The sequence below is a fragment of the Vibrio sp. McD22-P3 genome (genome assembly GCF_021568915.1).
Taxonomy (GTDB): Bacteria; Pseudomonadota; Gammaproteobacteria; order Enterobacterales; family Vibrionaceae; genus Vibrio; species Vibrio mediterranei.
In genome coordinates this window covers 1-57,671 of record NZ_JAKGTN010000004.1, presented here as the reverse complement: position 1 = coordinate 57,671, position 57,671 = coordinate 1, and the positions used below count along the sequence as shown (strand labels likewise).

Genomic DNA, 57,671 nt, shown 5'->3' with positions numbered 1-57,671 from the left:
TTTGTTACCGTCAGACATTGAGAGTAGCCATGTTTCTAAACCTCTGTTCAATGCCGCCATTGGGTCGCCGATTACGTAAGACATTAGTGCGCAAACGAGCAGAGTACCGCCAACAGGAATAATAAAGATTGGTCCGGCAGAAGCTAGCGACTTTGGTAGCTTAATTTTGGTTGCTAGATACTTAACGATATAACCTGCGAGAAGGCCTGCTGCAAGCGCCCCCAGGAAACCAGTACCGATTTTACCTGCAAGCAAACCACCAATCATGCCTGGGGCTATCGCCGGCTTGTTAGCGATAGCAAACGCGATGTATCCCGCAACAACAGGTAACATTAGCGATAATGCCATACCACCGAAGCCGTCAAAATCGTGGAACAGTCTGACTAGTTGATGTACCGACTCGGCGTGACTGCCATCCCAAATGTTATCGACACCATAAAACGAGGCACCGATACGAGCAATTCCCATCAGTACCGCGCCGGCAATGATGAAAGGGAGCATATATGACACACCGGTCATGATGGCATTCTTAATTTCAGTACCTACTGATTTTTGTCCTGCATTGAACTGGCTCATAATTACACCTCCGCTGTTAGCGCCTCAAACAAAGCAGAGCCGTGTTTAATTGGATCTGCTACTTTGCATTCAATTTTAGGAAGTGAAGCGAAACGCTCAACACCATTTATTGCCACATCAGCTGCGATAATAGCAGCGTCAGCTCGCGCAATATCTTCAGGAGTAATTTCGTTTTCAGCTCCCATACTACCTTGAGTCTCGACTTTTATTTCGAGTCCCAATTCCTTGGCTTTAACTTCAAGCGCTTCAGCGGCCATATAGGTATGAGCTACGCCAGTAGGGCAAGCGGCAACGCACACGATGAACATAATGTAATCCTCTTTTTATTGTAAAAAAAAACACACAACTGCGATAACGCTAGTTGTGTGTTTTTTGATGTTTCTATCAACTAATGTAAGAAAAGCGTAGGCTTTCTCAAGCACAGAGTACTGACATGCTTTTAAAATCTCTGTAAATCCTACAATGGCAATAAAGCTTAATACAAGACGTAGTAAGCGAGCGTGTTGCACCGCGTACTTGTATTCATGGTTGAATCGAGTCGTTGCCATTGGAAGAGAAATCGCTCTAAATGGAGGAATGAGTTCGGCGCTCTTAGTCCATAAATTAGAGTATTGCTCTGCAAGATTGAGCTCGTCTGTTGCGAGTTCTGATTGAGATGCGTTCGTCAGTTTATCTACGGAATCAATAGATTGTGGTATGAAAAACAAACAAAAAGAACGAAGTGCAAGCAATAACAGCTTGATGCACTCCGTAACTTTTAGTTTAAATTTCATTGTTGGTTTCATTTTATCTATCCAATTCCATATTGATGCTTATATTATATTTGAATTCCAAGTATATCCGTGATTGAGATCTCAAATACAATTTAGCTTTAAATAATTATTCTACTCTCAATTAAAAAATAAATTTTCAACGATTTAAGGATTAGTTTAAGTAATGTATTTCTTTTGGGAGGATGATAGCGTTGAGCCCATTAGTCGATAAGACTTTAGTCTTGTTTCCTTGAAGAGTTGGGGTATAGCGACTAATTTTGAACATATCTAGATACTGCATAAGGAAATGCATATGGATATTGTCGTGATGCTTACCAGTGGCCAGTTTGGCGTGTTAGAGGACTGCGAAAGCCTTGAGTTAGAAGGTGAGATGGTGGAGTGTTGGGTCGAGGCTGAGGAGAGCTTCGAGTATCGGTCTGGACAAGTAGAAAGAGTGCTCTAGATGAAAAAGTGGATACTACCCGTGATTTTGGGGTTGCTGGTGGCTTATGATTGGTCTTTTTCAAGGGATGCGTTGGACAGCGAAGACTTTGTCGCCTCTTTTGATAAGCAATCCCCCGATGAAAATGACGTGAAATATCATTTGGATACTTTAACGGCTAACAAGAGCCAGTTAAATGCGGCATTAACCTACTACTATCTAGCCATTTTAGTTACTGAAAAAGATACTGAAATGAAAAAAGACCGTATTGCGTTAGCTAAACAGCTGGATGAAAAGCGACAGGACGTTATTGATAGTTATCGCTTTTCAGAAAAAAATGTCGCTACGTATGATCAGGTTCTTAAGTACGTTGCCGATAGTATTACTTCCGACGAAAAGCGATATAACCGTTGGTACCAGATTCAATTGGCGGGGCAGGGCGATGTAAATCAACGTCTTGTTAAAGTCAATGACATGCACGCTAGCTACTCTCATTGCCAACTTGGTACCTATTGTTAAGTACGAATGAGGCCGTCATTGACGGCCTTATATGGTTTTGTGTTTCAAAACATGGTTACTTGAGCTATTTCTTAACGACTAAATTGAGGACAAACAACAGCGCGATAGGAAATAGTGAGGCAATCAACATCCACGCCCAGCCTTGAGTATAGAGGACGAATCCCGCTCCTAATGAACCTGCCGCTTGAAATCCAGTGATAGAGAAATCGTTTACGGCTTGCACTTTGAATCGCTCACTTGGCTTGTATGTTTGAGGTAATAATGTTGTTCCTCCGATAAATAAGAAGTTCCAACCCACACCAAGCGCTACTAACGCCCACCAGTAATGGTGTACGGAATGCCCTAGTAGAGCTATGGCAATGCAAGCAAGGAATATAATGCAACCTAAGGATATCAACTTGTAGAGACCGATGCGTTTAATGATCAGCGGAGTGATTAATGACGGTAAGTACATTGCCATTACATGACTCTGAATGACCCATTTAGCGCTTTGGATATCATGTCCATGGCCTGACATTGCAAGCGGTGTTGCGGTCATTAAGAAAGCCATAACCGCATAAGCGGTAAGTCCAGAACCGATAGCGAGCCAAAGTAGAGGCTGTTTAAATAGAAGCGAAAGGGTGCGCGCCTCACCAACATCTTTACTGCTATCGTGAATCTCTAGCGGTTTCATTGCGATAGCCAGAATGAGAGCACCAACGATCTCTAAAGTCCCTAGCGCAGCATATGCCCGAGCGTAATCAGACTCAAACATTGGGATAAACTGGCCCAAATTGAGCAGTTCAGGACCAACCCATGCTGCTGCAATGCCACCGACCAAAACCAAACTGATAACACTGGCGTGCTGGGAAGGGTTTGCACAACTCTCTATTGCTGCGAATCGATATTGACCGACGTAGGCTAATTGAGTTCCAAGAATAAAAGTGCTCAGAGAGAATCCCCAGAAACTGCCATTATCGATGTTCCAAGCTGCAAAGAAGGCTGCGACGCTGCTTACTAGCGCAGCGATGACGAAAGCGTGTTTTCGACCAATTTTTCTCTGGATACGAGCTGCGGGAAAGATATTAAGCGATACACCTAAAATTAAAGCAGTGACCGGAAAAGTAGCGAGGGTCGGGTCACTATGAAGACTGGTACCGACAATGCCTCCCAAAAATACGTTTAAAGCGCCTACAGAGAGGACAAAAGGTTGGACTGTGGCAAGTAACCAAGCATTCCATGGCAGAGATCTCATGACATTTCTTACTAGTAGCACATTAGTTTAGCCTCTATGGTGCAGGAACTAGCTAGAAAAGCAATCTGTAATTTGTTTAAAAATCGGCTATTTGCTCACCTTATAAAATTCTTCGATGAAAATTGGAATATTTAATCTAAATTATCGACGATTGACAATCGCCTAAAAAATACTTTTGTTTTTCATGAGTTATTCTGATCTATTTGTTATTAAAGTAATTGTTCTTATTTTAATGTTCTCTATTATGTTATTTAAAGCCTAATTATTGTGGTTAATATAATCTGTCGATAAGTGTTTGTATTGATTTTTATATATGTAATTTTGCTTCAGTGGAATTATTTTAAATCTGTTTTTTGTGTTTGAAATATATTTTGTTGGTACTAGTTTTATAAATGCGGGCTAGGGAATAATATAAGGAATAACTATGGATGGTTTATCGTATAAACAGGCATCTAAATTTCTTGATGCAGCGACAATGGGAATTAAGAAAGGCGATGTTGAAGCGTTATTAGTTAATGATGATAGAAACGGTTGGATCGATCAACAGATTAACCTCAGTTACACAAACCATGTTTCACAAACGTTAGTGCAGCAGCAACAGCGTGGTCAAACAACCCTTACTCAGGAAATGAGAGTCTGTGCTTGGTTTGATCTTGCTTTGCAAGATGACGCTCAGTTACGCCAACGAGTTGCCTTCGCACTAAGTCAAATTCTGGTCGTGGGCGACCGCGATGCGCAGTTGGCACCGTATCCATTAGAGTTAGCCAATTACTATGACATTCTGACAACATACGCTTTCAGCGACTACAAAACGCTGCTTTATCATGTCACACGCTCACCTATCATGGGACATTACTTGACGATGGTGGGTAATCTTCCCAAGTCTCAAACTGGTGTAAATCCAGATCAAAACTATGCACGAGAAATCATGCAGTTGTTTACGATAGGTCTAAATAAACTTAATCCAGACGGAACACTTTACTTAGACCAGGAAGGTAATCCCGAAGCTAATTATGACGATGCCGATGTAGAGGATATGGCAAGAATATTTACTGGTTGGTTTATGTCTAATAGCAGCATGAATGCTCCAATGGAGGCGAACGATGTATACCACGATATGGAATCAAAAGAGGTTTTAGGAGAAAGTTTTCCGGCAGGTGTTGGAGCGGAACAAGAACTCGAGCACGTGTTGGATGTGTTAGTCAAACACCCTAATACCGCCCCGAATATTTCTACCTTGTTGATTAAGCGATTTGTCACCTCTAACCCGACTCCTGCCTATGTGGAGCGAGTCTCATCCGTGTTTAAACAAACGGATGGAGACCTAGCTGCAGTGATTAAAGCAGTGTTACTTGATGACGAAGTAAATGCAGAAGGAAGTCTATTTCGCGCGAAACTTCGCGAGCCCATATTGGCCATGACCTATCTGTATCGTGCTCTGGATAGCAAACCGGGGGCAGGCGCAACTATCACACCAAATGCCATGCTATATCAAGATACTTTTGGTCAATATCCATTGGGTTCACCTTCGGTCTTTAATTTCTACTCTCCGGATTACCTACCAATGGGCGGTCTTGGCGAGCAAGGGCTAACTGCTCCTGAGCTTGAGATCATTGATTGGAACCAAACCGTAAAAATGAGCAATATTGCTTGGAAACTGGTTACCGATAATGGTTATAAAACTAGCTCAAATAGTTCTGGAGAACTCTATCCGGATGTGTCGGATTTTGTATCGGCATCTGGAGACTACTCACAGCTTATAAACTTAATTGCAAATCGATTCTTTGGAGGAGAAGTTCCTGTAGATTTAGCGCCTCGATTTGAAGGTTTATGGAATGCGAAAAGCAATAATAATAAACCTTACTCGGTATCAGCCATGCTTTATTTTGCATTTATCTCTCCCAACTTTATGGTTCAGGAGTAAAGTACTATGAAATTAACAAGACGTAATTTTATTAAAAGCACTCTTTATAGTTCTGCAGCAACTTCTATTCCATTGACGTTATCATTGCCGTCGAGCGCTTTAGCAAATGAAGGAGGTGATTATAAAGCCCTAGTTTGTTTATTTCTATATGGTGGCAATGATTCTTTTAATATGCTTGTTCCAAAAGATGGAGTAAATTTAAATAATTATAGAGATTCCCGGCCAGATATTCAGTTATGGGATCATGAGGTGTCGCAAATTGGTCATATTATGGACGATAATCAGCAATCCTTAGCCCTCAATGCTGCTATGCCCAAAATATCCAGTTTGTTCGAGGCCAAAGTGGCGACAAGTATCGTTAATGTTGGTTCATTAATTGAACCAACAACCAAGGAAAACTATAACAGTGTCAAACGTTCTCCCAATTTGGGGGCGCATAATAAGCAGCAACTGGCATGGCAGCGAAGCTGGGAGACAAGTCAATATCATCCTTACGGTTGGGCTGGCATGATGATGGACCTACTAGCGACAGGGGCTGAATCTATTTCACCTAATCTGTCTTTTAGTGGTAACGAGCTAATGAATGGTTCAGGAGTGCAAGATCTTAGAGTGAGTTCATCGGGAATTCGTGCAATGTCCTCTTTGTCGGTAAACTCAGTAAACAATAACATTACCAAACTACTTGCTGACAACAATGCATCGGAATTTGGTAAAGCATACTTGCAGAGCTTCCAAGACATCTTAGATTTTCAAGATACATTGGGAGATTTGCTCGACCAATACCCAGAAGATCCAAACATTCCTTCCAGCTACCTTGGATCTCAGTTGAAAATGGTTAAAAGACTTATCCAATCGAGTGGCGGCCTTAATCAAGCACGTCAGGTATTTTTTGTTTCGCTAGGTGGGTTCGATAATCACAGCAACCAGCGTGGCAAGCATGATGGTTTGCTGACCACGATTGACGATGCTGTTTCCGCATTTTATGCCTCCCTTGAGGCTGATGGATTGCAAGATAGCGTAGTAACTTTCACTATGTCTGATTTCGGTAGAACCATTCAAAATAACAGTAATCGAGGTACAGATCATGGATGGGGAAGTAACCAATTAGTTATAGGCGGTAGTGTAAAAGGCGGCAAAGCTTATGGTCGCTATCCAGAGTTTGTTAAGGATGGTCCAGACGCAATAGGTAACAAGTTTATACCTACCACAGCGTCGGAACAGTATGCTGCGACATTATGTCGATGGTTTGGATTATCGGAATCCGGAGTTGACTATATCTTCCCAACTTTGTCGCCAGATAAGGAAAATCACTTCCCAAGCCGTTACTTAGGTTTCTTAGGACAGGATTTAACGGAAAGCGAAAATCTAGCAATCGCCGGTGTCGCAGCCTCTGTGACACGAGTGGATCATACGCCAGAGATGGCTATTGATGGTGACCCTACGACAAAATGGACAGCTAAAGGCGAAGGAATTCATTTTGATATTACGTTGTCAGAGACATCTAGCCTTGATGTGCTACGTTTTTCACAAGCTAAGGGCGATGTAAGGCAGTACTTTATGGATATATCGGTAAGTAGCGATGGCGTGCAGTTCACTAAACTCATGAGTTATCAAACTCCGGGAGATACAACTGGTTATGTGGACGTTGAGCTTGGTGGTCAACAGGCTCGTATCCTAAGAATTACTTGTAACGGCAATAATGACCCTGTGAATAGCAAGCTACTCAAATGGAACAACTTCCAAGAAATTGAAGTATGGGGTAAGCCTGTTTAGATTATTACAAATAACTGAGGGCCCGAATCAGGGCCCTCAGTGAATTCATTGATGAGGTCGAGATCAGTGACCTACGGTTTTCGAAAGTAAGTTGACGACAAGAACACCAGATAGAATAAGCCCGATTCCGACAATTGCCGCTAGGTCCAATTTTTGTCCGTATGCAAAATATCCTACCGTTGCCACTAGGACGATGCCTGCACCGCTCCAGATCGCATAAACCACACCAACCGGCATACTTTTAACGGTGACAGATAGCAAAAAGAAAGCCACGGCATAGCCGATACCAACTACTAGGCTAGGAGCCAGCTTGGTAAATTGTTCTGTCTTAGGAATAAACGAAGTTGCGATCACTTCAGTCACAATGGCTATTGAAAGTGCAATAGCTGGAGGCAGAGAAACAAGAGTTTGAAACATACTGCATTACCACCAAACAAGTGAATACGAAACCGCTCGTATTCTGATGGGCGAGAGTATAAATAATTTCAAAAACTTTGGTAGTGTTGGTTGGGTAAATAATTATTACACCAAAGAGATAATAAATAAGTGAGCGCGGCCGTCACAGACCGCTCCCACGTAGTCTTATGCTTGCTGAGCCACGAGTGCCTTTTTCTCAAGAAATTTAGCAATCGCAGTAACACCAGCAATGTACATAGCGCCACCAAGAAGAGCCACTGCCATCCAAGAGAAGCCATGCTCAACCACATGGTCTTTGTGAAGAATACACATCACCACATAAGCGAACGTAATATAGCTAAATGCAAAATGAGCGATTGGCCCCATACCAATAGTAATCAGAACAACACCAGCAACGTAAATGTAAAACGCGTTCTCACCGCCAACGATAGGCGCCAGTGCTCCCAAGGTTGCAGGGATTAGCATTCCCATGGCGATACCTACAATACCAGCTGCGAAAATGTTCTTAAGTTTGCTTAGGTCAAATTTTGCTTCAAAGAAAAAGATTAGCGCAAGGAATGCAGGCCATTTATCGTGAATACCTAACTTCTGAAGAATAACCGTACCGGCTACGATCCAGATTGTTAGCATTAGCGTTTTTGTCATATGTGCTGAATTGAATACTTGATTCATCATTGGATTCTCTAAATAGGGTGTAGTGAAAGAGGTTGGCGCGGATTCTATAGAGCAGGAATGTTGAGGTCACTAGCGAAAAAAGGGTATCTATCTGAAACTAGGATAGTTTCGCATGGCAATTGGCAAAGCTATAAATTGATGCTCATTGTATAAACAATGAGCATCAATGCGATTAATGGTTTAAAAACAGTGATAGTGGTGCGCTATCAAAGAATGGGCTTAGGCGCTACTTTACTTTGGTTGAACAAAGTACATATCTTTAGCGTAAATATTGCCCTTCGGGTTATTAATAGGGAAGCCCTTCAGAGTATTTCGAACCAGTCGAGTATGCTTGTAATAGTAGAGTGGAATCATCGGTGCGGCCTCGGCTAATATGGTTTCTGCTTGGTTGAACAGTTGGTAGCGCTTGGCTTTATCTGCGGTTACGCTAGCACGTTGCATTAGCTCATCAAACTTCGCATCACAGAAGCCACTTTCGTTTTCAACGTGATTGCAAGTATAGGAAGCTAACACTGAGGATGGTTCCGCATAATCTCCAAATGACCATGAACGCGCTATCTCAAAATCTCCTAAAGATTTAGCTGAGACATAGGCTTTCCATTCCATGTTCTGCAGGTGAACTTTGACGCCAAGCGGCTTCCACATAGAGGCGAGGGCCAAGGCTATCTTTTTATGGTTTTCACTGGTGTTATAAGTCACCGTAAATTCGAGCGGCTTGTCTTTGCTATATCCAGCTTCCGCTAACAACTGTTTTGCCATTTCCAAACGTTGTTGCATGCTCTTATCACTGTATGCCATATGCGGGGCATCGTAATTTGGAATGATAGATGGAACTGGAGTATAAGCAGCGACTTCTCCTTGACCAGTGATCTTCTCAACCAGTATGTTGCGGTCGATAGAAACGGTAAGGGCTTGTCGAACTTTGGCGTTATCGAACGGCGCTTTTTGGGTGTTGAAGGAGTAGATGTACGAACCAAGTAGTGGCAACCCTTGGATTTGAGATGGATCCTCTTTAATCAAACGTTGATATTGCTCCAACTGAATTCGGTTGGTCATATCAATCTCACCTGATTGATAACGCACAAGTTCAGCATTTTGAGAAGCAAGACCAAGATAGGTAACGCCATTAATGACAGTGTGTTGGTCGTCCCAATATTGTGGATTACGCTCTACTTCAACATACTCATTAGGTACCCACTTAACCAACTTATAAGCACCATTGGTGACCATGTTCTCTGGACGAGTCCACTGGTTACCGAACTTTGTTACTACTGCTTCAGGAAGAGGAAAGAAGGTCTTCACACTCATCAAGCTTAAGAAATACGGTGTTGGTTTGGTCAAGTTTACTTCAAGTGCAGTGTCTGTAAGCGCTTTTACACCCAATTCAGAAGCTTTAACATCTCCCGATAAGATAGCGCCAGCATTCGTGATGTTGGCGGTCTTGAAGTAGTGGCCAGTGTTGTTACCAGTGCTAGGATCTACCGCGCGTTGCCAAGCAAAGACAAAGTCTTCTGCTGTTAGCGGCGAACCATCAGACCATTTGAGATCTTCTTTTAGTTGGAAAGTCACTGTTAAACCGTCGTCGGAGACACTCCAAGACTTGGCTTGGCCTGGAATCATTCGCCCATTTTGGTCCTCGATAATTAATCCTTCGAATATATCGTTGGCAATAATGTCGCCCGGCATGCCTGAATTAACGAAGGTTGGGTCGATAGTACTAGGCTCGGCCCCATTTCCCCTAACAAGATATTGCTCACTTGCTAATACTGTCCCATCGGGAACATTAGCAGAGAGTGCATGAAAAGAAGTCGCGGCCAGTAAAGAGGCAATGGTGATGGGGAGCATTTTTTTGTTCATTGAGTACATCCTATACGTAAAACTTTGTCCGTAATAACTCCCATTTATAACTAAAATTGTCTCATATTTAAACAACTTAACTACAATTAACCTCAATAAGTTTAATGATTTAATTTATAAACTAGTACAGTGGAGTGTGATTGAGCTCGGGTAACCTATACATGACGGGGCTTGATCTACATTTCGAAACAATTGGTCATCGATTGAAGTGGGTTTGCAATCACTTGATAAGGTTATTCGCTATCGAACCACTGAAGCACGTGGTTTAATAACGGCATGTGCTTAGTTGTCCTGTCCACTTTCAATTAACACATGCATCCAACATAGACATTGTATTAATATTTTGCCCTGCAGCCTTTGGCCGCAGGGCGTTTTTTTAGTGAGTAAGATAGTCAGAGCTGGCTTGGCGAGAAAGCGTCTCACGCAATGTCTCAGGGAGGATGCTCCAATGTATGCCTTCCAACGCACCAGCGATATAAAACAGTAAGTTGATTCCCGGCTGTTTATCGTGGCTACCACACACCGCTTTATACGCATTCACAGGACCTTGCTCTCTTAATTCATCAATCGAGTGGATACCCGCCTTACGTAACATTCGTTCCGTTTTATATTGCATATTAGGAAGGTCTTTGATGCGCGTGGGCGTTTCTTTACGCCTTTTTTCTTCCAAACCTACACTCCAAACTTCTTCGCAGAGCTGTGCTATTTGTTTATCGCAATGCTTTACTGCTTCAGGAATGGAATAGTAACTAGAAAGGCTAGGGTAGTTGCGAGACGATGAGCGCCAGTGAAACTCGTATGGCGTACACCCTAATTGCGAAAACTCGTCCTTAAACTTACTATTCGGTGCTCTAAGGTAGAGCTCGTTGCCCTTTATTAGTGCAAACATCACACCATTAGACAGAACGCCTTTCCCGCCAAATACAGAACGGATGCTTATCTCTTTAAGCTCAGTGTACGCCTGTATTGAGTCTACAAAGTTATCTAACATCATCTCTCTCCTTGAATGTGTTACGAATAGGACAATTTGCGCTTTCGATAAGAAACTGTGATTACAACTGCATTAATTGTTCCAGATTCTTAGTCGTTACAAATTTTGTGAGAGTGAGGTTGGAGTTATGGTGCGGTTAGAAGCGATTTTGACGTAAAGGTTTTTCACTGTTCATAAAACTGAAGCGCGACTTTGTTAAAACATGAAGTGGCAAACCGTGAGTAGCGAATAGGTTAAGTTCTAGATTTGATCCAAGTTTGAGACAGATTAGTTTTCAGTCGGTTTACTACTTACTTGAATAATGAATCGCGACTACATTCAGTAGACTACGTGTTCAGAACGTTTGTTGGTAAGGCTTTACTGAGATGGCTTGAGTTTGGAGTATAGGTAACTGTTTTGGGTTGTCGAATGCTGCAATGCAATTTCTGAATATCGTGAGGAGTGGAAATGCTAGAGCCTTATACCGTTCTAACATGGACTGATAATCAATTGATAACGCCTGACACTTCGTGGGTTTTAACTCATCGTAATTACTACCCTCGTTGCGAACAACTCGTAACAACTAGGGCTCTTTGTGAGTTAGATATCTATCTTAATCAACACCAATACTTCACCGAACCCTGTGGTGTCGTTGACCCTAGATTTCCGATTTTAGCCTTTTCATATGGAGAAGGTAGAGAGGTTAATCAACTCATTGCCGAGCAAGTCATTACTATTATGCTCAGTCAGCCAAGGATTCAAGCTATCCTGCAATGGGAAATCTGCGACATTGTTCTAGACTCTCAGCCAAATTTTAAGTCGCGCGTTACTTCTATTCAGTTCGGGCATAACGAGACCTATATGACTACAAAAGAAGTCGCTTTGAAGGCTATTCATTATGCCCAAGTTCGCAAGGTGAATATTGTTGCTCAACTTTGGCATGCAAGCCGTTGTATTCGTCAGGCAGAAGAATGTGGTTGGCACTGTATTTCCTTGCGGGGTGTCGATGCTTTTGCTCCAACTGACCCACAGCCATGGGTTCGCCATCCGCTGTATTGGTTGTTAAAAGAGAGTCGCTATCGTTATACCGAGTCTCGGGAGGGCAATTTCGTCATTCAACCAAGGACGACGGTATAGCTGACATTATACCATTCGCTTCTTCTCTGTCTTAGTTCTCAAAATTCACCAAACTGTATATGTATACAGTTATTTCTACGTTAGATTATCACCAGTAACAACGTGGAAGGTAGATTTATGGAAAACGTTAAACAGATAGTTGAAGCGTATTGGCGTGCAATGGAAGGGAATGATTTCTATTATGCGAGTGAGTGTTTAGCAGAAAGTATTGAAGTTCATTGGCCTCAGTCGAATGAAAAAATCGTGGGAAGAGAGAACTTTGCTGCGGTAAACACTGAGTATCCCGCTAATGGGTTGTGGCAGTTTGATATTATTTCTATTGTTGCAGAGGGTAATACGGTCGTTACCGATGTTAATGTCACTGATGGAAAGATCAAAGCAAAAGCCATTACGTTTCATACCGTTGAAAATGGAGAAATCGTCAAGCAAGTAGAATACTGGCCGGACGATTATCCGGCGGCAGAATGGCGCAAACGCTGGGTTTGCGCCATTAGTTAGGTTAGGCTGCGCCCTTTTTTGGCTCGGACGTTTCCTCTTCCGAGATTTCGTTTTCGCTGGTGTTATCACTTAGTACATCAGCAAGCGTTGACTTAGATAGGTGGCCTTGAAGGTCGCCGTTGTCATCCACAACCGGAAGAGGGTGATCGTTATCCAGCGTTTCTGGAATCACTTCCTCCAACAAAGCATCGCTTTTCACCGCAGGAACATCATCCAACATCTCATCAGGAATTTCCTTATGGTAATCAGAGCGCTCAACTTGCTCTAACGCTTCTTGAGTAATGACTCCTTGATATCCTTCGTCAGTGACAACGTAACCATAATCGTGTTTTGAACGACGCATTTGTGTCAGCGCTTCACCAAGAGTTTCGGCAGTAATGCGCGAAATAGGAGGCTGCATCACTGTCTCTACGGTTAACGCACGCGCACGATTAACGTCTTTAACAAAGGCTTCAACATAGTCGTCCGCTGGGTTTAGCAGTATGTCGACAGGTTTGTCTTGTTGAACAACCACGCCATCGCGAAGAATTGCGATGCGATCACCTAAGCGCAGTGCTTCATCCAAATCGTGAGTGATAAAGATAATGGTTTTGTGCAGTTTTTCCTGAAGTTCGATCAGCTGGTCTTGCATTTCGCTACGGATTAACGGATCGAGTGCTGAGAATGCTTCATCCATTAAAAGGATATCGGCATCGGTACAAAGGGCGCGAGCAAGGCCAACACGTTGTTGTTGTCCTCCTGAAAGTTGGCTAGGGTATTGTTCTTCATAGCCTTCTAAGCCCACGGTCTTAATCCATTCTTTTGCCTTGGCTAAGCGATCTGTTTTGCTTAAGCCTTGAATCTGTAACCCATACGCTACGTTGTCGATGACCGATTTATGTGGAAGTAATCCAAAACGTTGAAATACCATCGACATCTTATGACGGCGAAAATCTCGCAAGTCCTTATCGGATAGTTTCATCACGTCAGATCCATCAACGATAATCTCACCTTCAGAAGGGTCGATAAGGCGGTTAAAGTGACGAATCAATGTGGATTTACCCGAGCCGGAAAGCCCCATGACGACGAAAATTTCGCCAGGGTAGACATCAAGGTTGATATCTTGAAGTCCGAGAGTATGGCCAGTACGGGCTAGTAGCTCATCTTTGGTCTCACCGTCCTTGACGGCTTGCAAGTATGACTTATCTTTAGGACCAAAGATCTTATAGAGGTTTTTAATTTGAATAATTGGCTGAGGTTGAGTCATTATTCTCTTCCTCCTAAGTGAGCTTGGGTACGCTTAGCGTAGCTTTGAGAAACGCGGTCGAAGATGATAGCAAGTGCCACGATCGCTAGACCATTTAAAAGACCTAAAGTGAAGTATTGGTTGGTAATGGACTTAAGCACAGGTTGGCCCAATCCCTTCACCCCAATCATGGAGGCAATGACCACCATGGCGAGCGCCATCATAATGGTTTGGTTGATACCTGCCATAATATTTGGCATTGCCAAAGGAACTTGCACGCCAAATAGGCGCTGCATCGGACTTGCGCCGTACGCAGTAGCAGCTTCAAGAACTTCTCTGTCTACCAAGCGAATACCGAGATCTGTCAGTCGAATCACTGGCGGAATGGCATAAATGACGACGGCAATAACGCCCGGAATTTTACCAATGCCAAGTAGCATGACCACGGGTATCAAATAAACAAAAGCTGGCATGGTTTGCATAATATCGAGTATCGGAGTGATCACGGCTCGTGCTTTCTTAGACTGAGCCATAATTATACCGGTAGGTATTCCGAGCGCGATGGCGACAAAGGTGGAGACGAGAATAATACTCATGGTTCGCATGGTATTGTCCCACATTCCGAAGAAGCCGATTAGAAAGAATGCAATACCAACAGAAGCACTAAGCTTCCATGAGCGGCTGGCTAAGTAGGCTAGGCCGACCAAAATACCGAGGATGAGCCACCAAGGGCTAGAAAGAAGCAGCTTTTCAAACCAGATTAAAAAACTTAAAAGAGGATCAAAGATGGATTCGATGGCGTCGCCATATTCGCGAGAGAAGTCGCGATATGCGCCGTCGAGGGTTTTACGAATATCGAGTAGTTGTTTTCTATCGAGCTGAGGTATTTCACTCAACCAACTGGCATTAGACATCTGTTACTCCTTGATTACTTCTGCCATTTAAGAAGATCCCTAACTTAGGGATCTTCTTTTAGTGTGATTGACGCCAACCAGTGCCATCATGGCGAGTATTGGGTCAATCTCTGACTCTAATTTGCCTCTAAATCCGAAGAGGCAATCCTTCTAGAGCTTTATTTCTTTTACAATGCATCAACCGCTTTTTGTACTTTTGCGGCTACGTCTGGTGACAGCCATGCTGCCCACGTATCTTTATATTCCTTCATAAAGTGCTCAACGGCATATTCACCATCCGCTTGCTCGTCTTCCATCCAAGCAAGTAGGCCATTCATTTGAGCATTGGTAAATTCACGCTGTTTGAAATACGCCATCGCTTCTGGTGACTTCTTCGCAAAGCTATCGGTAACAACCGTCTCAACAGCTGAAGGTGGGTACATGGTTGGTTTAGGATCTAGACATTCCTCTTGGGTAATACAGTCTTTAAACATGGTCTCGTCGACACCGCTGCCAAAGTCTACTTTGACCATTTTGTATTTACCAAGAACCGCAGTCGGTGCCCAGTAATAACCAAACCACGCTTCTTCGCGTTCATAAGCTTTCGCAATCGAGCCTGAAAGACCTGCACCTGAACCTGGGTCGACCAGTTCAAATCCCGCTTGCTCCATGCCTAGCGCGTTGAAGAGATTACCGGCTGAAATTTGGCAATTCCAACCTGCTGGGCATGTATAAAATGCTGATTTACTTGGATCTTCCGGGTGTGTGAACTTCTTCGCGTTGGCGAGTACACCTTCGATCGTTGCGAGAGAAGGATCTTGTTTGACCATATACTCAGGAACCCAGAACCCTTCTTCACCGCCATCGGTAAGTGTGGTTCCTGCGTATTGAATCTGACCTTCCTTAACACCGAGATCTAAGGCTTCACGCATTGAGTTACTCCAGAACTCAGGTGCGATATCAGGTTGTCCTTTTGAAATCATGGATGCGCCTGTTGGCATGGTATCGCCGGGAACAAGTTCTGCATCACAGTCAAAACCGTGTTCCAGAATAAATTTATCGATGTTGGCGATGAGTGTGGCTGAATTCCAGTTCATGTCAGCGATAGTGACAGTACCACACTCGTTTGCGGAGGCTGTTTGAAGACTTGATGTAGCTAAAAGAGATGAGAACAATAACGTCCTAGTTAAGCGTTTCATAGTGATTTTCCATTTCAGAGTTCGCTATTAAGTATATGAAATGGAAAAAATATTACAAATTACATTCACAAACTGTTCACATTGCTGTGACCTAGCTTTCAACAATCGCGGTCTCTTTATGCATTCGTTTGCGTTTCTTCTCATGTTTGGTTAACCAGACAATAGGAACGACAATCATCAAGGTACCAATTGCCATAAAGATATCGGGGACTTCACCAAACCACAGCAAACCCACTGCCACTGCGCCAATCAAACCGCTGTATTCTGCACTGGCGATTTTGTTGCTATCCACAGAACGATAGGTCAACACGCAGGTCGCCGCATAAATCAAAATAAAAGTGCTTGAAGCGGCGGCCACAGGAAACGAGCTCCAATCCCAAGGTTGACCTTCCATGTATGCCAAACATAACGAGACTGGCATTCCAACAAGGTTAGTGACGAGTAACGTGTGTACGACGGATTGCTGTTTAGGTAGCTTGCGAATTAATAGGTTGTTTACCGCAATAGTAAGCGCAACCACTAAGGCCGATAAGGCGGCAAAGTCGACTTGGTCAGGCCTTATAATGACTAACACACCGGCAAAGCCCATAACCGCTGCCGCGATCGTTTGGCGCGAGAGTTTCTCACCGAAAAACAGACCAGCTAAAGGTAGCATCATCAGCGGCGCTGCATAGAAAATAGCATTAGCTGTTGCCAACGGCATCGATGAAATCGCGTAAACCATAAATATGGCCCCAAACAACCACACGTGCGCGCGCAGTGCATGCCACTTCAAACCTTCAGTGATGTTTTTTGGTTTACTAAATAGGAAAAAAGGCAACAAGATCAGAACCGCTGACAACTGACGGAAAAAGACAAACTGAAATACAGCGACGTCATTACCCACACTTTTAATTAGTGCGTCTGACAAAATAGCAATTTGATTACCAAATACGAGCAAAAGCATCGCTACGCCGACGGTCATTGGTTTCATGTTTATCCTCCTCTTCCTCTTTACGAGAGCATACGAGATGACCTAGGATGAAGTGAAATGATAAATATTCACTTAGTATGAGATATTTAGATAATGAAACTTCCTCCGTTACGTGCCGTCCATTGTTTCGAATCTGTAGCAAGAAACCTCAGCTTTTCACTTGCCGCTGAAGAGCTCAATGTGACCCAAAGTGCCATCAGTCATCAGATTCGTTTATTGGAAGAGTATTTAGGCGAAGTGCTGTTTATTAGACAAGGGAGAAAGCTGTCACTTTCTCAAATTGGTGAAAGCTATTTGGAAGAGATTAGCCCTGCCGTTGCGTCTATTGCGAAGGCCAGCCAGAGAATTAGAGAAGGGGAGCGTGGCACGATCCGTTTGGCGCTATACAGTTCGTTAGCCGTAAAGTGGTTGATTCCAAGGTTGTCTGATTTTAAGCGCCTATATCCTGAAATCGAGCTGACACTAAACATGGTAGCGGAAGATCCTGAGTTATCAGATAACATAGGTGACTGCTTTATTACTGTAGAGAAACCTAGAAGGAATTTTGTTGCCGAGCCTTTATACAACGAAGTTCTCTACCCAGTTTGTAGCCATAAAATCTGGAAAGAGATAGATGGAAAAAACCTTCCTGAGGCGTTGTGGAACTATCCCATCTTGTCGACGGATTCTGTATTCAGAGAAAGAGGTAAAGACTGGCTAAAATGGTGTCAAGCAGGTGGTATTACCATGCCAAAAGACCTTGATATGCAGCACTTCAGCCATATGTTGTTGGCCGTAGAAGCGGCGAAGTATGACCAAGGAATTACGTTCGCTAATGGTTACATGATGACTGAGCGAGACTTACAAGATTTGGTCGTGATCCCTTCACATGGATTAGAAACGGGCGACAATTTTTATTTCGTTTACAAGAAGAGTCGTGCCCGACAGCCGGAAATCAAGAAACTGGCTAGTTGGCTACAACAGCAGTGTGGTTAGCGTTCTCCCTAGTTCGATTAGGAAGAACGCTTAGCGTATTTAACGTATTAGGCTGGCTCTTTCACTTGCTTAGTGGCAAGAAGTAGCTCATTGACTTTATTGATAGAGAAGGTTTTGTCGACCGCTAAGGTGAACTCGCATAATCCTACTTTAATAATGAGCGAGTTTAGCTCAGGGAAGTGAGGATGAGGTTCTAGCGATACATTTTCAATCAAGCCTATTCGAATAAAGGTGTGACCGAATTTATAGTTGGCATCTTTAACATCGATAATGTGTTTACCTTGGTTAGCGATAATCAAATCAACGCCATCGGTCATAATCATTGAACGTAACAGTTTGTACTGCACGAAATTATGGTAAAGATCCATGATGCTCGTGCGTTTTCTCTCTGTGAGCATCATTTCGCTTTGGTAAGCCAGGATGTGCAGTGGCTCTAATAGCTTTTCGGTGCCGCAATAGAAACTGTAGGTTACTTTGTCCAACAAACTCGCGTCATTTAGTTCTGTAGAAATAGGGTAACTGGTTCTAGGAGAGACAATTTCACGCAATAGTTTAATCACATGGCTGGCAACATCTTGAGATACGAGATTGTATTTGATGATCATCTCGCCTTGAATCGATTGAAGGCCAATGTAGTTGTCGAGCAAGTCACCACCATGAGTGAGGAACAACACATCGGTGTACCACATTTTCTCTGCTTGAATCCGTTCACCATCAATCTTCAAATGCATGATGAAATCTTGTTGAATGATGACAACTTCGGGATAAAGCAACATGCCTGGCTTCATATTTCTACGCTCTTGATGCACAGGAATCTTAAAACTGTATACCGCGTCTTCAAAGAAATGCTGCTGTTCTGAGAATTGGGGTGGAATGTCTTCTTGCGATTTTATTTCGATCAACCAGGGGCCAAACTGGTCATACTCTTTCTTTAGATCGTACATACCTACCTTCCTTGTTGTCTATTATTTGCTCAATATAACTCTATGTAAAATAATAGCAGGTTGTTGTGATCTTACTCGAAAGACCACCAATAAATGATGGTGGTTCGAATTGTGTTATGTTGTGGAGCAGAGGCTAAGCTGCTCCACTTTGTTTATCCCTCGTTTTTAAAACAACACTGCCGCGCCTAAGAAGAAATGATTGGATGAACCCCGATAGTCGGTGGGTTGATTCGTATTCCAATTTAACGTGTCGTTGAGTGTGACATCGTCTCTGTAACCCTCAACATAGATTTCTCCCCACGGAACAGGAGCCCAAGCTGCACCTAAATTAATCATCGCCACTTTAGTGTTGGTCTTGTTAGCCAAGTCATCTTTATCTAACGCCCATTCATAACTGCCATAGAGACGGATATTTTCGGTGACATATAGGTTTGCACCAAGACCAACATTATCCGTGGTGCCTTTGAACACCGGATTGGTTGCGCCATCTTCAGACATAAATCGTTCGTAGCGTCCAGAGACAGAGAGTAATCCCTCAGCAAAATGATGTTCAAAAGCAATGGCATACTGCTTAATGGTTGCATCCGTTGCGGTCAGGCTGGCACTTGGGTCTGGTATACCAAGCAAGTCGATAAACTCGCCATTAATATGATTGGCTTGGTTATATGCTGCCGCTAGGTAAGTACCGAAGTCAAAAGTATAGGTTGCAGCGACACCAAAGCCATTATCTATGGTGATAGTAGGGCGCGCCTCAACAGGCGCATATACGGAGCCAAAGTTAAGGCCATTACCAAACGAGATTTGGTCCTCATTACGACTGGCTTGATACTGCAGTCCAATATAGTAATTCTCTGACTCTTTTGACCACACAACAGTATTCTTGGTTCGTCTGCTACCCAGTTCATCAGACTGCATCATATTTAAGCCACCAGCCCAATATGCGTAATAGCCTTTGTCTGTTTTCATGTAAGGGCTTTCTTGGCGACCAATAGTTACTTGTCCGTAAATATCATGGCCGAAGCCAACATAGGTTTGGCGCTGCTGTAATGCAATGTCCGATGTATCTGATTGAGTACCAAAGTTAACGTCCCATTCCAGTTTTACGAGGGCTTTAAAGTGCCCATGGGTGTGCGAGATATCGAAGCCAAAATATGAGCCAGGATCTTCTACGTGGATAACATCGCTATTGTAGTTGTAGCCATTGGCGTTACCCATGGCGGTAGCTGAGTTGTAATCATAACGGCTAAGCTGCGCGGCTATCGCCCCGTAAATTGATAGTTCGGTACCTTCATCGTTGTAAAGCTCTATTGCATTGGAAGAAAAAGTTGCCAAAAGTGCTAGGAAAATAGGGTTCAGTTTAGTCATGTTTCTTAAGCTTATAATTAGGTTGCAAAAGTCTCTGCCTACGTTTTAAACGCTAGCATGTCATAGTATTTAATTATCTTTTCTAAATTTGTTATGTTTGAATTTGTTATGTTTTTGTTTGGGTTATTATGTCCCTCTGCATTAATTTGTTGGCTGACCGGAGTTTAATTAAATGGTGTGGAATTATTCATGGTACAAATCACAACTTATAGTTTTATAATTTTTTATGTCATTAATTAGACTGTGGTAATGACTCTTACTTATAGAATTAATGAATGGATTAGGGTTGAGGGGAGTAAAGAAATCTGTCGCTGATTTAGGTATGTTGAAATATCAAGGGTGAAATGTGGTGGGAATGTAAAAATGCCTCCAGAGAAGGAGGCATTAAGTAGGTTACATTTTAGTCACTATTTAGAAGAAAACAGCTGCGCCTAGGAAGAAGTGAGCGCCTTTGGATTCTGTGTCTGCACTTGTAGGGAAGTTTTCGTAATCGATACTGTCGTTAAGTTGCACATCGTCGTAGTAGCTTTCTAAATATACCTCTCCCCATGCTACTGGAGCCCAACCAAAACCGACGTTGTAGATGTTTGCTTCAGATTGAGTTCTGCCAGTCAGATTGTTGTTTTCTTTCGCGTATTCATAGCTTCCGTAGATTCGCATTGATTCTGTAAAGTAAAAGTTAGCACCTAATCCGAAGTTGTCAGTTTTACTGTCGAAGATTGGACTGCTACTACCATCTTTTGCTTCGAAGTGCTCATATCGTCCGGAGACAGAAATTGCCCCATCCATAAAGTGGTGCTCAGCAGCCAACGCATATTGTTTCACTTCGGCATTGTCTGCTGAACCGGTCGCGCTGCCTAAGATATCAATAAAATTCCCGCTGATATCATTTGCTTGGTTGTAAGCAGCAGACACGTATGTTCCGAAATCAAAGGTATAGGCGATTGCGCCCCCAAAGCCATCTTTAATGGTGATTTTAGAACGTGATTCCAAATCAAAGTTACTATCTAGCGTGCCACCAACTATGAATGAGCCAAAGTTTAATCCGTTACCAAAAGCAATTTGTTCTACATCTCTGCGTGCTTGATATTGCAACCCTAAATACAAATTATCGAAATCGTTTTGCCAAACGACAGTATTTGGAGCACGACGACTTCCTAACTCATCAGACTGCATCATATTAAGGCCACCAGCCCAGTATGAGTAATAGCCTTTGTCAGTTTTCATATAAGGACTTTCCTGACGGCCAATCGTCACGGTACCAAAGTCCTCATGACCGAAACCAGCGTAAATTTGTCTTGCGGTAAGTGCCTCTAAACTATCTCCATATCCATTAACGTCGGTTTGCGTCCCAAAATTAACATCGAACGCAATCTTGGCTACGCCTTTAAACTTTCCTTGTGTATGACTGATATCAAATCCAACGTAAGACCCCGGATCTTCGATAAATGTAGAGTCGTTATTTAGACCATAAGCCAGATCGGAGCCCATTGGTGTGGACTCATCATAATTGTACTTACTCACTTGTGCAGCAATCGCACCATACATAGTAAGTTCAGTGCCTTCGTTATTATATAATTCGATAGCGCTAACTTGAGAGGCAGCAAATACACTTACAGCTAATGTAGAAAGTTTGAATAGACTTTTCATAGTTATTCCTTTTTATAATTTCCGTTTTTTGGATAAAAGAATCCCCATTCAAAAATAAATCTATTTTTGAATACCACTATTAGGGGACATAGTTTGGAGCAGATTAATTAATCTTTGTTGATGGTTTCCTACTTTATTAATAAATGCGTTATTTATATTTAGTGTAAGATATTTTTTTCAAACGTGTGTTTAACCTCGGTCACATTTATAGGACCGATGATTGCTCATGTATGAACTAGGCAAATAGAAGGAGGGTTGTACTTTTTATAAAACGAATGGTTGTTAATAAAATGTTACTCTTAGTGGTATTTCGGTAATAAAGTTGAGGGATTTTTGAGTGTATTCATAACTCAGCAAGCGAAGTCAGTAGTCGTTTCATGCCTGATTGGTCCAAATATCCATCTGGCTTTTTGGTCGCGCGTAAATATTGATAAGCAGTGATGAGCTTACGATGCTCGAAAATGTCCTTTTCAGCCAGCCGAGTGCCGTTAACGGCATCGTAGGCCAGTTGGTAGGCTTCCATGTCGACAACTTCGGCCTGGCGGTACAGGTATCCGCATCCTGTTGCTAACCATTCGAGTGAACAGTTGGCTTTCATGGCGATTTGGTTAGCTTTTGCTAAGCTTGGTTCACTACCTTTTAAGTATTTGCGAATGAGTGCTTCTGATAGTTCGACACGTCGAGCAAATCCGCTAACACTCTCTTGTCCAATCAATTCTTGTAGTCTGTCTGCAAAGCTCACAACTTCGTACTCTAGTTCGTTTTTTCGAAGTTTACCCGTTGAGAGCTAGGTAAAACAAGCATAGGATGTTGGCAGACTTAAATAAGGAGATAACCAATGGTTTCGAATGTTACAGCTGTTTCGAAAGTGACAATGGCGCCAAATGGACCAGAGTTTTCAGAACTGGTTCAGGGGTATTGGCGATTAGCCGATTGGGGAATGACACCGCAACAACGTCTGACCTTCCTTAAACAGCATATTGAACTCGGTGTTACTACTGTTGATCATGCTGATATCTACGGTAACTATGAGTGTGAACGTTTGTTTGGTGAAGCGCTAGCACTAGATAGTTCAGTCCGTGAACAGATTCAAATCGTCTCTAAATGCGACATCAAACTGTGCTCAGATAAATACCCGGATCGTAAGATCAACCATTACGATACCAGTGCAAAACATATTTATGAATCAGTAGATAACTCGTTACAACGCTTGGGTGTAAACGAGCTAGATGTGCTGTTAATTCACCGTCCAGACGTTTTAATGGATGCTGATGAAGTTGCTGATGCGTTCAATGAACTATACAAGATTGGTAAGGTCAAACACTTCGGCGTTTCAAACTTCTCGCCACGCCAGTTTGAATTACTGCAATCGCGTTTGAGCAAGCCACTAGTGACTAACCAAGTAGAAATTAATCCGCTTAATTTTGAAGTGGCTCATGATGGTACGCTAGATCAATTGCAACAACTTCGTGTGTTGCCAATGGCGTGGTCAACACTTGCTGGTGGAGAAATCTTCAACGGCAAATCGGAACAAGCAAAGCGAGTCCGAGAAGAACTTGAGGCAATTCGCACTGAGGTAGGAGCGGCCAGCATCGATCAAGTGATTTATGCCTGGGTTAAGCGTCTTCCTTCGAATCCTTTACCTATCATTGGTTCAGGTAAAATTGAACGAGTTAAGGCAGCTGTTGCTTCTCTAGAGATAGAGCTTACTCGTGAACAGTGGTTTAGAGTTTGGGTTGCAGCAAAAGGTCACGGTGTGCCATAACCCCCTTAATTTGCCCTCATTAAATGACGAAAACCTTGCTGTGATTCATGGCGAGGTTTTTTTCTAACAATCGCTGACTTGGCGAATAATGCTTACTGTGATACATATTCTGACACAAACGGTATTTATTATCAGTTAAGGTGATGTTATAACATAACAATTGTGTTTTAGTTATTGTTATCTTATGAAGTCTCCACGATACGTCTTGTTTGCTATCGCTGCTGTCTCTTTTTCCCTCGCAGCATATCTCTCAATAGAACAAGAACAGCCTCAGCCCGAACCTGTAACCATTAAAATTACACCATACAAATCTACGCTCAATAGCCCTGAAACTAGCGCTCCAACCCAAACGACATCGCTGCAAGCAGAAAAGCCTGACCTTGCTAAAGTGCATTACATCGTTAAAGTTGGTGACTCGCTAAGCACCATTTTCAATGCCTGGGATTTGTCGTATAACACCCTGCAAAGTCTACTAGAGGCCGATTTAAACTCGCTGAAACTCGATACTATTAAGCCCGGCGATCACCTAGAAATGGTGATAGATCGAACGACTAACCAGCTTAAGCAATTGACCTATCATGAGAGTTTAGTGGAAAGGGCAGTATATAAACGCTTGGAAGATGGCAGCTACAGCTATGAATTTATTGAAGAGCAAGGTGAGTGGAAAACACATCTCTTCTCTGGAGAAGTAATTGGCAGCTTTTCGAGCTCTGCCCATAAAGCAGGGTTAACGATCACACAGATCGCCAACATTACCCGAGTCCTAAGAGACAAAATAAACTTCGCCAAAGATTTTAGAGCGGGTGATACCTTTAACATTCTGGTCAATCAGCAATACCTGCGTAACCACTTAACAGGTAATACCGAAGTACAAGGTATCTCGATTACGATTAGAGGAAAAGAAGTCGCTGCGTTCTTGGCTGAAGATGGTCGTTTCTATGATCGTGAAGGTAACAGTTTAGAGCAAGCCTTTGACCGCTACCCCGTTGCGAAACCGTTCAGAAGAATTACCTCACCATTTAATCCACGACGCATCCATCCTGTTACTGGGCGTATTTCACCACATAACGGTACTGACTTTGCAGCGCCTGTCGGCACACCCGTTCATTCGACTGGTGATGGTAAGGTAATTGCCGTGCGCAACCACCCTTATGCGGGCAAGTATTTAGTTATTGAGCATAACAGTGTCTACAAAACACGATACTTACATTTGCAGCGTATTCTTGTTAAACGAGGTGACCATGTTAAGCGTGGTCAGACAGTGGCTTTATCTGGAGCAACTGGGCGCTTAACGGGGCCCCATTTACACTTTGAAGTGCTAGTACGAAATCGTGCAGTTGATCCAATTACAGCTAACTTGCCGATGGCAACGTCGATACCACCGAAGGATAAGCCTGCGTTTATTGCGCGAATTTCGGAATTTGACCAACTTGTTGGTAACGAAGGCGATATTCCGGCGGTTCAAGAAAAACGCCATGTTTAATCGGTTCGCATTGAGAGCTTTCAACTGGCAGGGAGTATTCTTTGTGGTTTTGTTGACGTTGGCGACCAACGTCAACGCACACCCACATTCGTGGATAGGTAACCAGTTAACGATCAATGGCAAAGGGACACTGGTGGATAGCATCAGCATGGAATGGGTGTTTGATCCTTTCACCAGCGCCTATGCGCTAGACGGCGATTTTTCAGTGTTTGATAGCGAAGAAAAAGCGCATAAAGAAGCGGTAAGGTTGATGTCGAATCTTTTGAATACACATTACTTTACCTATTTGTATGTTGATGGCGAACCGCTTAAGTTTCGTTTGCCAGAGGTCTACGCATTAACTAAGCGAGGACGACGTATGGTACTGACTTTTACATTGCCGTTATCTCGCGCTATCGATGTATCGACTCAGGAGCTGGATGTTCAGGTTTACGATAATACCTACTTCATCGATATTTCTTGGAAAGACCCGTCGACGGTTACGCTTAGTCCAGACGTAAGTGGCAAATGCAAGACTACCCTTGAAACCCCAAATCCGTCTCAAGAAATCCTTGATTACGCGAACTCATTAGGCATTGATGAACAAGGGGATGACGACCTTGGTGCTCATTTTAGTCAGAAAGTGAGCATACATTGTGAATAGCTTGAACCGTTGGATTCAAGCTTTAACGCTGGCACTAATATTGGCCGTTTTTGTCGCCGTGATTATAGGTGTGATCGAGAACATTGATTCCCTTAGATGGGCGTTTGTTTCGATACAGCGATCGCTACTAGAACAGCTATCTGACTACTTGGATCTGGTTGACTCTGGCGACTGGCAGGCACTCATTGTTACTGCACTGTGTACTTTTGCTTATGGTTTTACTCATTCTTTGGGGCCGGGGCATGGCAAAAGTGCGGTGATGTTGCTCGCAACAAGCTCAACCTTAAGCCGATGGAAACTAGTTTGGTTAAGCCTACTTGTCAATATGTTGCAAGCAGCAGTGACGATCTCCATTGTTTTGCTTGCCAACCAGTTCTTATCTATTGGGTATCGGGCTTCCATAGGCTGGGTTGCATCCATCAATCAGTTTGTTGGCGCTGGTATGGTGGTGCTTGGCGTCGTTTATTTGATTAAAGGTTGTATCAAACAAAAACGGCCACACGAACCTGAAGTCAGTACCGTTGCGACATGGAATTTCTCAAACGTTATATTATATGGATTGCGACCTTGCAGCAGCACGGCATTGATAGGGCTTTTCAGTATGCTTTGGTTTGGCTGGCAGCTGTCGCTAGCTTTGATGCTGGCGAGCCTTTTCGGCAGCTTTTTATCATTAAGCTTAGTGGTCGTATTCGGTCACAGCGCTTGGTTTAAACTGGAATCTTTACTTCATCGTCGACATAAAAACCAAGAGAAACAATGGATGTGGGGTTATGTCGCGGTTTTCGCTATTTCAAGCTTTTATATCATGGTCGGCTGGTTGTTTTGGGAGACAAGTGCAGTACAAATGTCTCCCATCTTGTGACTATTAACGTTCTATTTTAATTTGTGGTTGCTGACTATTGGCTGGCTGAGTCAGTGACCCAATTCTTGTTGCCGTAACACCACAACTTCTGCAGAAGTTCAGCATATCGTTTACGCCGCTCTTTTCTACTGCGAGAAGCAGGCCACCAGAAGTTTGTGGATCGCATAAGATGGCTTTGTCAAAGTCGCTTATTTCACCCAGCATATGTTTGACTGAGTCATAGTTTCTGTGAGTGCCTCCAGGTATGGTGCCTAACTCAATATATTCCTCAACGCCAGGTAGCAGAGGTATCGCAGGTAAATCGATATGGGCATCTAGATTGGAACCATTACAGACTTCAGTAAGGTGGCCAAGTAAGCCAAACCCCGTTACATCTGTGATAGCTTTTACTTGTGAAAACTCAGCAAGCTGCTGACCAATCACGTTGGACTCACACATCCATTTTACTGCTAGTCCTTTATGTTCTGGTTTAAGCTGCTTTTTCTTCTCAGCACTGGTTAATAAACCGATACCTAGAGGTTTGGTTAGAAAGAGGTCACAGTCTGCGGTGGCTTTTGAATTCTGTTTGATTTGATCTAACTTGCCAGTTCCGGTTACGGCCAAGCCAAATATCGGCTCTGGGGAGTCAATGGAATGGCCGCCCGCAAGCTCAATACCTGCTTTTTGGCAGACGCTGCGTGCTCCCTCTATAACTTTTCCTGCAATCTCTGGAGCCAATTTGTCGATAGGCCAGCCTAAAATCGCTAGCGCCATAATAGGTTTTCCACCCATCGCATAGATGTCGCTAATAGCGTTAGTGGCAGCAATACGGCCAAAATCAAACGGGTCGTCAACGATTGGCATGAAAAAGTCGGTGGTACTGATAACGCAGTGTCCATCGCCAATATGATAAACCGCGGCATCATCACGACTAAGGTTGCCAACGATTAATTGATCACTGCTTGGCGTAGGTGTGTAGGAGGCGAGAATTTGGTTAAGGACTTTCGGTGACAGTTTACAGCCACAACCGGCACCATGACTGTATTGGGTAAGCGCGATATTTTCCATAGCAACAACTCCGTACGTAAGTGAATTAGGGAGAGAAGCATCAATGAGGCAATAACCAAGTGCAGACTTGGTTATTACAGCGCCCCATTTTAGCTATTGAGAGCGTTCAACAAGAGATTGTCGAAAATAGTTAGCTATAGCACTTCTCGTTCAGACCATATTTTTTGAGTTTTCGATAAAGAGTAGCAATTCCTATGCCTAGTTCTTCCGCAACTAATTTGCGGTTTCCTAGTCGGCCAATTGCTTCTTCAATTCTGACTCGTTCCATGTCTTCTAAGCTCATTCCTGAATCCTGAATAGGGCTAGGTTTGGGCTCGGGTTGATGTGCTTCAAAGTGAGGGGGGAGAAGGTCAACATCAATCTGTTCGCCTTCCGGTACGATATTAATCAGATACTCTACTAAATTACTCAATTCACGAACGTTGCCCGGCCAGTGGTAACTGGTTAAACAGCTCATAGCTTCTTCAGACATACCTGGGTAATTGGTACCCAGTTTTTGGGTATGTATGTCCATAAAGTGATTAACCAACAGAGGTACGTCACCTTCGCGCTCACGCAATGCAGGTAGTTGCAAAGGAATAACGTTAAGTCGGTAGTAAAGGTCTTCACGGAACTTGTTAGTAGCAATCATCTCGGCGAAGTTTCGGTTGGTCGCAGAAATGATTCGAATGTCCACTGGAGTGGCTTTGTTAGAGCCAATTGGCATGACTTCGCGCGCTTCTAGTACACGAAGCAGTTTCGCTTGTAACTGCATCGACATATCGCCGATTTCGTCTAGGAAAAGTGTGCCATTGTTTGCGGCTTGGATTAAACCGACTCGGCCTTTACTGGACGCACCGGTAAAGGCGCCCTTGGTATAACCAAATAGTTCACTTTCCAGTAGCTGATCCGGGATCGCTGCACAGTTGATAGCAATAAACGGGTTTTGTGCTCGTCCGCTGAGCTTATGAACAGCGTTGGCGATGACTTCTTTACCTGTACCACTTTCACCATTAATAAGAACACTCGATGGGCTCTTAGAAATGCGTGACATGAGTCCTTTCAGCTTTTGCATTTTTGCACTTTCACCGATGACTTCGGCAAATATGGCATTGGTCTCGTAAGGTAGGACAGGATTATGTGGTTGGTAGAATGACATTAAGAATAGTTTATGAGTTCGACAATTATAAAATTGCCCCACTAATAATTCTTCTCGACGACCAATAGAAACAATATGTTGCTGTTGGTGATCATTACTACCACGACATTGTGATAGAGGTCTAATATTTATTTTCTTTTCTGGTAGTTCTTGAATAGTAATATTCAGGTTAGCTAGGGCTGGTTGATTGCCATATTTAACGTAGTTATTTTCGTCAAGAACTAAAACTCCTTGGTCCATATTGTCTATTAAGTTAATAAAGACATCTTCAAGGCCTTTATTCGGTGTTTGGTTTTCTGTGACTTTTGCCACAACAAGTTGCGCGGTATGTTTAATGTAGTCGGAAAAAAGCTTCGCGTTGTCTTTAATAGTCTGTTGAGATTCTTCTGTAAAAGCGACAAGGCTCATTACGCCAATACAACGATCTTCAAGAAGAATAGGAACACCTAGGAAGGCAGTTTCTCGGCACGCATCCTTAGTTGTGCATTCGGCACAGAGCGGATCGGCTTGAGACTTGATGAGTGTTTTTTCTTCTTTTGTTTCAATGATGTATCTAAAAAGTCGTGAGCTGGCGTTGAGTTTTTTTCCAAAAAATTGGCTATAGGGGCCTGTTCCCGCGATACGGACCAAATCCGCGTCAACCACTTCAGCATCCACCTTTAGAACGGTAGATAGCATCTGGGTGAATCGGATGATGGTTGGCTGTATAGCCATGAGTTCGGAAGCGTTCTTAGTTTCAGGCATAATGTTTTAATCGTTATTAAGAGAATGACATTCTATTTTTAATTACTCCTTATGAGTTTGATTTAGGTCAGAGACAAATGTACACGCCTGTCAATTTTCAGAGCTTTGGTATCTGGGTCACATATTTATCAATACGTACTTTTGAATAAATAAGCATTATTCCCATTTGATGTCAGAAAAAGAGAATTTTCCGAAATGAGTCTATCAGCCTGTGAGGCTATCAAATTGATAGTCTCACAATGATAATCTGCAATTTTCAGGTTTATAAATAAATTAACTTAGATTCGAGTATTTTATAGCTAAGATATATATCGCCTTTATATCATCCGATAAATAAAATCTCCATCACAGTTTTTTAGGTAGTTCATTTTTAACAAGAATATTTATGCTGACGACTGACTTTATGAAATTAATGGCTTGATAAATGCTTTGATCTAGCTTTCCGGCACGCCTGCTTTACTGCTCTATTTCGTGGGCGTGCCGCGAATCGTGATGCACACCTCATTCAACCAAGAGGGAGTTATTATGAATGAAGCTGGCTTAGGCAGCAGAATGCCTCGAGTAGATGGACGAGCCAAAGTAGAAGGTACGGCAGTTTACGGCGACGATGTTCACATATCGGGTTCTCTTCACGGAGTTTGCCGTTACACAGATATACCTGCGGGTAGAATTCTTTCTTTAGATACCTCGGACGCAATGAAAGTCCCTGGAGTCGAACGAATCATTACTTATGACGATATTCCAGGAGACCCCAAAGTTGGGGTGATCATTCGAGATTTTTACCCTATATGTCAGGAATGGGTACGTTTTAGTGGTGATGTTATTGCACTCGTTATTGCAGACAGTTATGAGACTGCTTGTGAAGCAAGTGAAAAGATCCGAGTCGAATATGAACCATTTCAGCCCGTTACTGATCCAGAGTCAGCGTTAGAAAGTGATGCAAGACTGATTCATCCGGATAAAGATTCTAATGTCGTTAACACTCACCACACCGTTAAAGGTGATGCTGATAAGGCAATTGCGAAGGCCGATGTGGTTATCGAACACACCTATCAAACGCACTATCAAGAACATGGCTATATTGAGCCAGAATCAATAACTACTTATCTAGACCCCAATAATAACGAGCTGACTATCGTTGGTTCAATTCAAAACCCTCATAGAGTAAGAAGCTTTGTCGCCGGTTTCCTTGGTATTCCGCAAGCAACAATCAACGTGAAGCGTTCTGTGCTTGGTGGTTCGTTTGGTGGTAAAGATGACACCATTGATCATCTTGCTTGTCGTGCGGCGCTATCCACTTACCTTACTAAACGCGCAGTCAAGTTCTCCTATAACAGAGAGCAGTCACTTATCGAAAGTACCAAGCGTCATCCATACACTATGCGCTACAAAGTAGGCGTATCGCGTGAGGGTAAAATTGAAGGGATTAAAATCAACATTATCGCGGATGCTGGTGCCTACGCGACTTGTACGCCGTTTGTAACTTGGCGATCTTCAGTTCAAGCCGCGGGTCCGTACGATATTGACCATGTTCGAGTAGACGTGACAGGGGTTTACACCAACAACAGCGTATCGGGCGCAATGCGTGGTTTTGGTTCTCCTCAGATTATCTTCGCTCACGAATCCTTGATGGATGAGATAGCACTAACATGCGATATCGACCCAATTACGGTGCGTGAACGCAATGTTCTGAAACAAGGCTCTTTGAGCATGACAGGACAATGTTTTGATCAGCATACGGTTTCAGCATCAGAAGTATTGAAAACCGCAGCGGAAAAATCTCAGTTCTATGAACGTATGGCGGAAATGAACGCCAAGAACAACGTCAATTCGCCCATCAAATATGGTATTGGTTTAGCACTTAGTTATCGCGGCTGCTCTTTAGGAGCGGAAGGTGCAGATAACTCCACCGCGTTATTATCGTTAAACGCAGACAGCAGTCTAAATATCTCAACCGGTGTGTGCGAGAACGGACAAGGCCTGCAAACCACCATGGCAATGATAGCGGGCGAAGTGTTAGGTGTGCCTTTGGATATGGTACGTTTCTCAGAGTCGCCAACCAGCCTAATCGCTGACGGCGGACCTACCGTTGCATCTCGCGCCACAATGACGGGCGGTAATGCGGTGAAACTCGGCGCAGAAACCATCCGAGCTCGTTTGTTTGATACCATAAAATCCGACCTCAAAGTCACGCGAATTGAAGATACCACATGGCGCAACGGTCAGATTAAATCGAACTTACAGTCTGATATTCAAGTGCCACTGCAAGAGGCGATTTCACGTTGTCGTCAGCAAGGGATTAACCTTGCGGCCTACGGTTGGTTCGATCCACCTCCGATTCATTGGGATGAGGAGAAGGGTACTGGCTCGCCATATTTTACTTGGGTTTACGGCTGCCAAGTTGCAGAAGTAAAAGTAGATACCTCGACAGGTAAAGTAGATGTACTTGGGGTAACCGCAGTACACGATGTAGGTAAAGTCATTAACCCTGTCGGTTTTGAAGGCCAAGTAGCGGGTGGTATCGCTCAAGGTATCGGATTCGGTATTTTAGAAGACTACAATATCGAACAGAGCGAAGTGAAGTCCGATAACTTCGATACCTACTTAATGCCTACTATTAAAGATATTCCCAACCTCAATATCCACGCGATAGAAAATCCTGACCCAGCAGGCCCTTACGGCGCGAAAAGTATTGGTGAACCTGCCGCAGAGCTCGCCGCTGCTGCCATCGTTAATGCTGTTGCGTTTGCCACCAAAAAACGTCACAGAACTTTACCACTGACACTGGAGCAAGTGTATTTAGGCTACAACCTTAAAAAACCAGTGCGTCAAAGCGAACTCTTATGCAGCGGTGACAACCATCATCAAGTGAACCGCTTGTGCGATCTCAATGTGACTCGACCCGAAACCTTGGGCGAGGCGTTGTCGTTAATGCAGCAAGGTTCAATGACTATCTTAGCGGGTGGTACCGATGTGCTTGTTCAGCATCGTTTGCAAGAAACCGCAGCACCGCTACTCGATATCACGGGCCTCAAAGAACTAAAAGCCATCACTCACGAAGGTAATAGCATAGTGATTGGTGGTGGTGCATGCATCACTGATGTCGTGGAGCACGAAGAAGTACGTCACCACTTCCCATTATTAGCAACTGCATGCAAAACCATAGGTTCAACACAAATCAGAAACCGTGCAACATTAGGCGGCAACATCGCCAATGCAGCGCCTTGTGCCGACTCAATTCCTCCGTTGATCGCTTACAAGGCAGAAATTGAGCTAGCGTCTGAAAAACAAGTGAGACGTTTACCTATTGCTGAGCTTCTTAAAGGTGGTTACCGCACGGACATTCAACCAGATGAGCTACTGACTAAGATCATTCTTACAATTCCAGATAAACCATTTGAGCTAACCGAATACGTTCAACTAGGGCGTCGTAATGCACTGAACATCACGCGCTTGAGCTTGAGCTGTTTGATGAATGTCGAACGGGGCATAGTCAAAGAGTGTCGTCTTGTTGATGGCGCGCTATTTAGCTATCCACGACGCTTGTATCAAGTAGAAGAAGTGTTGTGTGAAACCACGTTAGACGAGCAGGTTATTGGCCGTGCTATCAGCGTGCTATCAGACATTATCGAAACAGAAATTGGTGGACGTTGGTCAGCTGCATACAAACAGCCTGTTTATCTGAACATGTTCCGAGAGCTTATGTCGGAAATCCAAACCAAACTGTCAGATGACCAGTCGTTAGCATAGGAGTGCATTTCAATGGTTAAAGAAACAAAACAAATATCGCTAACGGTGAATGGCGGTGTGTATAACCTCGAAGTCACGGGTAATACACGGCTACTCGACATGTTAAGAGAGCAATTGTCACTTACTGGCACGAAAGAAGGGTGTGCGGTAGGTGAGTGCGGTGCATGCACCGTGATTAAAGATGGCAAGCCGGTTTGTTCTTGTCTGGCACTGGCTATTCAGTGCGAAGGCAGTGAAATCGTCACCATTGAAGGGTTAAGAAAGGATCCACTGGGAGTGGTTCTTATGGATGAGTTTTTGACCACCGGAGGAACACAGTGTGGTTTCTGCACGCCAGGCATGATCATAAGTGCTTGGGCGTTGCTCAAACGCTATCCAAACCCGACTGAAGAAGAAATTCGTGATGCTCTGGAAGGCAACCTGTGTCGATGCACTGGTTATCAGCCGATTGTAGAAGCAATTAGGCGCGCCACAGAGTTTTGCAACATTCCTCAATCTCAAGTAGAGCACAGCCTATAAAAGGAAGCAGTATGGAACTCCTCTATGAACTAGACGAAAAACCCCCGTATGGCGTTACCTTATTTCTCGCAGTACAGCACATGTTGGCATCAATAGGAGGTATTGTCGCAGTGCCGCTTATAGCGGGAAGCGCGATTGGCTTGCCGCCTCAAGACATTGTCACGCTAATCAGCGCGTCATTGCTTGTGTCGGGTTTGGTCACTATTGTGCAATGTATTGGTTTTAAGCAGATCGGAATCCGGCTACCTGTCGTTATGGGTTCGAGTTTTGCCTTTATTGGCAGCATTATCGCTATTGGCAAAACCGAAGGGTTGGATGCAGTGCTTGGAGCCGCATTTGTAGGGTCATTTCTGGTGGTAGGTTCAAGCTTTTATATGAGCCATATTCGCAAGCTATTTCCTACCATTGTTAGTGGTGTGGTTGTAACCTTGATTGGTTTGACCATTTTACCTGTAGCAATGAACTGGATTGGTGATGCGCCTCAAGGTCATCCAGAGTTCGCGACGTTGCCGAAAATATTCTTGGCAGCCGCATCGTTAGCCGTGGTGATAGGCGTATCAGTGTTCTGTAAAGGCGTTGTCGCTGCATCGAGTATCATCATTGGATTAGCCGCAGGTTATATGATGGCTATTCCACTGGGTATGGTCGATGTTACTCAAATTGGCGAAGCGAATTGGGTGGCAGCTCCTATGCCTCTGCACTTTGGGATGAGTTTTTCCATCCCAGCTATTATTACCATGAGTTTGGTCTATTTGGTGGTAGTTGCAGAAGCAACAGGAGACTTTATGGCACTGGCGAGCAACTGTCGTGTTGAGCTGAAAGGGAATGACTTGAAAAAAGGACTGTTGGCCGATGGTTTAGGCAGTACCTTTGGCTCGTTCTTCTCAGCCATGCCAGTGGCAAGTTTCAGTCAGAACGTTGGTATCGTTGGTATTAGTGGAGTCGCTAGCCGCTTTGTTGTCGCAGTGACAGGCTGTTTGTTGGTACTTGGCGGTCTGTTCCCTAAATTTGCAGCATTAGCAGTGACGGTACCAAAACCTGTGCTCGGTGGGGTTGGTTTCGTTATGTTCGGTATGATTGCTTACGCGGGTATTCGAATGCTAATGAAAGCCACTGATTCTCGACGCAATGCGATCGTGGTTTGTGTGGCGTTAGCATCAGGTTTAGCGGTTACCTACGAGCCTAATCTGCTGCGTCATTTCCCAGAGAGTTTGAAACTTGTTTTCCACTCTGGCATCACCACGGGCACCCTAGCTGCCGTTACGCTAAACCTTATCCTTCCTAAGTCAAAAGCTAGCAAAGAATAACCCTTCTAAGACACTCTTCTCGCCCTGAGAAGAGTGTCTATCACCAAATATCAATATGATACTCACCCTTTTACTATCGCTATCAATTTGGTTTCGGTGCTCTAATCAGACTGATAGTTGAGACTGCCATCGTTTTCATCCCTTCCATTGTCAAACGACGAACCCTTATAAGACGGGGCTTTCAAAGAAATTTCATTCTTTTTTATTTGATACGAATTATTGGCACAGAACTTGGAATATAAGAACCAGTGACAGAAATCTGAAGGCCAGACGATCGGCCAGTTAGGAGTAAATACAAATACAAACAAGAGGGCAAATACGCTTTGTTAGCCTGTTAAATATAAATAGCATGCGAATATTATCTTGAGTTGTATTTTTTATAGTTAATCTAGATGGATAATGGGATAGCAAATGAAAAATATGAATGAACTGATTAAAGAAATTTCTCAACTAGAATCAAAACTTCACGATAAAGACTTTCTATTAACGTGGGAGCAAAGCCCAGAAGAATTAGAAAGAGTATTAAAAACTGCACAAGTACTAAAAACCATGCGTGGTGAAAATATCGCCACTAATGTATTTAAAAACGGCCTAGGCATTTCCTTATTTAGAGACAACTCGACTCGTACTCGCTTTTCTTATGCTTCCGCTATCAACATGTTAGGCCTAGCGCAACAAGATCTTGATGAAGGTAAATCTCAAATCGCTCACGGTGAGACAGTTCGTGAAACTGCGAACATGATTTCTTTCTGTGCTGATGCGATTGGTATTCGTGATGACATGTACTTAGGCGCTGGTAATGCTTACATGCGTGAAGTAGGTGAAGCGTTAGATGATGGTGTTAAAGAAGGCGTACTTCCTCATCGTCCAGCATTGGTTAACCTACAGTGTGATATCGACCACCCAACACAGTCTATGGCTGACTTAGCATGGTTGGAAGAGCACTTCGGTGGCTTAGACCAACTTAAAGGCAAGAAGATTGCGATGACGTGGGCGTACTCTCCAAGTTACGGTAAGCCTCTATCTGTGCCACAAGGCATCATCGGTCTTATGAGTCGTTTCGGTATGGATGTTGTCCTAGCACACCCAGAAGGTTATGACCTAATTCCTGAAGTGGTTGAAGAAGCGAAGAAAAACGCACAAGAGTCTGGCGGTAGCTTCACTCAAGTAACTTCTATGGAAGAAGCATTCAAAGATGCAGACATCGTTTATCCAAAATCTTGGGCACCTTACAAAGTTATGGGCGAGCGTACTGACCTGCTACGCGCTAATGACCATGATGGACTAAAAGAGCTAGAGAAAGCGTGCTTGGCACAAAACGCACAGCACAAAGACTGGCACTGTACTGAAGAGATGATGAAGCTAACTAAAGGCGGTGAAGCGTTGTACATGCACTGTCTACCTGCAGATATCACAGGCGTGTCTTGTGAAGAAGGTGAAGTAGAAGAGTCTGTATTCGAGAAGTACCGCATTGCAACTTATAAAGAAGCAAGTTGGAAGCCGTATATTATCGCGGCAATGATTCTGAACAGAAAATATCAAGATGTCGCAGGCGTTCTTGATGAGCTACTAAACGAATCAGAAAAAAGAGTTAAATAAAGTACTCCCGTAATATTACACCTCGCCTTTATTCCTTCGAAGGCGAGCGTGTAAATGGATTAAATAAGGTATCGCTATGTCAAAGTTGAATTTTAATATTCATATTGCCGATAACCAGCATTTTAATGGACGCCTCTCCGATCAGTTTTCCATCAGTGAAGCCGAAAAAGCGCGCCGATTTCATTTGCAATTAGATGGCTATCAACCAACACCTCTTCACAATCTAACCCACCTTGCAAAAGAGTTTGGTGTGAAGAACATTCTTGTTAAAGACGAAGCGTATCGCTTTGACCTAAACGCATTCAAAATGTTAGGCGGCGTTTACGCTATCGCACGACTCTTGTGTGATGAATACAAGATGGACATCGACGGTTTCAATTTCGAAACTTTCAAAACTCAAATCAAAACCAAAATGACCTTCGCAACGGCTACTGATGGTAACCACGGTCGTGGCGTCGCTTGGGCGGCGAATCAACTGGGTCAAAACGCAGTTGTCTACATGCCAAAAGGCGCAGCTGATGAGCGCGTTAACAACATTCGTGCCCTTGGCGCAGAGTGCATCGTTACTGACATGAATTACGATGATACCGTAAGACTAGCCATCAAAACTGCTAACGAGCATGGCTGGAAAGTGGTTCAAGACACGGCGTGGGAAGGCTATACCGAGATCCCAACGTGGATCATGCAAGGTTATAGCACCTTGGCAGTGGAAGCCGTTGAACAAATGGTTGAGCTAGGTCTGGATAAACCGACGCACGTGTTCTTACAAGCGGGTGTAGGCGCAATGGCTGGTGGCGTATTGGGCTATCTGGCTGAATATTGTGGCCCAGGTCAGCTTCGCTCAGTCGTTGTGGAGCCAAACCAAGCAGACTGTATTTATCGTTCAGGTATTGCTGAGACTGGCGAAATGGTCAACGTAGACGGCGATCTTGCCACCATCATGGTTGGTCTAGCTTGTGGCGAACCAAACCCATTGGGTTGGGAAGTGCTTAAAAACTGTGCCACTCAGTTTGTTTCCTGCGAAGACCGTGTAGCTGCGTTTGGTATGCGCGTATTGGGTAACCCTCTAAGTGGCGATCCTGCGGTTATCTCTGGTGAGTCCGGTGCGGTTGGTTTGGGTCTATTGGCAGCGGTGGAATACAGCCGTGAAAAAGAGAGCCTAAAAGAGCATTTAGCGCTTAATAAAGATTCTGTTGTTTTGGTTATTAACACCGAAGGCGACACAGATCCTGTGCACTATCGCGAAGTCGTTTGGCAAGGTAAGCACGCGACAATCTAAAACAACGCAGAAAAAAGTGACAAAGAAAGATTAGTAATTTCAAGCATTAACATTCCCGGTGGGGCAAGACTCCATTGGGAACAGAATTTGGAGTAGTAACAATGACTGTAAGTATCCCTTTTGCAACCGTATTGGAAAAAGCGCAAGAATACAAAGCTGATATGTCTCGTTTCCTTCGCGATATGATTGCGATTCCAAGCGAAAGTTGCGACGAAGAAAAAGTCGTTCTTCGCATCAAAGAAGAAATGGAAAAAGTAGGTTTTGACCGCGTCGACATCGACCCAATGGGTAACGTATTAGGTTGGATTGGTAACGGTCCTACACTGATCGCAATGGACGCACACATCGATACAGTAGGTGTGGGTAACCTAGATAACTGGAACTTCGACCCATACGAAGGTATGGAAGACGATGAAGTCATCGGTGGTCGTGGTGCATCAGACCAAGAAGGCGGCATGGCGTCTATGGTTTATGCAGGTAAGATCATCAAAGACTTGGGCCTAGAAGACGAGTACACATTGCTTGTGACTGGTACGGTTCAAGAAGAAGATTGTGACGGCCTATGCTGGCAGTACATCATTGAAGAAAGCGATATTCGCCCTGAATTCGTTGTGTCTACTGAGCCTACAGATTGCCAAATTTACCGTGGTCAACGTGGCCGCATGGAAATCCGCGTAGACGTATCTGGTATTAGCTGCCACGGCTCTGCACCTGAGCGTGGTGATAACGCTATCTTCAAAATGGGTCACATTCTTAACGATATCGAGAAATTGGCTGGCAACCTTGGCGACGACCCATTCTTGGGTAAAGGTACGCTAACTGTGTCTGAAGTGTTCTTTACTTCTCCAAGCCGTTGTGCGGTAGCAGATAGCTGTGCAGTATCTATCGATAGACGTATTACTTGGGGTGAAACGTGGGAAGGCGCAATCGAAGAGATTCAAAACCTACCTGCAGTTCAGAAGTATGGCGCGAAAGTGTCTATGTACAACTATGACCGTCCTGCTTACACCGGTTTGGTTTATCCAACAGAGTGCTACTTCCCTGCATGGAAGATCGACGAAGACCACATTGCAACTAAGACTCTAGAAGCATCTTACGAGCTACTATTCGACAAAAAACCACTTGTCGACAAATGGACGTTCTCTACTAACGGCGTATCTATCATGGGTCGTTACGGCATTCCAGTTATCGGCTTTGGTCCAGGTAAAGAGCCAGAAGCTCATGCGCCAAACGAGAAGACTTGGAAAGAGCATTTGGTGACTTGTGCAGCAATGTACGCGGTTATCCCTCAAATGTATCTAGAGAAAAAACGCAACCAATAAGGTAGTAGGTAGTACCGCGCGCTAACACATTGAGTTGTATAAGTTAGCGCGTGACGACTCACGTCGTTCTCCATCCTAGAGTGCCAACTTGTGTCTGCCTGAAGTTGGCGGAGTCCGCTCTAGGATGGGATTTTCCGTCACAGCTTATCGCGACTCCTTTATCTTGATGCGACATGTAACTTTCCGGTGATCTTATGACTTTTGAACAATTCAACAATATCGAATCCCTTCTCGATAATTCATCGTCGCCATTGCTGATTCAAAATGGCACTGTGGTTGACCATGCTGAAATTCGTAAAGCCGATGTTTTGGTCATTGATGGAAAGATTGAGCAAGTCGCTGAAAACCTAAAACCCGTGAGTGAAGATACTCGCGTGGTGGATGCAACAGGGTTGTACGTCATGCCAGGCGGTATTGACGTACATACCCACTTCAACATTGATGCAGGAATCACTCGAAGCTGTGATGACTTTTTTACTGGCACCAGAGCGGCTGCTTGTGGCGGCACGACGATGATCATCGATCATATGGGCTTTGGTCCAAAAGGGTGTGATTTGTTCCATCAACTGGATGTTTACCATGGTTACGCGGCTGATAAAGCGGTCATTGACTACAGTTTCCATGGTGTTATCCAGCACATTGATGACCAGATTTTGGAACAGATGCATGCCATGGTGCATGAGCGCGGCATTCCGAGCTTCAAACTGTACCTCACGTACTCTTACAAGCTGGATGATTGTTCGGTCCTTAAAGCGTTAACGCAATTGAAAAAAGTTGGCGCACTAACAACGGTTCACCCAGAGAACGATGCAGCACTGTCACTGAAACGCAAACAGTTCATAGAGCAGGGCAAAGTAGAAGCGAAATATCATGCGCTAAGTCGTCCGCTAGAATGCGAAGCGGAAGCGATTGCAAGAGTGATCAACCTTGCCAAGCTTGCTGATTCTGCGCCGCTCTACATCGTCCATCTCTCTAACGGTCTAGGACTGGATTACACCCGCCTCGCAAGAGAGAACAACCAGCCAGTGTGGGTTGAAACTTGCCCACAATACTTGGTGTTGAACAATGACCGTTACGAACGTGAAGACGCGCTGAAATACGTGCTAAGTCCACCATTAAGAGACAAAGCGGAAAGCGAAAAACTCTGGAAAGGCTTAGCGGACGGCTCGATTGATACTGTCGCGACTGATCACTGCTCGTTTACGTATGCAGAACAAAAACAGCTAGGCGCAAAAGATTTTACCAAAACACCAAACGGCATTCCTGGCGTCGAAACTCGTATGCCTCTGATGTTCTCAGAAGGTGTCATAGCTGGACGAATTACCCCCAATCAGTTCGTGTCTCTAACCAGTTATGAGCCTGCCAAATTGTTTGGTCTCTATCCACAAAAAGGCCATCTAGGCTGTGGCGCGGATGCCGATTTGGTGTTGTTTGACCCGAACAAGAAACAAACTATCAGACACGATAGCTTACATGACAATGCAGACTACACGCCTTACGAGTCCATTGCGTGTCAAGGTTGGCCACTAATGACGTTCAGCCGAGGTAAGTTAGTTGCGTACGATGGTGAATTTACCGGAGAAGCGGGGGACGGGCAGTTTATTCACCGTCAACCTTTCTCAGCTGAATAACGACAGAAACAACTCAAATAACACACGATTTATTACATATACAGAATGTGGAGGCCGAGCACAGCTAATGATCGGCGTCTTTCAAGGAGTCCCTATGAACGCAAGCAAAACAAACAAAAGCACTGTAGTGGTTGCCCTCGGTGGTAACGCACTATTAAGACGTGGCGATGAGCCAAGTTTCGCTAATCAACTCGACAACATCAAAATTGCCGCCAAAGCGATCGCTGAAATTGCCAAAGAATACCGCGTGGTGATTGTTCACGGTAACGGTCCTCAAGTCGGTCTGTTAGCATTGCAAAACCTAGCGTACGACAAAGTATCACCTTATCCATTGGATGTATTGGGCGCAGAAAGTGAAGGCATGATCGGCTACATGCTAGCTCAAGAGCTACAAAACAAATTGCCTGAAAGAGACGTGACTACGCTACTAACTCGTATCGAAGTCGACTGTGATGACCCAAGTATTTCTGATCCAACTAAGTTTGTGGGTCCAGTTTACGATGAAGCAGAAGGCCGCGCGTTAGCCGAGAAGAACGCATGGACGATGAAGCGTGATGGCGAATACTGGCGTCGAGTGGTGCCTTCACCACTTCCGAAAAACATCATCGACAAACACTCTATTGATACCTTGCTAGAAGCTGGACAAGTTGTCATCGCTTGTGGCGGCGGTGGTATCCCAGTATGTAAATGCGAATCTGGCTTCAAAGGTGTTGAAGGCGTGATTGATAAAGACTTAGCTGCAACCTTGTTAGCGAAACAGCTAGGGGCAGAGAAGCTACTTATCCTAACTGACGCACCAGCTGTGTTCCTAAACTGGGGTAAAGAGAACCAACAAGCACTGCGCAGTGTGGGCCCAAGTGAGTTGAAACAATACCAATTCCCAGCAGGTAGCATGGGACCAAAAGTGGATGCGGTTGTGGACTTCGCAGAGTTTGGTGGCAGAGCGTATATCGGTGCACTTGATGAGAGCTTAGATGTACTGGCTGAAAATTGCGGAACTTGTGTATCGCTAGATTTTGAGGCGGTTCCGGCTTAAACGATTTAACTTAACCCACTCAGGCCGTGTTTGTTTTACGGCCTGTTTTTTTTCCTTACTTTTATTCGATACCTTCTTTTTATTCAATACATTAGTTTACTTCGTGACGACCTTGTTAACGTGTGAACACTTTTCCTGATTCAAAATGGCTAACTCGATTAGCCAGCTTTTCCGTTTGTTTGGCTGAGTGAGACACCATGATAATGGTGTAACGCTTGGCTAATTCTACAATCAACGTCTCTATTTGCTGCGCCGTGTGTTTATCTAATGACGCGGTAGGCTCATCAAGTAATAAAATTTCTGGCTCCAAAGCCAACGTTCTCGCCAAACAAAGCCGTTGCTGCTGTCCTCCCGATAGCGAAGCAGCATGATCACTCAAGCGATCACTGACTTCCTCCCAAAGAGCTGCTTGTTTGAGTGCGGTTTGGGCGATTTGATGTGCCTTTTGTCCAGTGACTGAGTTGACTACTCTCAATGGCAGTAACAGGTTATCGAGAATTGAACCCGGCAACAGTTGAGGATGTTGAAATACCATACCGACTTTTTGCCTAAGGTGGGGAAGTTGGTGTTCAGGCATTTTCTGAACACAATGTTGAGTATCATTGAGTGTAAGTTTGATATCACCTGTAGTTTTACACTCGGCAAAACAGTCATTGAGGCGATTCAGAGCGCGTAAAAAAGTGGTTTTTCCAGAGCCAGAAGCTCCAGTAAGCACATGGATCTGGTTCCGATAAAAATCCATATTGGCGTTGCTGACAACTTGATTGGAGCCAAAGGCGATGGTCAAATTTGAGACTGAACCAGCAAGCTGTGAAGAGGGTTGAAAGCTCATGTTAGGCTCTCCTTATCGATTTACGCTGAGTGAGTCCTGCTAACGAAAACAAGCTGGCAGTCAGACAAAGTAAGGTAAATGCTGCACCGAACGCCATATGTAGTTCAGTCTCACTTTGATATTGCGCACTGTAGTAAAAAATGGTGAAAGGTAGCGCTTCGTAGCGTTCAAAAATACCACCGGGCAATCCAGCGTTGGCAACTGCCCCAGTTAACATAATGACTGCTGTGTCTTCGGCGGCCCTGCCTATGGCGAGCATAATGCCTCCGATAATGCCGCTTTTCGCTTGTGGTAACAAAACGGTTCGTAACGCCTGCCATTGCGACATCCCCAAAGAAAGAGCTGTGACGTTGAGTGATGACGGAAGAGCTTGTAAAGCCGTTCGTGTAGCAACGGCCAAATAAGGGATGATTAACATAGCGAGGCATAGTGCGGATAACAGCAAACAAGCATTGGCAGAGGGTAAAAACCAATGCCTCAAAGAGAGAATCAGAGTAAAACCAAATAGCCCCATCAAAATAGACGGAATGCCTGCAAGAATATCGATGCCAATCGCAAGGCAACGTTTTAACAACGAAGGTTTGCTCGTCGCGAGCCAAATTCCGGTAGCAAGTCCGGGCAAGAGGGCAAGGGTTAGCGCCAATAAGATGACCGACAGTGTGCCAACGCACGCAGGCCAGATACCATCCCAGATAGGCTCTCGACCTAACATGGCATCCATGGGCGACGCATCACCAAAAAACAGCTCAGTACTTATCGTTGGTGCACCGCGATAAATAATAAAGCCGATAAAAACACTCAAAGTCGCGAGTAACAGCAACGTGCACAGCACACTCCAGAGATGGAATAAGCGAGCTTTCATCCGTTTATTCCTCCATCAGTTGAGTGAGTCAGTTTGCGAATCAGTACAGTAACGCAAACGCTAATGGTGAGTAGAAGTAGGCCAGCAGCAAATAACGAATTGTACATAGCGCTGCTATTTTCGGTGGCAAGAACCAAGCCAATATGAGCGGTGAGGGTGCGAACAGAATCTAAAATACTTCCTGTGATTTGTGGCGCATTGCCTGCCAACATCAATGGTAACAGAGTGTCTCCAATCGCTCGGTTAAACCCTAACAAGGCGGCGCTTGCTACGGCGTGCATTGAGTTTGGTACGATGACGTGGGCAATCATCTGACTGTCGGTCATGCCAAGTGAACAAGAGGTTAATCGCAACTGCTGCGTCAAGGCTTTAAACCGAGAGTCCAACATCATGATCATGACGGGTAAGATCAGCAGCACCATCATCAACATAACTGCAAGCAAGGAAAAGCCGGAACCACTACGAAAGGTCTCTCTTAATAGTGGAACCAACAAGAAAACCGCGGCTAAACCATAGACCACAGTCGGAATGCCAGCCATTAGCCTGACTAAGCGGCGAATCCAAATAGCGATAGGTTGGTAACGGCTATATTGGCAGAAACTGGCAATGCCAAGAGCAAAAGGGAAGGCAACTAAACTGGCTGTAATAGCAAGAACACCAGAGCCGAATACCATTGGGAAAATGCCATAGTGTCCTTGATCAGGTTGCCATTGAAGAGAAAAGACGGCGACGCTTGGGTCAGTAACAACAGGCAATGCAAACCAAATCAGAAAACCAAACAATAATGACATCAAAACGAGCACTACCATTACTAGGGAAAGTAGTACCCGTTCTGGTGCAACCAAATGGTGCATGGTTAACGCTTGCTTAATGGGATATAACCAGATGCGCTGATGTACTCTGCGCCTTGAGGACTATAAATAAAGTCAACAAACTCGCTGACTAAACCTTGAGGTTCACCTTTGGTGTTCATATATAATTTGCGGACGATTTTGTATTCGCCAGATGCACAAGCTTCGTTGGTTGGGTGGATACCATCGAGCGCAGGGGCTTTCACTGTGTCATCGATGTAACCAACACTGCTATAGCCAATGGCGCCAGGGTCACGGGCAATGGCGGTTTTCATGGCACCATTTGATGGGATAACGTTGGCGTTCGTTACGATAGCAGTACTGTTGAGCATCTTTTTAAAGAATACCGCGCGTGTGCCACTGGCTTCATCGCGGGTAAAAAGGTTAATAGAACGGTGTTCACCACCCAGCGCTTTCCAGTTGGTGATTTTTCCAGAATAAATGTCGATAATTTGCTGTTGGGTTAGATCTTTAACGGGGTTCTCTGGATTAATGATGATAGCCACACCATCTATCGCAAAAGGGAAGGTGACCAAACCCTGCTCAGCTTCACTAGGTTTTAATGCGCGACCGGTGTTGCCGATATCAACTAAACCTTTGGCAACCTGCTGTGCCCCAACACCAGAACCACCTCCAGCGATGGTGATACGAATATCAGGGTTGGATTTCATAATCGCGCGCGATGCGAGTTTCATTACGGGAATATGGGCGGTGCCGCCCGCAATATTAATGGTGCCTGATTGGCCAACAAATGTATCGGTATCTGCGGCCTGACTAATGACTGGAATAAAGCACAGACTACAGGCTAACAGTCTGATGAAACCAGTTTTAAAACGCATAACTACTCCTTTGTCTTAATCGAAAACATAAGGGCCGAATCACGGAATGTATTCGGTGTAAATCATGTCAAATTAACCAATCTAGATTACGCCTAATCATTTTCTAAAACTATGTGACTGCTAGACAGAAATGATGATTAGTGTTTGATTTAAATCATAAATGTTTATGATTTAAGGTTGGTTTGGACTTTATTTGAGAAATGTCTTGTTAAGGAAGGATGGCTTTAAATAATTACACCTTCTATCTTAACGTTAAAAGGCCAAAAGACAGTATGAGAGACCGATGACTGAATACCCATTAGAGATTTATCGAGCACCGTTAGACGCTATACGTTCTGGTGTTAAGAAAGTAGAGATTCGAACCAATAATAGCTATGAAGCGATTGAATACGACAAACTAATGCCGGGAGACAAAATCTCATTTCAGGTGATTTCCGGTCCTCCTTTTGTTGGTTTGGATGTCATTAAGCCAAATGCGTTAATCGTAGAAGTAGTCGAAGTACGTCAATATCCTGATCCAAGAGCACTATTGACGAGTGAAGGTATGCAGGTCCTCTCCAAGCTGTGCAATACCATTGAAGAAGGGATAGAAATGTTATACAGCTTCCATGAATATAAAGAAATGATACCTCAGCATGGGATTTTTGCTATCGAGATTCGTATCGTTGAAGACGAGTAAACCCTGCTGATAGAGAACAAGAAAACTGAGTAGCGATACTCAGTTTTCTTTTGCTAATTCAGATTATTAGTTATTACAGTCCTTTCGATTTTCTAACAATCCAATTTTCCTATCCTAGACTAAAGATAATTACCTCAGTAGCGATAGGTTGATTATGCCGAGTCTCAATCGATGGTTCGATGACATCTCAATTACCAAGAAGCTATTACTCAGCTTTTCTGTGCCTGTTTTGTTGATGCTTGCCGTTTCTGTAGCCGTGTTTCAAAACACTCAATCTATGGAGGAGGACGCTCGTTGGGTTGAGCACACACACAAAGCTATTGGTCGCGCGCAGGAACTGCTGAGCCTCACGGTAGATATGGAGACGGGTAAACGAGGCTTTTTGCTCACCGGTGACGAAGTGTTTCTTGAACCTTTTCATTTATCGTTAGAGGTGTGGGATAAAAAAATCACTACCTTGTCTAAACAGGTCAGTGATAACCCCGTTCAAGTTGAACGACTCACCAGAATCAATACTTTGCATAATACTTGGCTCAGAGATATTGCAGATAAAGCCATTATTCAAAGACGTTTGTTGGAGAACGGACTAGCGAAGCAAGACAGCATCGAAGACCTTTCACAACAGAAAGAAGGTAAACGTATTATTGATGAAATACGTGGGGAATTTGCAACGTTTATTCAAATAGAGCAAGAGCTTATCACCATTCGCAGTATGGAGTCGTCAAAGTCCGCGAGTCAAACCTCCTTTGTGTTGTTTTTTGGAACCTTGTTTGCAGCACTGATCTCACTTTTTGTGGCGGCATGGAGCTCTAAACGTGTTAAGCAACGTATGGATACATTACTGAGTGCAACCCAACTCGTTGCTAAAGGGCAACTTCAAAATGGATTAGAAACACTCAACCGTAGCCGCCATTTAAAAGGAAGAGACGAGTTCGCAATGCTCACATCGAGCTTTAGAGATATGGCGTTCAACTTATTGAAAAATGATCAAAAAATGAAGGAGTATAACCAGAAGCTTCGTGATGAAAGCGACCGCGCAGAAGCTGCAGCCAAAGCGAAGAGTGAGTTCTTATCAACCATGAGTCATGAAATTAGAACGCCAATGAATGGTGTTATAGGCATGACTAACTTGCTACTTGATACCAAGCTCGACGAGCAGCAAATACGAATGACTGAAACCACCAAAAATAGCGCTGAATCATTGCTTTCTATTATTAACGACATACTCGATTTCTCAAAAATAGAAGCAGGTAAGATTGACTTAGAGTTGATTGATTTTGACTTGGGTGAAGTGGTCGAGGATGTCGGGGCTATGCTCTATTTTGCGGCAGAGCAGAAGGGGATTCAGCTGGTATGTCCGGCTACACCTGTGATGGATCTTTGTTACCGAGGGGACCCTGGTCGTATTCGCCAAGTGCTCAACAATTTGGTCAGTAATGCGATTAAGTTTACTGAAGACGGAGAAGTCGCGGTGTACGTGACCGTGGAAGAAAAACGACTCACCGACAGTATACTGAGATTCGAAATACGCGATACCGGTATTGGCATTAGTGAAGAGCAGCAACAAAAGCTGTTCTCGCGTTTCTCGCAAGCAGACAGTTCAACCACTCGAAAATATGGTGGGACGGGTTTGGGGCTTTCCATCAGCAAACGCTTAACGGAAATTATGGGTGGCGAGATCGGTGTCACCAGTGAAACGGGCAAAGGATCGACATTTTGGTTTACAGTTTGTCTGGAAAACTCATCTAGACAGTCCGTGGTTTATTTGCCTACTGGAGACCTGAAAAAACAACGTATCTTAGTGGTGGATGACAACGATACCAACTGCAATTTACTCGAGCAGATCTTCACTCGTTGGGAGATTCCATATCAGGTAGCTAATAGTGGTGAAGAGGCGTTGAGAGTTTTAGCTGATAACCACAAACAACAGCAATTCTTCACCATTGCGATTCTTGATTATCAAATGCCGAATATGGACGGGGTTGAGCTAGCCAAACAAATCCAAGATAACCCTGATTACAATGATACTCGCTTGGTGATGTTCTCATCGGTAGTGCAGCGTGGCGATGCGAAGAAAATGCAGAAGGCAGGCTTTAGCGGTTACCTCACCAAACCGATGCAGCAAGCCGACCTGTTGAGTGTGTTAGAAAAAGTATCGGGATTGTCGGGAAGTGATAGAAGTGAAGCGTTTGTGACACGACATACGCCGGCGAAGAAAACCCAATACAACGCGCGCATTCTTATTGTGGATGATGTCACCACTAACCAAGTCGTGCTGCAATCGCTGCTGTCGAAATTTGGTATCAAAGTCGATAAAGCTAAGAATGGACTTGAGGCACTAGCTGCTCTTAGAACACCTGCCAACTACGACCTTGTCTATATGGATTGCCAAATGCCAGAAATGGATGGCTATGAAGCAACGAGAGAGATAAGAAATACTAAAAATATCAACATCAACCATTCGATTCCTGTTGTTGCAATGACGGCAAACGCACTGCAAGGCGACCGCGAAAAATGCTTAGAAGCAGGGATGGATGACTATATTTCTAAACCTATTAACGCAAAAGCACTTGGTGAGTCGCTGGAACGATGGATATCTCATTGTCAGATAGACGACGATGATTCCAAATCAGAAAATCGCACTAGCGCTTAGCGTGACAATGTCACAAAAAATGAGTCAGTCAGGTCGTTGTATATGGCTGACTGACTTTTTAGTTTCTATTCCAATGAAGTAATCAAACATTCCATTGATTGCACGCCAATATATTAATCTAGATTAAGTTTTACCTCGTCCATTCTCTGTATTATCGCGCCTCGCTTTTGATACCAATAATAAGCATAACAATACATTGAGGAGATTGGAGTTGAGCCACTTGTTCACAGAGAGTCGCATCGGCAATTTGGTGCTGAAAAACCGCTTCATGAGAAGTGCAACTTGGGAAAATATGGCGACAGAAGACGGTCATATGACTGACAAGCTTTACGCCATCTATGAAGAACTTGCCCAAGGTGAGGTTGGTCTAATTGTGACTGGCTATGCCAACATCGTAAAAGAAGAAAAACCCAATGCTGGCATGATGGGGATGTACGATGACTCTTTTATCGACGAGTACCAAAAGCTAACCGATTTGGTTCATCAGCATGATTCGAAGATTGTAATGCAGTTGGCTTATGGCGGCACGAAAACCACGTTTAACGTTGGTGAAAGGGTGATCTTTGCGCCGAGTGATGTCCCTGAAATGGGTACGCAAACACAAGGCAAAGCCATGACCAAAGCAGAGATTGACTACATTGTAGATGCCTTTGCTAAAGCAACGTTAAGAGCAAAACAGTCAGGCTTTGATGGGGTAGAACTGCATGCCGCGCACACCTATCTGATTAACCAGTTCCTGAGCCCGTACTATAACCGTCGAGATGATGAGTATGGTGGTAGCTTAGAAAACCGCATGCGATTCTTAGTTGAAATCTATCAAGCATGCCGCGATCAAGTTGGTGATGACTTCCCGATTTTGGTGAAACTAACAGCCACTGAGTTTTTTGAAGGCGGTTTAACGTTCGACGAAACGCGAGTGGTATGTAAAACACTTGAATTGATGGGTGTCGATGCGCTGGTTATCTCTGGCAATATCCACGGCAAAGCTAACACTATGGTTGGCGAAACTCACGATGGTTATACCATTCAAGAGGAAGGCTACTTTCACGAATACGGTCATGCGATCAGCCAAGAAGTGAACGTACCTGTGATTACGGTTGGTGGTTTGACGGATATTGCTGCGATTGAATCCATTGCAGAAAATACTGGTATTGAGTATTTCGCACTTTCACGCCCATTGTTGTCAGAGCCTAAGTTGATTAAGCGTTGGAAAAAGGGTGATCGAGCGCCAGTAGAGTGTGAGCGCTGCTCAAAATGTCGTACTAAGCGCGGTAACTTCTGTGTGGTGAATAAGGAAAGAAAAGTTGCGCTTGCCGCTATGTAATCTTACCGCTACGTAACGTCGCTATTTACTAACCAAGTCGCTGTGTAAACTTAGCCCCAAACAGAATTAGCGTATAGGAGCCGGAATGCCACTGGCTCTTGTCGATATACCAATCTTCATGATCTAGCACGAAAAATTCCATTTTATGCCTACAACCTCTGAATAGTGACTACACTAAGTATTAACTCAATACGATCATCGCAATGATCGGTTCAGGATGAACATTGAGTGAGTAGTCGAGTATTCAAATAGAGGTAAGCTATGGCATTAATTACGCAAGTACTTAATAACTTTCCCGGATTCGCTGTTCAGTACGATCCAAGCAAAAATCCCTTTTTTCGACCAATCATGGAAGAGAACCTAAGAAAACTTAAACAAGTATCAGCGGGCAAATCACTGCTCTCTGAAATTCAAGCGGCTAAGCCTGCGGCGAGAGGCTCGTTCCCTAACAACATCAATGTCATTTGTGTGCCAACACACCTTAACTTCACTCAAAGTGGCTTTAAGCGTGATGTGCTCTATGACAGCGATGGTCAAGCAAACGTAACGGGTATGACTGCTAGTAATCAAGCAAGGTTTGCTCCCCAAGGTTGTCCGTTCTGGATGGCTGGTGGTAGTCATAACTCCGCTGTCAATCAAACCGCAGCTACCAATGCCACTGGCTCAGTGTGTTATATGCACTTCACTAACGTGCAGGTGATGACGCGCAAAGGTGAAAAAGCGGAACCTTATGTCGTGCTTGCTCACGAGCTCATTCACTCGCTCCATTGCCTTCAAGGTACAAAGATGGATGGGAAAGATGAAGAACTCTGGACAACCGGGTTAGGAAAATATTCCAACAATCCAATGAGTGAAAACTGCTTCCGCCGTCAATTCGGCTTAGCGGAGCGTACTCAGTACTTCTAATTCTTTATTGCTAGTCAGTGAGATAAGAGCCGCGGTGTTTACACTGCGGCTTTACTTTTGCGCGCTGGCTCATCATACCCCTTTACAAAATCAACATTGAACCAATGCAGTTATCGCTTGCTTGGATGATAACCAGGGTTACTATATCCATAGCTAAAATAAGGATTAACGGGTTTGGAGAGTCAACCATGTTACTAAGCAATTACCATATGCATTGTCACTATTGTGATGGGAAAGGAACGCCAAAAGAGATGGTGGATAAAGCCGTATCCCTTGGTTTTAAATCGGTGGGCTTTAGCTCTCACGCTCCTTTGCCTTTCGACAACGACTTCTGCATGTTAGCGGAAAACCTAGAGGCCTACGTTGCCGACATTAAACAGCAAAAAGATCGTTCTGACATTGACGTGTATTTAGGATTAGAAATCGACTTTATAGTCGGTTTGACTGCGCCAAGCGATACGAAGTGGGACGCGTATCCCCTCGACTATAAGATTGGGTCGGTTCATACATTAGACGCACCAAACGAGCGTTATTCTATGCTTAGTGTCGACGGCCCACACGATGAATTTAAAGTGTTGCTGGATGAAGTGCACAACGGCAGCGCGCGCTCGATGATTGAAGTCTATTACCAGCGCGTTCGAGAGTTATGCGAAGCTGGTGGGTTTGATATTTTAGGTCATTACGACTTAGTCAAAAAGCACAATAAAGCGCTCGCTTTCTTTGATGAACAAGCTAGCTGGTACCAAGAGATCGCCATTGCCACACTAGACGCAGTTGCAAAGGCTGGCGTGATATTGGAAGTCAATTATGGCGGTATGCTGCGCGGCGCAACCGACGATGTTTATCCATCTCCTTGGCTACTTAAGCATGCTAAAGCAAAGAATATCCCAGTACAGATTAACGCCGACGCTCACGCGCCTCATCACTTAGGTGTGTATCACGAGAAGTGTCGAGAAATCCTATTAGAAGCGGGGTACCAACAGCAGCGTATCTTACTTGATGGCAAATGGCAGGATGTGTCCATCCTCTAATAGCAGCGCCGCTTTTTAAGCTAATTTTAAAGCCTCAATCGTAAAGTATGTTGTAAAGCGGCTTAGCTCACAGTTATTCCTATTCCGTACTCTGTATTTCGGCTTCGTGAACTCACCCCAATTATGTGCAACGCATTGAAGTTAGGATGAACTCAAATGAAAAGTAGAGTGGTGGTTGTATGATACTGTCTAGTAAAAACAAAGCCATAACGGCATTGGTTGTCGTTATGATTTCCGCTGCGTTATTGTGGTTTGAACAATTTGGCGTAGTTCCTTTCCTGACTCTGATTATCGGATTCTTCACTTTTATCATTCAAGTCACGTTACACATTATGGGTTACCACAACGGCGACGTTTTCGAAGCCTATCAAGACGCAGAGCGCACCGAAGCCACCGCACTCACTAATCTCATCAAAAACAAGAAAGACTGTGAAAAGCGTTAGCCAAAATCAGTCCCATCTCACCTTTGTAAGAATAATCGACAGTGGTTGCATATCAATTATGCAACCAAGTTAACAGTATCCTTCGCCACAATTTCATAAAGTAACGCTCATTAACAGACTTTAACAAAATCAACAGCTTGCTCTTGCTAAAAAGAGTGCGGTAGCCGTGATGGAAAAAAGAGAAAACCGTTATTGCAGTGTTTGCGGAAAAAACACTGACCACGTCGTCGTATTGGTACGCAAAGAAAGCCCATTCAAAGAAGACAAAAAGCGTAAACGCAAAGAGTTTTTGACTGGCTTTTTAAAAGGTTGGGCTTTTGGCGCATTTCTGGCCTCAATGGACGATTTCTCACGTCATTGTATTTGCGAACAGTGCGGGACTAAGACAATCGAAGACTGACGATAGCCATTCACGCGTACTTCGCAGGACTAGAAATCCGTATTTACCTACATTAGGCGGAATAATTCCGCTTTTTCTGTTTAATATGCAACTGTATTTGCATTTTTCGTTGTAGGTGATTGAAAGTTAGGGGTAAGTTTTGCATTGTGTGGGGGAGTTAGGCGGATTAAATCCGTCTAATAAGCGTTATATTTATGGGAGGCACCTTGGAATTTATCGATTTACTAGGTCCGTCAATAGCAGGTTTAGCATTATTGTACACGTGGCGAAAAGACAAGGCGAATACGAAAGAAATCAATAGGCTAATGGTCAGGTTTGAGGGGCTGCACTCCGAATACTCGAACTTGAGGAATTCGATTGCATTAAAAGAAGCTAGTGATGAGTATGTTTCCTTACTCTATGAATCTAATGTGAAGCTCGTAGATATTACTAAGAAGTTCATACCAACACTTGATAAAGCTAAGTTTGAAGTCTATTCCGTGCTCGAGAAATATGATGATAAAGTAGACCTATCACTTCACTTTCGGTGCATGATTGATGATATATCCAAAATAATTTTGTCCAATAATTTAGACAATCCTGCTCTACTAAAGCATCAATTAAGAAATTTGAAATGGATAAATCAGTCGTTTGTTAGTGAGTGTGAAACTAAAAGTGATGGGTTGATTAAGCTATTGTTTTCGAAGAAAACAAAATTTGAACCCACGGCTTCTGAAAAAATTGCGCGCTCATACTCAATTCAGAATGCATTCAAGGTTCTCTCTGTTGAATTGAGTCATGACAAAAGAAACGAACTGTTTCAATCATTAGTACCTTCAATGTTAGAGCACCGAGATAATTTTAACGTTTTGGTGACGGAGATAGCTTTAATTGAAGCGGAGCTGAAAGAAGGGTTAAAGCGAAATTCTCTCGTACCAGATGCCTTTCAAATAAAAAGAAATGTCAATCTTTACTCTGAGTATTGTCGAACTTTAGTTACCACAAGAATGCTACAAGCTTTAACCTGCCATGATTTTGATGGATTAGAGAACTATGAAATTCCACTTGCGCTTGAACATTTAATTTTTGCTTTAAGCTACATAAAGGTGTTTGAAACATTGTGTGAACTGGAAAGAATATAACAAACAATTTAAGCTGATTCGCAACGCTCGGCATTTTGAGTTTGAATCAGCTTCCGTGATTAAGGCACGATGGTTTAGGCCGGTGGTAGCGTTGCTCACAACTTAATTGGGCGTTATATGAACTTAATAGACTTTGTAATTAGCTTAAGATAATAATGCTACAAGTTGCATATTATTTGCGAGTAATATCACTCTTTTAGTCTTAGAACTTCTTTAGACTAATCATTCACTAATGGAAGAAGTGGAAGATTAGTTTATGAAATATTGTCTTATGATGCTGGTAGCTATCTTTACAGGAACTCTATATGCACAGCCAGTAAGTCTTGTTGGTAAAGTTGAGTTGTCTCATAGTGGTGGAACGGATAGCTGTGGTTGCCATTACAATCGAAAAACTGGCGAATATCATTGTCATACTAGGAAGCAACGCGGTGGTAGTTGTCCGCCATAGCGGCACTTTGAACTTCGTAAATGCATGTGAGTTAGCTTAGAGTTACTCGTTCATATAACAAATTGCTCAAACGGACGCGTAACGTTCGTCACTTTTGGTTTGAAGTTCAGAGTACTTGGTAAGGTTGGTCGTAAGCGCCGTTTAGCAAAGCGTTATGCATTTTGAGGAACTATCCAATGCAAAAGGTTCTTAGCATCATAATGGTTAACATGGTTTCCATAATAAGTTTCGGTGTTGCAGCAGCGGGCACTGATTACAAATGTACAGTTGATCGCTTTAGTATTGCTTCGGGTGATACAGGAAAACTATATGAGTATTATAAAAAACAATACATTGGCAAAGAATTCACCGTTGAGAGAAAAACTGGCTATATGACAGGTGAATTGAAAAACTCTTATTTTACAGAACCACAAGTTATTGATTATGGTTCCACCGAGAACTCCTACAAAGTTGTTACCACTATGAGGGTTGAAGAAGGGGCAGGGGCAGGTTCAAATATCTATGCTCTTACGATCAATGAATACGAAGATACTGTTAGAAAGCCATTTGTTTTTATGAGTAATGACAAAGTTGTTTTTGGGACTTGTGTCAGATACTAAACAATGCATAACAAATTGCTTAACCGGACGCGTAACGTTTGCCGCTTTTGGTTAAAAGTTCAGTGTGTTTGGTAAAGTAGGCCGTAAGCGCCGCTTAGCAAGGCGTTAAGTGACAGAGGTGAATTTTCAAAAATGTTAGAAATCGAATATAAAGCTAGAGCTTTTCCTAAATCGCTTTATGGAAAAAAGTTGCAAGGAAGACATACATTAATCACTGATTGGCATGAGGTTATTTGGGCTGCGATTACTGTTGGGAAACGTAATTCGGCACAAATTAGTACCCACGGTGTTTTTTCTATTTATGAAATCATCAATCGCTCTACATTGATTTGGTCAACACTAAAGCAGAATGCTAAAAAGTTGGAGAAGAGTGGAATTTATACCGATATGGATCCCACCGAGAAGGTGTTTGTATCGTTTTCTCTAGGCATGGTTATGTCAAAGCTTTTTGCTCTTAAGCTTTTGGGAGTTCCATGGTTAGAGCATGTTGCTAATGTAAACAGCTCTATTACCACGAAAAAACAAACAAAATCGCGTCCAGATTTAATCGGTTTAAATCCAAGAAAAGAGTTTGTAATATTTGAAGCTAAAGGTCGTACAAATAACTTTGATAATGCAGCGCAAAGGACAGCAAAAGAACAAACGAAAGTTATTCATAAAATTGGAATGTCACAACCAATATTGAGAGTAGCATGTCAGAGTTACTTTAAAAATTCATTAAAAGTTTTCATCGAAGATCCTGAAGAAATTCAGGACGAATCAATTAATATTGAAGTGTCGGAAAAAGATTACTTTCAGTCATATTACTCTTTGTTTCAAAATTTCATGAGAACAGAACAAATTTTATTAAAGCCTGTAGGTGTTGAGATTGGGTTTTCAGATGCGCTAGTTAAGGCTTTTGTAAGTGGGAACTACGAGGATTTAGTCATGGAAGCTCAAGAAAAAGAGCTCTCTTTTGATAACAAGGGTTTTAAGTGCTTTCCAGACGGTTTAAAAATAAAGCTAGACCCTGATTTATGGTCAGACGAATTACTAGAAATAGAACCTGAACAGCGATAGTCACTTAACAAAAACATCAAGGTGACGCATTACACTCAGCAGTTTTGGTTTGGAGTCAAGTGTGCTTTGTGAGTTGATCACGGCGCACCTTATGTTAGGCGTTAGGTAGTCAATTGAGTTTGGAGTAATAATGAAAAAAGTACTATTGTTAGGGGCTGGTTTCTCCTATGAATTAGGAATGCCTTTAGCATCAGAACTAACTCAAGTCTTTCTTGGAGTATTTTCTGAGAGTTTTGCAAATAAACTTGTGGAACGACTCGCTATGAATGAGCCATTTGGCTCAGATAGACCAGTTAACTTGGAAGCTATGAAAGAAGTAATGAGTCTGGTTCATGACTACCAACGTCAACGTGGTAACAACTATGAAGAGCTGTTAGCGAATATACAAAACTTAACGAAACAACCCGGAAAAACACTCTCTGATACTGACTCTTATCATTACATGTTTGGTGTTTTTTACTCAGTAATTCATGAGATATTAAATTTTTATCAAATAGTTACATATTCAAAGGTTTATCCACAGACGTTTGCTAGCTTTAGAAAGCTCGCGGCATTATGCGCTAAAGATGAAACATGGGTATTTACCTTAAATCATGATATGTACCTTGAGTGCTTAGCTTTGGATTTAAATATTCCAATCACCTACGGTGATGTTAATAAAGTTGCCTTTCCGAAGAGCAATAAAGAAATGGATAATCTAATTCATTTTACTTACTCAAACAGAGATCAATTAGGTAGTAGCAAACACCAAATGTTCTTTGAGAAAGAACGTGGAATCAATCTAGTAAAACTGCATGGTGGCTTATCTGAGCTAGAGTACAAAGATGGTTCTCAATTATTGAATCAGTCTTTGTCATTGAGTCATTCGGTGGAGTTAATGAAAAACTTCACGAACATTCAAAATATGTGTTACTACAAAGGCGACTTCCGTATCCCAAGTAGCAAAGACAAGGTTGTTTCCAACTTGGATGGAGAGTTAGATATTCTAGTTCAATCAATGCTTACTGGTGGAAGTAAGTACAGTCTAACGACTAACGAAAAGCAAGGGGAAGAAAAGCTCAAGTTGCTAGTTGATAATATATCCAATGCCTCTGAGCTAGTTATTATCGGGTATGGCTTCGGTGATAAACATATTAATTATCGGCTATCTAATGCAATGGTTCTGAATCAGAACCTCAAGATCACCATTGTCGACCCGATTAACAAGCCAATTCCAGAAATCCTAGAGCAATTTAACTATGATAGACGTGTTAAAGTTGTGACGTGTGGCGCTCCTCAATGGCTGGAATACTTTGAAAATGAAACTTGGAATGCTGAAGTCACAGAGTTTTTAGACAAGAGTAAAGGGTTAAGGCAAGCAGTTTTTGAGGAAGTAAAGGCGACGTATTGTCGTCCAACTACCTAACAAACGACTATGGCGTCAATAGCTAAATTTTGGCTATATTTTCATCCCACATGACGCCATCTCGTAACATTGAATTCAGTATTACAACCATCTTGC

53 protein-coding genes (1 of these 53 running past the window's edge) are annotated in these 57,671 nt (G+C 43.4%); 31 read left to right on the top strand and 22 right to left on the bottom strand.

Annotated elements, in window-relative coordinates; genetic code table 11:
- The 3 genes in view from L2W36_RS05965 to L2W36_RS05955 are tightly spaced (at most 15 nt apart) and all read right to left on the bottom strand, a layout consistent with a single transcriptional unit that may run on beyond the window.
- Window positions 1-576: the 5' portion of a PTS fructose transporter subunit IIC gene (locus L2W36_RS05965; protein WP_006070455.1), read on the bottom strand. Its footprint begins 537 nt before the window's first position; 576 of the gene's 1,113 nt are visible here — the first part of the coding sequence; it begins with the start codon at window positions 574-576; the stop codon falls past the left edge of the window.
- A gap of 2 nt (window positions 577-578) precedes the next feature.
- Window positions 579-884, bottom strand: a complete 306-nt coding sequence (locus L2W36_RS05960) for a PTS fructose transporter subunit IIB (protein ID WP_031494346.1) — start codon at window positions 882-884, stop codon at window positions 579-581.
- A gap of 15 nt (window positions 885-899) precedes the next feature.
- A complete protein-coding gene (locus L2W36_RS05955; protein ID WP_124941959.1) occupies window positions 900-1,349 on the bottom strand; it encodes a hypothetical protein in 450 nt (149 codons plus the stop codon).
- Between the two features lie 292 nt (window positions 1,350-1,641).
- On the opposite strand from L2W36_RS05955, the gene L2W36_RS05950 reads away from it, so the two are divergent.
- Both L2W36_RS05950 and L2W36_RS05945 read left to right on the top strand, forming a co-directional pair.
- A complete protein-coding gene (locus tag L2W36_RS05950; RefSeq protein WP_006070452.1) occupies window positions 1,642-1,791 on the top strand; it encodes a hypothetical protein in 150 nt (49 codons plus the stop codon).
- On the top strand, window positions 1,792-2,289 hold the full coding sequence (locus L2W36_RS05945; RefSeq protein WP_062459202.1) for a hypothetical protein: 498 nt from the start codon (window positions 1,792-1,794) through the stop codon (window positions 2,287-2,289).
- Between the two features lie 64 nt (window positions 2,290-2,353).
- Here L2W36_RS05945 and L2W36_RS05940 read toward each other — a convergent pair whose 3' ends face one another.
- Window positions 2,354-3,523, bottom strand: a complete 1,170-nt coding sequence (locus L2W36_RS05940) for an MFS transporter (RefSeq protein WP_062459199.1) — start codon at window positions 3,521-3,523, stop codon at window positions 2,354-2,356.
- 424 nt (window positions 3,524-3,947) lie between these two features.
- Here L2W36_RS05940 and L2W36_RS05935 point away from each other — a divergent pair, with 424 nt between their 5' ends.
- A complete protein-coding gene (locus L2W36_RS05935) occupies window positions 3,948-5,447 on the top strand; it encodes a DUF1800 domain-containing protein (protein ID WP_236109562.1) in 1,500 nt (499 codons plus the stop codon).
- Between the two features lie 6 nt (window positions 5,448-5,453).
- A complete protein-coding gene (locus tag L2W36_RS05930) occupies window positions 5,454-7,220 on the top strand; it encodes a DUF1501 domain-containing protein (RefSeq protein ID WP_236109561.1) in 1,767 nt (588 codons plus the stop codon).
- Between the two features lie 63 nt (window positions 7,221-7,283).
- Here the strand turns inward: L2W36_RS05930 and L2W36_RS05925 are convergent, their stop codons facing one another.
- The 4 genes from L2W36_RS05925 to L2W36_RS05910 all read right to left on the bottom strand — a co-directional run bounded on the left by L2W36_RS05925 (window position 7,284) and on the right by L2W36_RS05910 (window position 11,163).
- Window positions 7,284-7,637: an SMR family transporter gene (locus L2W36_RS05925; protein WP_006070447.1), complete on the bottom strand. Its 354-nt coding sequence runs from the start codon at window positions 7,635-7,637 to the stop codon at window positions 7,284-7,286.
- A gap of 165 nt (window positions 7,638-7,802) precedes the next feature.
- Complete coding sequence (locus tag L2W36_RS05920; protein WP_236109560.1) at window positions 7,803-8,312, bottom strand: hypothetical protein; 510 nt, start codon at window positions 8,310-8,312, stop codon at window positions 7,803-7,805.
- A 231-nt stretch (window positions 8,313-8,543) separates the two neighbouring features.
- Window positions 8,544-10,169, bottom strand: a complete 1,626-nt coding sequence (locus L2W36_RS05915; protein ID WP_236109559.1) for a peptide ABC transporter substrate-binding protein — start codon at window positions 10,167-10,169, stop codon at window positions 8,544-8,546.
- Window positions 10,170-10,545: 376 nt separating this feature from the next.
- Window positions 10,546-11,163, bottom strand: coding sequence for a TfoX/Sxy family DNA transformation protein (locus L2W36_RS05910; protein WP_088878297.1), 618 nt, complete (start codon window positions 11,161-11,163; stop codon window positions 10,546-10,548).
- Window positions 11,164-11,607: 444 nt separating this feature from the next.
- Between L2W36_RS05910 and L2W36_RS05905 the strand changes: the two genes are divergently transcribed.
- Together L2W36_RS05905 and L2W36_RS05900 are read left to right on the top strand one after the other, a co-directional pair.
- Window positions 11,608-12,276 carry a hypothetical protein gene (locus L2W36_RS05905; RefSeq protein WP_236109558.1) on the top strand — a complete coding sequence of 223 codons (669 nt, stop codon included), beginning with the start codon at window positions 11,608-11,610 and terminating at the stop codon, window positions 12,274-12,276.
- 117 nt (window positions 12,277-12,393) lie between these two features.
- Window positions 12,394-12,774, top strand: a complete 381-nt coding sequence (locus tag L2W36_RS05900) for a nuclear transport factor 2 family protein (protein ID WP_062459157.1) — start codon at window positions 12,394-12,396, stop codon at window positions 12,772-12,774.
- 1 nt (window position 12,775) lies between these two features.
- On the opposite strand, the gene L2W36_RS05895 is transcribed toward L2W36_RS05900, so the two are convergent.
- From L2W36_RS05895 to L2W36_RS05880, 4 genes are all read right to left on the bottom strand, one after another.
- Entirely contained in the window at window positions 12,776-14,020 is a 1,245-nt protein-coding gene (locus L2W36_RS05895) for a quaternary amine ABC transporter ATP-binding protein (RefSeq protein ID WP_062459154.1), read from the bottom strand.
- On the bottom strand, window positions 14,020-14,913 hold the full coding sequence (locus L2W36_RS05890; protein WP_236109557.1) for an ABC transporter permease: 894 nt from the start codon (window positions 14,911-14,913) through the stop codon (window positions 14,020-14,022). The genes L2W36_RS05895 and L2W36_RS05890 overlap by 1 nt, the downstream gene beginning before the upstream one ends.
- Window positions 14,914-15,080: 167 nt before the next feature.
- Window positions 15,081-16,091, bottom strand: a complete 1,011-nt coding sequence (locus tag L2W36_RS05885) for an ABC transporter substrate-binding protein (protein ID WP_062459151.1) — start codon at window positions 16,089-16,091, stop codon at window positions 15,081-15,083.
- A 91-nt stretch (window positions 16,092-16,182) separates the two neighbouring features.
- Window positions 16,183-17,064, bottom strand: a complete 882-nt coding sequence (locus L2W36_RS05880; protein WP_107305851.1) for a DMT family transporter — start codon at window positions 17,062-17,064, stop codon at window positions 16,183-16,185.
- A 93-nt stretch (window positions 17,065-17,157) separates the two neighbouring features.
- On the opposite strand from L2W36_RS05880, the gene L2W36_RS05875 reads away from it, so the two are divergent.
- The gene (locus L2W36_RS05875) at window positions 17,158-18,039 is read left to right on the top strand and encodes a LysR substrate-binding domain-containing protein (protein ID WP_062459146.1); all 882 of its coding nucleotides are present in this window, start codon (window positions 17,158-17,160) and stop codon (window positions 18,037-18,039) included.
- Between the two features lie 47 nt (window positions 18,040-18,086).
- Here the strand turns inward: L2W36_RS05875 and L2W36_RS05870 are convergent, their stop codons facing one another.
- From L2W36_RS05870 to L2W36_RS05855, 4 genes are all read right to left on the bottom strand, one after another.
- Window positions 18,087-18,983 (bottom strand): hypothetical protein, encoded by an 897-nt coding sequence (locus L2W36_RS05870; protein ID WP_062459144.1) that lies wholly within the window; start codon window positions 18,981-18,983, stop codon window positions 18,087-18,089.
- A gap of 165 nt (window positions 18,984-19,148) precedes the next feature.
- Entirely contained in the window at window positions 19,149-20,348 is a 1,200-nt protein-coding gene (locus tag L2W36_RS05865; RefSeq protein ID WP_236109556.1) for a porin, read from the bottom strand.
- Between the two features lie 411 nt (window positions 20,349-20,759).
- Entirely contained in the window at window positions 20,760-21,998 is a 1,239-nt protein-coding gene (locus L2W36_RS05860; RefSeq protein ID WP_236109555.1) for a porin, read from the bottom strand.
- A gap of 343 nt (window positions 21,999-22,341) precedes the next feature.
- Complete coding sequence (locus L2W36_RS05855) at window positions 22,342-22,740, bottom strand: DNA-binding protein (RefSeq protein WP_088878304.1); 399 nt, start codon at window positions 22,738-22,740, stop codon at window positions 22,342-22,344.
- A gap of 96 nt (window positions 22,741-22,836) precedes the next feature.
- Between L2W36_RS05855 and L2W36_RS05850 the strand changes: the two genes are divergently transcribed.
- The 4 genes from L2W36_RS05850 (at window position 22,837) to L2W36_RS05835 (ending at window position 26,751) form a co-directional block, all read left to right on the top strand.
- Window positions 22,837-23,763 (top strand): aldo/keto reductase, encoded by a 927-nt coding sequence (locus tag L2W36_RS05850; protein ID WP_088878305.1) that lies wholly within the window; start codon window positions 22,837-22,839, stop codon window positions 23,761-23,763.
- Window positions 23,764-23,947: 184 nt separating this feature from the next.
- Window positions 23,948-25,246, top strand: a complete 1,299-nt coding sequence (locus L2W36_RS05845) for a peptidoglycan DD-metalloendopeptidase family protein (protein WP_236109554.1) — start codon at window positions 23,948-23,950, stop codon at window positions 25,244-25,246.
- Window positions 25,239-25,889, top strand: a complete 651-nt coding sequence (locus L2W36_RS05840; protein ID WP_006073561.1) for a DUF1007 family protein — start codon at window positions 25,239-25,241, stop codon at window positions 25,887-25,889. The genes L2W36_RS05845 and L2W36_RS05840 overlap by 8 nt, the downstream gene beginning before the upstream one ends.
- Window positions 25,882-26,751 carry a hypothetical protein gene (locus L2W36_RS05835; RefSeq protein WP_236109553.1) on the top strand — a complete coding sequence of 290 codons (870 nt, stop codon included), beginning with the start codon at window positions 25,882-25,884 and terminating at the stop codon, window positions 26,749-26,751. The genes L2W36_RS05840 and L2W36_RS05835 overlap by 8 nt, the downstream gene beginning before the upstream one ends.
- Window positions 26,752-26,754: 3 nt before the next feature.
- Here L2W36_RS05835 and selD read toward each other — a convergent pair whose 3' ends face one another.
- Window positions 26,755-27,798, bottom strand: coding sequence for a selenide, water dikinase SelD (gene selD / locus L2W36_RS05830; RefSeq protein WP_006073557.1), 1,044 nt, complete (start codon window positions 27,796-27,798; stop codon window positions 26,755-26,757).
- Between the two features lie 130 nt (window positions 27,799-27,928).
- Window positions 27,929-29,680 (bottom strand): sigma 54-interacting transcriptional regulator, encoded by a 1,752-nt coding sequence (locus L2W36_RS05825; RefSeq protein ID WP_236109552.1) that lies wholly within the window; start codon window positions 29,678-29,680, stop codon window positions 27,929-27,931.
- A 525-nt stretch (window positions 29,681-30,205) separates the two neighbouring features.
- Here L2W36_RS05825 and L2W36_RS05820 point away from each other — a divergent pair.
- The 8 genes from L2W36_RS05820 to arcC all read left to right on the top strand — a co-directional run bounded on the left by L2W36_RS05820 (window position 30,206) and on the right by arcC (window position 42,123).
- Complete coding sequence (locus L2W36_RS05820; RefSeq protein ID WP_236109551.1) at window positions 30,206-33,430, top strand: molybdopterin cofactor-binding domain-containing protein; 3,225 nt, start codon at window positions 30,206-30,208, stop codon at window positions 33,428-33,430.
- 12 nt (window positions 33,431-33,442) lie between these two features.
- Window positions 33,443-33,949 carry a (2Fe-2S)-binding protein gene (locus L2W36_RS05815; RefSeq protein ID WP_006073551.1) on the top strand — a complete coding sequence of 169 codons (507 nt, stop codon included), beginning with the start codon at window positions 33,443-33,445 and terminating at the stop codon, window positions 33,947-33,949.
- Window positions 33,950-33,960: 11 nt separating this feature from the next.
- The gene (locus L2W36_RS05810) at window positions 33,961-35,256 is read left to right on the top strand and encodes a nucleobase:cation symporter-2 family protein (RefSeq protein ID WP_006073549.1); all 1,296 of its coding nucleotides are present in this window, start codon (window positions 33,961-33,963) and stop codon (window positions 35,254-35,256) included.
- Between the two features lie 411 nt (window positions 35,257-35,667).
- Window positions 35,668-36,855 (top strand): knotted carbamoyltransferase YgeW, encoded by a 1,188-nt coding sequence (gene ygeW, locus L2W36_RS05805; RefSeq protein ID WP_006073548.1) that lies wholly within the window; start codon window positions 35,668-35,670, stop codon window positions 36,853-36,855.
- Between the two features lie 76 nt (window positions 36,856-36,931).
- Entirely contained in the window at window positions 36,932-38,134 is a 1,203-nt protein-coding gene (dpaL, locus tag L2W36_RS05800; protein WP_236109550.1) for a diaminopropionate ammonia-lyase, read from the top strand.
- A gap of 101 nt (window positions 38,135-38,235) precedes the next feature.
- On the top strand, window positions 38,236-39,456 hold the full coding sequence (locus L2W36_RS05795; RefSeq protein ID WP_006073544.1) for a YgeY family selenium metabolism-linked hydrolase: 1,221 nt from the start codon (window positions 38,236-38,238) through the stop codon (window positions 39,454-39,456).
- A 194-nt stretch (window positions 39,457-39,650) separates the two neighbouring features.
- Complete coding sequence (gene hydA, locus L2W36_RS05790) at window positions 39,651-41,087, top strand: dihydropyrimidinase (protein ID WP_006073542.1); 1,437 nt, start codon at window positions 39,651-39,653, stop codon at window positions 41,085-41,087.
- A gap of 94 nt (window positions 41,088-41,181) precedes the next feature.
- Window positions 41,182-42,123: a carbamate kinase gene (gene arcC / locus L2W36_RS05785; RefSeq protein ID WP_006073540.1), complete on the top strand. Its 942-nt coding sequence runs from the start codon at window positions 41,182-41,184 to the stop codon at window positions 42,121-42,123.
- A 115-nt stretch (window positions 42,124-42,238) separates the two neighbouring features.
- On the opposite strand, the gene L2W36_RS05780 is transcribed toward arcC, so the two are convergent.
- From L2W36_RS05780 to L2W36_RS05765, 4 genes are read right to left on the bottom strand one after another with little or no spacing between them, the layout of a single operon-like run.
- Complete coding sequence (locus L2W36_RS05780) at window positions 42,239-42,955, bottom strand: phosphate ABC transporter ATP-binding protein (protein WP_236109549.1); 717 nt, start codon at window positions 42,953-42,955, stop codon at window positions 42,239-42,241.
- A gap of 1 nt (window position 42,956) precedes the next feature.
- Window positions 42,957-43,817, bottom strand: coding sequence for a PstA family ABC transporter permease (locus L2W36_RS05775; protein WP_006073537.1), 861 nt, complete (start codon window positions 43,815-43,817; stop codon window positions 42,957-42,959).
- On the bottom strand, window positions 43,814-44,671 hold the full coding sequence (locus L2W36_RS05770) for a PstC family ABC transporter permease (protein ID WP_236109548.1): 858 nt from the start codon (window positions 44,669-44,671) through the stop codon (window positions 43,814-43,816). Before L2W36_RS05770 ends, L2W36_RS05775 begins: the two co-directional genes overlap by 4 nt.
- Window positions 44,672-44,673: 2 nt before the next feature.
- The gene (locus tag L2W36_RS05765) at window positions 44,674-45,507 is read right to left on the bottom strand and encodes a phosphate ABC transporter substrate-binding protein (RefSeq protein WP_236109547.1); all 834 of its coding nucleotides are present in this window, start codon (window positions 45,505-45,507) and stop codon (window positions 44,674-44,676) included.
- 283 nt (window positions 45,508-45,790) lie between these two features.
- On the opposite strand from L2W36_RS05765, the gene L2W36_RS05760 reads away from it, so the two are divergent.
- From L2W36_RS05760 to L2W36_RS05705, 12 genes are all read left to right on the top strand, one after another.
- Window positions 45,791-46,186, top strand: coding sequence for a hypothetical protein (locus L2W36_RS05760; RefSeq protein WP_236109546.1), 396 nt, complete (start codon window positions 45,791-45,793; stop codon window positions 46,184-46,186).
- Between the two features lie 154 nt (window positions 46,187-46,340).
- Window positions 46,341-48,839 (top strand): hybrid sensor histidine kinase/response regulator, encoded by a 2,499-nt coding sequence (locus L2W36_RS05755; protein WP_236109545.1) that lies wholly within the window; start codon window positions 46,341-46,343, stop codon window positions 48,837-48,839.
- A 211-nt stretch (window positions 48,840-49,050) separates the two neighbouring features.
- Window positions 49,051-50,163 carry an NADH:flavin oxidoreductase gene (locus L2W36_RS05750; RefSeq protein ID WP_236109544.1) on the top strand — a complete coding sequence of 371 codons (1,113 nt, stop codon included), beginning with the start codon at window positions 49,051-49,053 and terminating at the stop codon, window positions 50,161-50,163.
- A 261-nt stretch (window positions 50,164-50,424) separates the two neighbouring features.
- Complete coding sequence (locus tag L2W36_RS05745; RefSeq protein WP_006073522.1) at window positions 50,425-51,069, top strand: M91 family zinc metallopeptidase; 645 nt, start codon at window positions 50,425-50,427, stop codon at window positions 51,067-51,069.
- Between the two features lie 188 nt (window positions 51,070-51,257).
- Window positions 51,258-52,100, top strand: a complete 843-nt coding sequence (locus L2W36_RS05740; protein WP_236109543.1) for a histidinol-phosphatase — start codon at window positions 51,258-51,260, stop codon at window positions 52,098-52,100.
- A 179-nt stretch (window positions 52,101-52,279) separates the two neighbouring features.
- Window positions 52,280-52,543 (top strand): hypothetical protein, encoded by a 264-nt coding sequence (locus tag L2W36_RS05735; RefSeq protein ID WP_236109542.1) that lies wholly within the window; start codon window positions 52,280-52,282, stop codon window positions 52,541-52,543.
- 169 nt (window positions 52,544-52,712) lie between these two features.
- A complete protein-coding gene (locus tag L2W36_RS05730; RefSeq protein WP_006073518.1) occupies window positions 52,713-52,943 on the top strand; it encodes a hypothetical protein in 231 nt (76 codons plus the stop codon).
- 206 nt (window positions 52,944-53,149) lie between these two features.
- Window positions 53,150-54,064 (top strand): hypothetical protein, encoded by a 915-nt coding sequence (locus tag L2W36_RS05725; RefSeq protein ID WP_236109541.1) that lies wholly within the window; start codon window positions 53,150-53,152, stop codon window positions 54,062-54,064.
- A 256-nt stretch (window positions 54,065-54,320) separates the two neighbouring features.
- Entirely contained in the window at window positions 54,321-54,512 is a 192-nt protein-coding gene (locus L2W36_RS05720; RefSeq protein ID WP_236109540.1) for a YHYH domain-containing protein, read from the top strand.
- Window positions 54,513-54,688: 176 nt separating this feature from the next.
- Window positions 54,689-55,111, top strand: coding sequence for a hypothetical protein (locus tag L2W36_RS05715; RefSeq protein ID WP_236109539.1), 423 nt, complete (start codon window positions 54,689-54,691; stop codon window positions 55,109-55,111).
- Between the two features lie 132 nt (window positions 55,112-55,243).
- Complete coding sequence (locus tag L2W36_RS05710) at window positions 55,244-56,170, top strand: hypothetical protein (protein ID WP_236109538.1); 927 nt, start codon at window positions 55,244-55,246, stop codon at window positions 56,168-56,170.
- Between the two features lie 130 nt (window positions 56,171-56,300).
- Window positions 56,301-57,575, top strand: coding sequence for a hypothetical protein (locus L2W36_RS05705; protein ID WP_236109537.1), 1,275 nt, complete (start codon window positions 56,301-56,303; stop codon window positions 57,573-57,575).
- The last annotated feature ends 96 nt before the right edge of the window (window positions 57,576-57,671 follow it).

Excerpts from the sequence above, each read along its gene's own strand:
- L2W36_RS05960 (WP_031494346.1), bottom strand. The coding sequence starts at position 884 with ATGTTCATCGTGTGCGTTGCCGCTTGCCCTACTGGCGTAGCTCATACC.
- L2W36_RS05955 (WP_124941959.1), bottom strand. The coding sequence starts at position 1,349 with ATGAAATTTAAACTAAAAGTTACGGAGTGCATCAAGCTGTTATTGCTT.
- L2W36_RS05950 (WP_006070452.1), top strand. The coding sequence starts at position 1,642 with ATGGATATTGTCGTGATGCTTACCAGTGGCCAGTTTGGCGTGTTAGAG.
- L2W36_RS05945 (WP_062459202.1), top strand. The coding sequence starts at position 1,792 with ATGAAAAAGTGGATACTACCCGTGATTTTGGGGTTGCTGGTGGCTTAT.
- L2W36_RS05940 (WP_062459199.1), bottom strand. The coding sequence starts at position 3,523 with ATGAGATCTCTGCCATGGAATGCTTGGTTACTTGCCACAGTCCAACCT.
- L2W36_RS05935 (WP_236109562.1), top strand. The coding sequence starts at position 3,948 with ATGGATGGTTTATCGTATAAACAGGCATCTAAATTTCTTGATGCAGCG.
- L2W36_RS05930 (WP_236109561.1), top strand. The coding sequence starts at position 5,454 with ATGAAATTAACAAGACGTAATTTTATTAAAAGCACTCTTTATAGTTCT.
- L2W36_RS05925 (WP_006070447.1), bottom strand. The coding sequence starts at position 7,637 with ATGTTTCAAACTCTTGTTTCTCTGCCTCCAGCTATTGCACTTTCAATA.
- L2W36_RS05920 (WP_236109560.1), bottom strand. The coding sequence starts at position 8,312 with ATGATGAATCAAGTATTCAATTCAGCACATATGACAAAAACGCTAATG.
- L2W36_RS05915 (WP_236109559.1), bottom strand. The coding sequence starts at position 10,169 with ATGAACAAAAAAATGCTCCCCATCACCATTGCCTCTTTACTGGCCGCG.
- L2W36_RS05910 (WP_088878297.1), bottom strand. The coding sequence starts at position 11,163 with ATGATGTTAGATAACTTTGTAGACTCAATACAGGCGTACACTGAGCTT.
- L2W36_RS05905 (WP_236109558.1), top strand. The coding sequence starts at position 11,608 with ATGCTAGAGCCTTATACCGTTCTAACATGGACTGATAATCAATTGATA.
- L2W36_RS05900 (WP_062459157.1), top strand. The coding sequence starts at position 12,394 with ATGGAAAACGTTAAACAGATAGTTGAAGCGTATTGGCGTGCAATGGAA.
- L2W36_RS05895 (WP_062459154.1), bottom strand. The coding sequence starts at position 14,020 with ATGACTCAACCTCAGCCAATTATTCAAATTAAAAACCTCTATAAGATC.
- L2W36_RS05890 (WP_236109557.1), bottom strand. The coding sequence starts at position 14,913 with ATGTCTAATGCCAGTTGGTTGAGTGAAATACCTCAGCTCGATAGAAAA.
- L2W36_RS05885 (WP_062459151.1), bottom strand. The coding sequence starts at position 16,091 with ATGAAACGCTTAACTAGGACGTTATTGTTCTCATCTCTTTTAGCTACA.
- L2W36_RS05880 (WP_107305851.1), bottom strand. The coding sequence starts at position 17,064 with ATGAAACCAATGACCGTCGGCGTAGCGATGCTTTTGCTCGTATTTGGT.
- L2W36_RS05875 (WP_062459146.1), top strand. The coding sequence starts at position 17,158 with ATGAAACTTCCTCCGTTACGTGCCGTCCATTGTTTCGAATCTGTAGCA.
- L2W36_RS05870 (WP_062459144.1), bottom strand. The coding sequence starts at position 18,983 with ATGTACGATCTAAAGAAAGAGTATGACCAGTTTGGCCCCTGGTTGATC.
- L2W36_RS05865 (WP_236109556.1), bottom strand. The coding sequence starts at position 20,348 with ATGACTAAACTGAACCCTATTTTCCTAGCACTTTTGGCAACTTTTTCT.
- L2W36_RS05860 (WP_236109555.1), bottom strand. The coding sequence starts at position 21,998 with ATGAAAAGTCTATTCAAACTTTCTACATTAGCTGTAAGTGTATTTGCT.
- L2W36_RS05850 (WP_088878305.1), top strand. The coding sequence starts at position 22,837 with ATGGTTTCGAATGTTACAGCTGTTTCGAAAGTGACAATGGCGCCAAAT.
- L2W36_RS05845 (WP_236109554.1), top strand. The coding sequence starts at position 23,948 with ATGAAGTCTCCACGATACGTCTTGTTTGCTATCGCTGCTGTCTCTTTT.
- L2W36_RS05840 (WP_006073561.1), top strand. The coding sequence starts at position 25,239 with ATGTTTAATCGGTTCGCATTGAGAGCTTTCAACTGGCAGGGAGTATTC.
- selD (WP_006073557.1), bottom strand. The coding sequence starts at position 27,798 with ATGGAAAATATCGCGCTTACCCAATACAGTCATGGTGCCGGTTGTGGC.
- L2W36_RS05825 (WP_236109552.1), bottom strand. The coding sequence starts at position 29,680 with ATGCCTGAAACTAAGAACGCTTCCGAACTCATGGCTATACAGCCAACC.
- L2W36_RS05820 (WP_236109551.1), top strand. The coding sequence starts at position 30,206 with ATGAATGAAGCTGGCTTAGGCAGCAGAATGCCTCGAGTAGATGGACGA.
- L2W36_RS05815 (WP_006073551.1), top strand. The coding sequence starts at position 33,443 with ATGGTTAAAGAAACAAAACAAATATCGCTAACGGTGAATGGCGGTGTG.
- L2W36_RS05810 (WP_006073549.1), top strand. The coding sequence starts at position 33,961 with ATGGAACTCCTCTATGAACTAGACGAAAAACCCCCGTATGGCGTTACC.
- ygeW (WP_006073548.1), top strand. The coding sequence starts at position 35,668 with ATGAAAAATATGAATGAACTGATTAAAGAAATTTCTCAACTAGAATCA.
- dpaL (WP_236109550.1), top strand. The coding sequence starts at position 36,932 with ATGTCAAAGTTGAATTTTAATATTCATATTGCCGATAACCAGCATTTT.
- L2W36_RS05795 (WP_006073544.1), top strand. The coding sequence starts at position 38,236 with ATGACTGTAAGTATCCCTTTTGCAACCGTATTGGAAAAAGCGCAAGAA.
- hydA (WP_006073542.1), top strand. The coding sequence starts at position 39,651 with ATGACTTTTGAACAATTCAACAATATCGAATCCCTTCTCGATAATTCA.
- arcC (WP_006073540.1), top strand. The coding sequence starts at position 41,182 with ATGAACGCAAGCAAAACAAACAAAAGCACTGTAGTGGTTGCCCTCGGT.
- L2W36_RS05780 (WP_236109549.1), bottom strand. The coding sequence starts at position 42,955 with ATGAGCTTTCAACCCTCTTCACAGCTTGCTGGTTCAGTCTCAAATTTG.
- L2W36_RS05775 (WP_006073537.1), bottom strand. The coding sequence starts at position 43,817 with ATGAAAGCTCGCTTATTCCATCTCTGGAGTGTGCTGTGCACGTTGCTG.
- L2W36_RS05770 (WP_236109548.1), bottom strand. The coding sequence starts at position 44,671 with ATGCACCATTTGGTTGCACCAGAACGGGTACTACTTTCCCTAGTAATG.
- L2W36_RS05765 (WP_236109547.1), bottom strand. The coding sequence starts at position 45,507 with ATGCGTTTTAAAACTGGTTTCATCAGACTGTTAGCCTGTAGTCTGTGC.
- L2W36_RS05760 (WP_236109546.1), top strand. The coding sequence starts at position 45,791 with ATGACTGAATACCCATTAGAGATTTATCGAGCACCGTTAGACGCTATA.
- L2W36_RS05755 (WP_236109545.1), top strand. The coding sequence starts at position 46,341 with ATGCCGAGTCTCAATCGATGGTTCGATGACATCTCAATTACCAAGAAG.
- L2W36_RS05745 (WP_006073522.1), top strand. The coding sequence starts at position 50,425 with ATGGCATTAATTACGCAAGTACTTAATAACTTTCCCGGATTCGCTGTT.
- L2W36_RS05740 (WP_236109543.1), top strand. The coding sequence starts at position 51,258 with ATGTTACTAAGCAATTACCATATGCATTGTCACTATTGTGATGGGAAA.
- L2W36_RS05735 (WP_236109542.1), top strand. The coding sequence starts at position 52,280 with ATGATACTGTCTAGTAAAAACAAAGCCATAACGGCATTGGTTGTCGTT.
- L2W36_RS05730 (WP_006073518.1), top strand. The coding sequence starts at position 52,713 with ATGGAAAAAAGAGAAAACCGTTATTGCAGTGTTTGCGGAAAAAACACT.
- L2W36_RS05720 (WP_236109540.1), top strand. The coding sequence starts at position 54,321 with ATGAAATATTGTCTTATGATGCTGGTAGCTATCTTTACAGGAACTCTA.
- L2W36_RS05715 (WP_236109539.1), top strand. The coding sequence starts at position 54,689 with ATGCAAAAGGTTCTTAGCATCATAATGGTTAACATGGTTTCCATAATA.
- L2W36_RS05710 (WP_236109538.1), top strand. The coding sequence starts at position 55,244 with ATGTTAGAAATCGAATATAAAGCTAGAGCTTTTCCTAAATCGCTTTAT.
- L2W36_RS05705 (WP_236109537.1), top strand. The coding sequence starts at position 56,301 with ATGAAAAAAGTACTATTGTTAGGGGCTGGTTTCTCCTATGAATTAGGA.